The sequence below is a fragment of the Dankookia rubra genome (assembly GCF_004355005.1).
GTDB classification, from domain to species: domain Bacteria; phylum Pseudomonadota; class Alphaproteobacteria; order Acetobacterales; family Acetobacteraceae; genus Paracraurococcus; species Paracraurococcus ruber_A.
Window position 1 is genome coordinate 1 of the sequence record NZ_SMSJ01000046.1, and the last position, 43801, is coordinate 43801.

At 71.8% G+C, this 43801-nt stretch carries 46 protein-coding genes and 1 pseudogene; 30 read left to right on the forward strand and 17 right to left on the reverse strand.

The window, feature by feature from the left end; translation table 11 throughout:
• Positions 1-498: 498 nt before the first annotated feature.
• The 10 genes from E2C06_RS24040 (at position 499) to E2C06_RS24085 (ending at position 10766) form a co-directional block, all read left to right on the forward strand.
• Positions 499-1944: a lytic transglycosylase domain-containing protein gene (locus E2C06_RS24040; RefSeq protein WP_133291134.1), complete on the forward strand. Its 1446-nt coding sequence runs from the start codon at positions 499-501 to the stop codon at positions 1942-1944.
• A gap of 196 nt (positions 1945-2140) precedes the next feature.
• Positions 2141-2386, forward strand: coding sequence for a hypothetical protein (locus E2C06_RS38530; RefSeq protein ID WP_193560496.1), 246 nt, complete (start codon positions 2141-2143; stop codon positions 2384-2386).
• A 112-nt stretch (positions 2387-2498) separates the two neighbouring features.
• Positions 2499-4640 (forward strand): acetate--CoA ligase family protein, encoded by a 2142-nt coding sequence (locus E2C06_RS24050; protein WP_133291135.1) that lies wholly within the window; start codon positions 2499-2501, stop codon positions 4638-4640.
• Between the two features lie 63 nt (positions 4641-4703).
• On the forward strand, positions 4704-5561 hold the full coding sequence (locus E2C06_RS24055) for a MaoC family dehydratase (RefSeq protein ID WP_133291136.1): 858 nt from the start codon (positions 4704-4706) through the stop codon (positions 5559-5561).
• A gap of 4 nt (positions 5562-5565) precedes the next feature.
• The gene (locus E2C06_RS24060) at positions 5566-6138 is read left to right on the forward strand and encodes a 3'-5' exonuclease (RefSeq protein WP_133291137.1); all 573 of its coding nucleotides are present in this window, start codon (positions 5566-5568) and stop codon (positions 6136-6138) included.
• 67 nt (positions 6139-6205) lie between these two features.
• Positions 6206-6901: a 3-oxoacid CoA-transferase subunit A gene (locus tag E2C06_RS24065; RefSeq protein ID WP_133291138.1), complete on the forward strand. Its 696-nt coding sequence runs from the start codon at positions 6206-6208 to the stop codon at positions 6899-6901.
• 17 nt (positions 6902-6918) lie between these two features.
• Positions 6919-7557: a 3-oxoacid CoA-transferase subunit B gene (locus E2C06_RS24070; protein WP_133291139.1), complete on the forward strand. Its 639-nt coding sequence runs from the start codon at positions 6919-6921 to the stop codon at positions 7555-7557.
• Between the two features lie 74 nt (positions 7558-7631).
• Positions 7632-8705, forward strand: coding sequence for an acyl-CoA dehydrogenase family protein (locus E2C06_RS24075; RefSeq protein WP_133291140.1), 1074 nt, complete (start codon positions 7632-7634; stop codon positions 8703-8705).
• A complete protein-coding gene (locus E2C06_RS24080) occupies positions 8702-9595 on the forward strand; it encodes an enoyl-CoA hydratase/isomerase family protein (RefSeq protein ID WP_133291141.1) in 894 nt (297 codons plus the stop codon). Before E2C06_RS24075 ends, E2C06_RS24080 begins: the two co-directional genes overlap by 4 nt.
• 1 nt (position 9596) lies before the next feature.
• The gene (locus E2C06_RS24085; protein ID WP_133291142.1) at positions 9597-10766 is read left to right on the forward strand and encodes an acyl-CoA dehydrogenase family protein; all 1170 of its coding nucleotides are present in this window, start codon (positions 9597-9599) and stop codon (positions 10764-10766) included.
• Positions 10767-10782: 16 nt separating this feature from the next.
• On the opposite strand, the gene E2C06_RS24090 is transcribed toward E2C06_RS24085, so the two are convergent.
• From E2C06_RS24090 to modB, 3 genes are read right to left on the reverse strand one after another with little or no spacing between them, the layout of a single operon-like run.
• On the reverse strand, positions 10783-11124 hold the full coding sequence (locus tag E2C06_RS24090; protein WP_133291143.1) for a winged helix-turn-helix domain-containing protein: 342 nt from the start codon (positions 11122-11124) through the stop codon (positions 10783-10785).
• Positions 11121-12218, reverse strand: a complete 1098-nt coding sequence (gene modC, locus E2C06_RS24095; RefSeq protein ID WP_133291144.1) for a molybdenum ABC transporter ATP-binding protein — start codon at positions 12216-12218, stop codon at positions 11121-11123. Before modC ends, E2C06_RS24090 begins: the two co-directional genes overlap by 4 nt.
• Positions 12218-12916, reverse strand: coding sequence for a molybdate ABC transporter permease subunit (modB, locus tag E2C06_RS24100; protein WP_193560497.1), 699 nt, complete (start codon positions 12914-12916; stop codon positions 12218-12220). Before modB ends, modC begins: the two co-directional genes overlap by 1 nt.
• Before the next feature lie 138 nt (positions 12917-13054).
• Here modB and E2C06_RS24105 point away from each other — a divergent pair, with 138 nt between their 5' ends.
• From E2C06_RS24105 to E2C06_RS24130, 6 genes are all read left to right on the forward strand, one after another.
• Positions 13055-14017, forward strand: coding sequence for a Bug family tripartite tricarboxylate transporter substrate binding protein (locus E2C06_RS24105; RefSeq protein ID WP_133291145.1), 963 nt, complete (start codon positions 13055-13057; stop codon positions 14015-14017).
• Positions 14018-14126: 109 nt separating this feature from the next.
• Positions 14127-15158 (forward strand): phosphotransferase family protein, encoded by a 1032-nt coding sequence (locus tag E2C06_RS24110; protein ID WP_206664673.1) that lies wholly within the window; start codon positions 14127-14129, stop codon positions 15156-15158.
• Between the two features lie 13 nt (positions 15159-15171).
• Positions 15172-15978: an SDR family NAD(P)-dependent oxidoreductase gene (locus tag E2C06_RS24115; RefSeq protein ID WP_193560498.1), complete on the forward strand. Its 807-nt coding sequence runs from the start codon at positions 15172-15174 to the stop codon at positions 15976-15978.
• 58 nt (positions 15979-16036) lie between these two features.
• Complete coding sequence (locus tag E2C06_RS24120) at positions 16037-16318, forward strand: hypothetical protein (RefSeq protein WP_133291147.1); 282 nt, start codon at positions 16037-16039, stop codon at positions 16316-16318.
• A 285-nt stretch (positions 16319-16603) separates the two neighbouring features.
• Positions 16604-18001, forward strand: a complete 1398-nt coding sequence (locus E2C06_RS24125) for an amidase family protein (RefSeq protein ID WP_133291148.1) — start codon at positions 16604-16606, stop codon at positions 17999-18001.
• Positions 18002-18015: 14 nt separating this feature from the next.
• Positions 18016-18327 (forward strand): hypothetical protein, encoded by a 312-nt coding sequence (locus tag E2C06_RS24130; RefSeq protein ID WP_133291149.1) that lies wholly within the window; start codon positions 18016-18018, stop codon positions 18325-18327.
• Between the two features lie 290 nt (positions 18328-18617).
• Here the strand turns inward: E2C06_RS24130 and hemA are convergent, their stop codons facing one another.
• Positions 18618-19847 carry a 5-aminolevulinate synthase gene (gene hemA, locus E2C06_RS24135; RefSeq protein ID WP_133291150.1) on the reverse strand — a complete coding sequence of 410 codons (1230 nt, stop codon included), beginning with the start codon at positions 19845-19847 and terminating at the stop codon, positions 18618-18620.
• A gap of 218 nt (positions 19848-20065) precedes the next feature.
• Here hemA and E2C06_RS24140 point away from each other — a divergent pair, with 218 nt between their 5' ends.
• From E2C06_RS24140 to E2C06_RS37855, 6 genes are all read left to right on the forward strand, one after another.
• Positions 20066-20539, forward strand: a complete 474-nt coding sequence (locus E2C06_RS24140) for an L-2-amino-thiazoline-4-carboxylic acid hydrolase (protein ID WP_133291151.1) — start codon at positions 20066-20068, stop codon at positions 20537-20539.
• The gene (locus E2C06_RS39700; protein ID WP_133291152.1) at positions 20532-21599 is read left to right on the forward strand and encodes a DUF6817 domain-containing protein; all 1068 of its coding nucleotides are present in this window, start codon (positions 20532-20534) and stop codon (positions 21597-21599) included. Before E2C06_RS24140 ends, E2C06_RS39700 begins: the two co-directional genes overlap by 8 nt.
• Positions 21600-21662: 63 nt before the next feature.
• Complete coding sequence (locus tag E2C06_RS24150; RefSeq protein ID WP_133291153.1) at positions 21663-22643, forward strand: Bug family tripartite tricarboxylate transporter substrate binding protein; 981 nt, start codon at positions 21663-21665, stop codon at positions 22641-22643.
• Positions 22643-23626, forward strand: a complete 984-nt coding sequence (locus E2C06_RS24155; RefSeq protein WP_133291154.1) for a Bug family tripartite tricarboxylate transporter substrate binding protein — start codon at positions 22643-22645, stop codon at positions 23624-23626. Before E2C06_RS24150 ends, E2C06_RS24155 begins: the two co-directional genes overlap by 1 nt.
• 52 nt (positions 23627-23678) lie before the next feature.
• The gene (locus tag E2C06_RS24160) at positions 23679-24593 is read left to right on the forward strand and encodes a DMT family transporter (protein WP_133291155.1); all 915 of its coding nucleotides are present in this window, start codon (positions 23679-23681) and stop codon (positions 24591-24593) included.
• 165 nt (positions 24594-24758) lie between these two features.
• Entirely contained in the window at positions 24759-25247 is a 489-nt protein-coding gene (locus tag E2C06_RS37855) for a hypothetical protein (protein WP_165982624.1), read from the forward strand.
• Between the two features lie 4 nt (positions 25248-25251).
• On the opposite strand, the gene E2C06_RS24175 is transcribed toward E2C06_RS37855, so the two are convergent.
• The 5 genes from E2C06_RS24175 to E2C06_RS24195 form a co-directional block, all read right to left on the reverse strand.
• Entirely contained in the window at positions 25252-25647 is a 396-nt protein-coding gene (locus E2C06_RS24175) for an acyl-CoA thioesterase (protein ID WP_133291158.1), read from the reverse strand.
• Positions 25644-26663, reverse strand: coding sequence for an enoyl-CoA hydratase/isomerase family protein (locus tag E2C06_RS24180; RefSeq protein WP_133291159.1), 1020 nt, complete (start codon positions 26661-26663; stop codon positions 25644-25646). Before E2C06_RS24180 ends, E2C06_RS24175 begins: the two co-directional genes overlap by 4 nt.
• A gap of 100 nt (positions 26664-26763) precedes the next feature.
• Entirely contained in the window at positions 26764-28560 is a 1797-nt protein-coding gene (locus tag E2C06_RS24185; RefSeq protein ID WP_133291160.1) for a histidine kinase famiy protein, read from the reverse strand.
• 409 nt (positions 28561-28969) lie between these two features.
• Positions 28970-29404, reverse strand: coding sequence for a phage holin family protein (locus E2C06_RS24190; protein WP_133291161.1), 435 nt, complete (start codon positions 29402-29404; stop codon positions 28970-28972).
• A 17-nt stretch (positions 29405-29421) separates the two neighbouring features.
• On the reverse strand, positions 29422-29769 hold the full coding sequence (locus E2C06_RS24195; RefSeq protein WP_133291162.1) for a DUF883 family protein: 348 nt from the start codon (positions 29767-29769) through the stop codon (positions 29422-29424).
• A gap of 147 nt (positions 29770-29916) precedes the next feature.
• On the opposite strand from E2C06_RS24195, the gene E2C06_RS24200 reads away from it, so the two are divergent.
• From E2C06_RS24200 to E2C06_RS24210, 3 genes are all read left to right on the forward strand, one after another.
• Complete coding sequence (locus E2C06_RS24200; RefSeq protein ID WP_165982625.1) at positions 29917-30987, forward strand: ABC transporter ATP-binding protein; 1071 nt, start codon at positions 29917-29919, stop codon at positions 30985-30987.
• 64 nt (positions 30988-31051) lie between these two features.
• Entirely contained in the window at positions 31052-31786 is a 735-nt protein-coding gene (locus E2C06_RS24205) for a superoxide dismutase (protein ID WP_369126543.1), read from the forward strand.
• A gap of 102 nt (positions 31787-31888) precedes the next feature.
• The gene (locus tag E2C06_RS24210) at positions 31889-32959 is read left to right on the forward strand and encodes an SDR family oxidoreductase (protein WP_133291165.1); all 1071 of its coding nucleotides are present in this window, start codon (positions 31889-31891) and stop codon (positions 32957-32959) included.
• Positions 32960-33045: 86 nt separating this feature from the next.
• Here E2C06_RS24210 and E2C06_RS24215 read toward each other — a convergent pair whose 3' ends face one another.
• Positions 33046-34011: an acetamidase/formamidase family protein gene (locus E2C06_RS24215; protein ID WP_133291166.1), complete on the reverse strand. Its 966-nt coding sequence runs from the start codon at positions 34009-34011 to the stop codon at positions 33046-33048.
• Between the two features lie 195 nt (positions 34012-34206).
• A complete protein-coding gene (gene corA, locus E2C06_RS24220; RefSeq protein ID WP_133291167.1) occupies positions 34207-35193 on the reverse strand; it encodes a magnesium/cobalt transporter CorA in 987 nt (328 codons plus the stop codon).
• 133 nt (positions 35194-35326) lie between these two features.
• Between corA and E2C06_RS24225 the strand changes: the two genes are divergently transcribed.
• Complete coding sequence (locus tag E2C06_RS24225; protein WP_133291168.1) at positions 35327-36304, forward strand: Bug family tripartite tricarboxylate transporter substrate binding protein; 978 nt, start codon at positions 35327-35329, stop codon at positions 36302-36304.
• A gap of 187 nt (positions 36305-36491) precedes the next feature.
• Positions 36492-36980 carry a deaminase gene (locus E2C06_RS24230; protein WP_133291169.1) on the forward strand — a complete coding sequence of 163 codons (489 nt, stop codon included), beginning with the start codon at positions 36492-36494 and terminating at the stop codon, positions 36978-36980.
• A 1-nt stretch (position 36981) separates the two neighbouring features.
• Here the strand turns inward: E2C06_RS24230 and E2C06_RS38855 are convergent, their stop codons facing one another.
• Positions 36982-37509, reverse strand: coding sequence for an alpha/beta hydrolase family protein (locus E2C06_RS38855; RefSeq protein ID WP_206664674.1), 528 nt, complete (start codon positions 37507-37509; stop codon positions 36982-36984).
• A 577-nt stretch (positions 37510-38086) separates the two neighbouring features.
• Here E2C06_RS38855 and E2C06_RS24240 point away from each other — a divergent pair.
• Complete coding sequence (locus tag E2C06_RS24240; RefSeq protein ID WP_165982626.1) at positions 38087-38941, forward strand: alpha/beta fold hydrolase; 855 nt, start codon at positions 38087-38089, stop codon at positions 38939-38941.
• A gap of 147 nt (positions 38942-39088) precedes the next feature.
• Here E2C06_RS24240 and uraD read toward each other — a convergent pair whose 3' ends face one another.
• From uraD to E2C06_RS24250, 3 genes are all read right to left on the reverse strand, one after another.
• Positions 39089-39574, reverse strand: coding sequence for a 2-oxo-4-hydroxy-4-carboxy-5-ureidoimidazoline decarboxylase (uraD, locus tag E2C06_RS24245; protein WP_133291171.1), 486 nt, complete (start codon positions 39572-39574; stop codon positions 39089-39091).
• Positions 39571-39735: a hypothetical protein gene (locus E2C06_RS37860; protein WP_165982627.1), complete on the reverse strand. Its 165-nt coding sequence runs from the start codon at positions 39733-39735 to the stop codon at positions 39571-39573. The genes uraD and E2C06_RS37860 overlap by 4 nt, the downstream gene beginning before the upstream one ends.
• 102 nt (positions 39736-39837) lie before the next feature.
• Entirely contained in the window at positions 39838-40101 is a 264-nt protein-coding gene (locus E2C06_RS24250) for a twin-arginine translocase TatA/TatE family subunit (protein ID WP_133291172.1), read from the reverse strand.
• A gap of 364 nt (positions 40102-40465) precedes the next feature.
• On the opposite strand from E2C06_RS24250, the gene E2C06_RS24255 reads away from it, so the two are divergent.
• On the forward strand, positions 40466-41461 hold the full coding sequence (locus tag E2C06_RS24255) for a TerC family protein (RefSeq protein ID WP_133291173.1): 996 nt from the start codon (positions 40466-40468) through the stop codon (positions 41459-41461).
• Here the strand turns inward: E2C06_RS24255 and E2C06_RS24260 are convergent.
• Both E2C06_RS24260 and E2C06_RS24265 read right to left on the reverse strand, forming a co-directional pair.
• Positions 41418-42308, reverse strand: coding sequence for a dienelactone hydrolase family protein (locus tag E2C06_RS24260; RefSeq protein ID WP_133291174.1), 891 nt, complete (start codon positions 42306-42308; stop codon positions 41418-41420). The two genes, E2C06_RS24255 and E2C06_RS24260, sit on opposite strands and share 44 nt — an antisense overlap.
• A 111-nt stretch (positions 42309-42419) precedes the next feature.
• On the reverse strand, positions 42420-43391 hold the full coding sequence (locus E2C06_RS24265) for a Bug family tripartite tricarboxylate transporter substrate binding protein (protein ID WP_133291175.1): 972 nt from the start codon (positions 43389-43391) through the stop codon (positions 42420-42422).
• A gap of 33 nt (positions 43392-43424) precedes the next feature.
• Between E2C06_RS24265 and E2C06_RS24270 the strand changes: the two are divergent.
• Positions 43425-43801: pseudogene (locus E2C06_RS24270) on the forward strand (hypothetical protein); the annotation flags it as partial.

Consider the following 43801-nt stretch of genomic DNA (forward strand, 5'->3'; position numbering starts at 1 on the left):
CGGCGGGCAGCCGCCAGCGCCTGAGCCCGGTCGCCAGGTCCTCCAGCGCCGCGGCGCGGCGGCGCGGCTGCGCCGCATCGCTGACGTAAAGCGGCGTCGCGCCGGGGCGGGTCCGGGGACCAGCCGCTGCGGGGCGGGCCGCGTCGGGGCGGGGCAGGGTCGCATCCAGCATGGCCGGGGCTATAGAGGCCGGCGCCGGACTGCCGAAAACAAATAGTGGACAGCGGGCCGTTAGTTACCAATTGGTTGCAAGGCCGTGAGGGGTACAGCACCCGCCAGGACTTTCGGACACAGGCAAGAGTTTGCTGCCGCAAAGTATTGCGATGAAGACTCGGACTTGCCGAGCCTGCCCGGAAGCGTGTAGGGCTTGAGCTTCACGGACGCAGTACGTCCGCCTGGTCTTCGGGGCAGCCTGGAGGCACGCATCGTGGGGACGATGCGGGTCTCGGGGGGGCAGGCTTCGGAACCGGTGTTCCTAGACCCGACGGAGCCAAGGGGATGTCCCAGGGGATTCGGACCATCAGCGAGACCGGCTGGACCGCGCGGGGCCTCGTTGCTCGCCTCGGTCGACCGGCCGTCGCCTTATCGGTCCTTGCTTTGCTGGCTGCCTGCGGGCAGTCGAGCCAAGCGCCGGCCACCAAGCATGTGGCGGCGGTGCATGGCAGCTACAACCGGCCGAGCAGCTATGACCCGCCGGGTCCGGCCCGGGATCCATGGGGTCCCTATATCCGCGACGCCTCCCGCCGCTTCGACGTGCCCGAGCGCTGGATCCGCGAGGTCATGCGCCAGGAATCCGGCGGCCGAATCGGCGCCACCAGTCCGGTCGGCGCCATGGGCCTGATGCAGGTCATGCCCGGAACCTACCGCGAGCTGCGCGGCCGCTACGGCTTTGGCGACGACCCCTACCACCCCTATGACAGCATCATGGCGGGTGCGGCGTACATCCGGGAGATGTACGACCTCTACGGCTCGCCCGCCTTCCTGGCGGCCTACAATGCCGGGCCGCGGCGGCTGGAGGACTATCTCTGGAACAGCCGGGGCCTGCCGAACGAAACGCGCAACTACGTCGCCCGCATCGGCCCCAACATCATCGCCCACCACCCGACGAAGCGAGTGGCGCCGGAGATCTATGCCGCCGCCGAGATCCCGCTGAACATCCCGGCCGGCCCGCGCCGGATGGACAGTGCCACCATGCTGGCGCTGCGCGAGCAGCGTGACGCACAGCAGCCGGGCATCACGCCGACGGTGCTGGCCGGCACGGTGGTGCGGATGGACCCGATTCCGGACGGCAGCACGTCGGATCCGCCGGTTCAGGTCGCCTCCCTGAGCCCGATGGTCAGCCCGGTGGTGCGGATGGATCCGATCCCGGATGGCAGCACCTCGGCCCCGTCGATGCCGCGGGGTGAGGTAGTCCGGATGGAGCCGATCCCCAACCCGCCGATCGCCGAACCGGTGGTGAGCCCGCGCGCGCCCGAGCCGATGGCGCCGTCGCGCGCGCCGGCGCGGACCGCCGCGACGCCACCTGCCAGGACCCAGGTTGCCGCCCTGGCCCTGCCGCCCGTGGCGCCGTCGCGGCCGGGCCCGGCGATGCAGTCCGGCCCGGCACGAGGCTTTGCCCTGCTCGGCACCGCCCAGGCCTCGACCCTGCCGACTTCGGCGATCCGCCCGGCCGTCGCCCGGGGTCCGGCGCCTGCCGCCACCCCCGCCGGTGGCTGGGCGGTGCAGGTCGGCGCCTTCGCCAACCAGGCCCAGGCGCGCGGCGCGGCGGAGGCGGCGCAGGATACCGCCGGTGGCCGCACCGCGGTGCAGCCGGTGGCCGCCGGCCGGGCTACCCTGTACCGCGCCCGGGTCACCGGGCTGTCCCAGCCGGCTGCCCAGGCCGCCTGCGACCGGCTGAAGCGCAAGGGTGCCTGCATCGTCCTTTCGCCCGACGCGCAGGGCTAAGCCCAGGCCTCAAACCGCGGGGCCAGGTCGAGAACCGGAAGCGAGCGCCAGGCGGGATCCTGGCGTCGCCTCCTCCCCTCCGGGCAACCCGGACCCCAGGTCACGCGATTCTGCTGCCGGCCTTGGCCGGCGGGGCTGGACCGCGCGCCTCCCCGATGGAATCAGCCAAGGCCCTGGCTGGATCGGAGGAGCATGCATGTCTGACGCCGCCCTGAAGTCCGGCCTCGCCGGTCCCGCTCCCTGGCTCCCATGCGCCTGGTCCGCCGCCCCTGGTCTCATCCTGGGGGGCGAGGGCGAAGATGACGAAGACGCGCTCGACGAGGAAGACGAGTTCGAGGACGAGGACGACCTTGAGGAGGACGAGGAATTCGAGGAGGACGAGGACGACCTCGACGACGAGGAGGATCTCGACGACCTCGACGAGGAGGAGGCCGAGGACTGAGGCGCCCGCCGCGCCGCCGCCCCCGGCGGCCTGAAGGCGCCGGCCCCCCTTGCTGTCATCCCCGCGCTCCCTCAGGCTGCGGCGGGAAAGACCAAGCCTCGGGGAGAAGTCCATGACTGCCGATGCCGCGCCGGCGAATGCCGGATTCGCGTCCTTGGATGCGCTGGTGCGGCCACGCTCCGTGGCCGTCATCGGCGCCTCGGACGAGCCGGCCCGGATCGGCGGCCGGCCGATCGCCTACATGAAGGAACGCGGCTTCCACGGCGAGATTTGGCCGGTCAACCCGAAACGAGCGACGGTGCAGGGCCTGACGGCCTTTCCCTCGGTCGAGGCGCTGCCGGCCGCACCTGACGTCGCCATCATCGCCGTCCCCGCCGAGCATGCCATCCCGACGCTCGATTCGTTGGGAAAGAAGGGCTGCCGCGCCGTCATCGTCTTCTCCGCCGGCTTCGCCGAGATGGACGCCGCCGGCGCCGAGGCGCAGGACCGGCTGACCGCGGTGGCGAAGCGCCACGGCATCCGGCTGCTGGGGCCGAACTGCCTCGGCGTCTTCAACGACAGCATCCGCTTCTACGGCACCTTCACCGCGAGCTTCGAGAAGGGCTGGCCGGTCCCCGGGCGGATCGGCGTGGCGTCGCAGTCCGGCGCCTACGGCACGCATGTCTTCGCCGCGGCGCTCGACCGGGGCCTCGGCATGCAGGTCTGCATCACCACGGGCAACGAGGCGGAGGTCGCGCTCGGTGACGTGCTGGGCTGGATGGCGCAGGCGCCCGAGGTCGACGTGATCTGCGCCTATGCCGAGGGCATCCGGGAAAGCGCGCAGTTCATCGCGGCGCTCGAGCTCGCGCGGCGCAACCGCAAGCCGATCGTCATGATGAAGGTCGGCCGCAGCCAGCTTGGCGGCGCCGCGGCGCAGTCGCACACGGCCTCCATCGCCGGCGACGACGCGGTGACCCAGGCGGTGCTGGACGAGTTCGGCGTGGTGCGGGCGCGGACGACGGAGGAGATGCTCGACATCGCCTATGCTGCGTCCCGCCGCATCTACCCCGCGCGCAATACGCTCGGCGTGCTGACCGTCTCGGGCGGCGCCGGCGTGCTGATCTCGGACGCTGCCGAGGCCGCCGGGATCGCCATGCCACCGATGCCGGAGGCGGCGCAGGAGAAGCTGCGTGGATTGGTGCCTTTCTGTGCCCCGCGCAACCCCGTGGACTGCACCGCGCAGGTCACAAACAACCTGCCGCTGATCACCGAATTCGCCGAGAGCGTGGCGACCGATGGCGGCTATACCTCGATCCTGTCCTTCTGGTCGCAGACCGCGGCGGGGCGCAGCGTCGGGCCCGCGCTGCACCAGCAGATGCGGGCGATCCGCGCCGCGCATCCGGACCGGCTCTGGGTCATGTCCATGCTGGCGCCGAACAAGACCGCGGATTACGAGGCCGATGGCTGGGTCTGCTTCGAGGACCCGTCCCGCGCGGTCACCGCGATCGCCGCCATGGGGCAATACGGTGCGTCCTTCGCCAAGGCCGAGCAGCCGCGCGCGGCGGTGCCGTTGCCGAAGGTGGTGCTGCCGGAGACGACACCGTCCGAGGCGGTGGCCAAGGCATTGTTGGCCGAGGCCGGCGTGCCGGCGGTGCCCGAGCATGCCTGCAGCGACAGCGAGGCGGCGGTCGCCGCGGCGGCGCAGATCGGCTACCCCGTGGTGCTGAAGATCCTGTCGCCCGACATCCTGCACAAGAGCGAGATCGGCGGCGTGCTGCTGGACGTGGCGAATGCCGAGCAGGTGAAGCAGGGCTTCGCCACGCTCCTCGACCGCGCCCGGCACCATGCGCCGGCAGCGCGGATCGAGGGCGTTCTGGTCGCCAAGCAGATCCCGACGAAGGGAGAGGGGGCTGCGGTCGAGATGGCGCTCGGCGTCTTCCGCGACCCGGTCTTCGGGCCGGTGGCGATGGTCGGGTTGGGCGGCATCTTCATCGAGGTGCTGAAGGATGTCGCCTTTCGCCGCTGCCCCTTCGACACCATGGAGGCCGAGCGGATGGTCCGCAGCCTGCGCGGCTTCCCCTTGCTGGATGGCGCGCGCGGCCGGCCGAAGGCCGACGTGGCGGCGCTGGCGAAGGCGCTCTCGGCGCTCTCGGCCTTCGCCGCCGCGGCCGGGCCGCGGCTGGCCGGCGTCGACGTCAACCCGCTGCTGGTGCTGCCGGATGGGCAGGGCTGCTTTGCCGCCGATGCCGTGATCGAACTCCAGGCGGCCCGGTGAACGAAGGCGCACAGGCGCCGCAGGTCTGAATCGGTCCGCTGAACATAGGGGGGAGCCACTGAGATGGCGCTGAACTACGACCACCTGATGAACTACCCCATCCCCGAAGTGCGGCAGACGCTGCGCTGGCAGGATGTGGCGCTGTACAATTTTTCCGTCGGCCTTGGTCAGGACCCGATGGACGAGCAGCAGCTCGACTTCCTTTATGAGCCGCGGCTGAAAGTGATGCCGTCGATGCCGGTGGTGCTGGCCTCGCCCGGCTTCTGGTCGCGCAACGCCGATACCGGGATCGTCTGGCAGCAGATCCTGCACGGCGAGCAGGGGCTGGTGCTGCACGCGCCGCTGCCGACGGAGGGCGAGGTGGTCGGCCGGTCCCGCATCACCGGCATCGTCGATCGCGGCGAGGGCAAGGGTGCCTTGATGTACTCGGAGCGCGAGATCCGCGACGCCAGGACCGGCGCGCTGCTGGCCACCGCGACCTCGACCAGCTTCCTCCGCGGCAATGGCGGCTTCGGCGGCCCGAGCGGCCCGGTGAAGCAGCCGCACCCGGAGCCAGACCGCACCCCGGACGTCACGCTGGACCTGGCGACGCGGCCGGAGCAGGCGCTGGTCTATCGGCTCAACAGCGATCTCAACCCTCTGCACATCGACCCTGCAGTGGCGAAGCAGGCCGGCTTCCCGCGCCCGATCCTGCACGGGCTCTGTACCTTCGGCACCGTCTGCCACGCCCTGCTGCGGGAGATGTGCGGCTACGACACCGCGCGCTTCGGACGGATGGACCTGCGCTTCTCCTCCCCCGTCTTCCCGGGCGAGACGATCCGCACCGAGATCTGGAAGGAAGCCGACGGTGCCGCCTTCCGCGCCCGTGTGGTCGAGCGCGACAAGGTGGTGGTGAGCAACGGGCTGTTCCGCTACGCCTGAGCCCATGCTGCTGGCCGGCCCGATCATCGTCTTCGATACCGAGACCACCGGCGCGGCGACCGGCGACCGCGTGGTCTCACTCGGCGCCGTGCGGCTGGACGCGGCGCTGGAGCCGGAGGCGACGCTGCACCTGGCCTTCGCCCCCGGCATTCCCTGCCACTGGGGCGCCACGAGGGTGCATGGCATGAGCGACGCCTTCCTCGCCCTGCACCCACCCTTCGCCGAGCACGTCGCGGACGTCGCCGATTTCTTCGGCGGCCATGCTGCGGCGGCGCACAACATGCCTTTCGACCGCCGCATGCTGGGCGGGGAGTTCGAGCGGCTCGGCCTGCCCGCCCCCTGGGGCGCGGCGCATTGCACGCTGCAGCTCTGGCGCCGGGCGCATCCCGGGCAGCGCGCCGGCCTGGCGCACGCCGCCGCCGCTTGCGGCCTGGCACGGGAGACGGCACTGCACGGCGCGCTCGAGGATGCCTGGCTGGCGGCCAACCTGTTGCGGGTGCTGCACGACCTGCCGCCGGCGCCGATGCGGCTGCACGGGATCACCAACAGCCCGATCGGGGCGGAGGTCTTCGCCTGACCCGCCGGCGGGGCTGGACCGGCGGCGGCCCGCGGTTTACCTGAAAGGCCGGTCCGGGAGGGTATGGATGATCAACAAGATCGTGCAGTCGGTCGCGGATGCGCTGGCTGGGGTGAAGGACGGCTCCACCGTGCTGATCGGCGGCTTCGGCTCGGTCGGCCAGCCCGACGTTCTGATCGAGGGGCTGATCGAGCAGGGCGCCAGCAACCTCACCGCCGTGCTGAACAATGCCGGGGTCGGCCGCATCGGCGTGGCGCGGCTGATGGAGCTCGGCCGGGTCCGCAAGATCGTCTGCTCCTTCCCCCGCAGCAGCGACCCGGTGGTCTTCGAGACGCTGTACCGCGAGGGCCGGATCGAGCTGGAGATCGTGCCGCAGGGGACCTTGGCGGAACGCATCCGCGCCGCCGGTGCCGGCATCCCCGCCTTCTACACCGCGACCGCCGCCGGCACGAAGCTGGAGCAGGGCAAGGAAGCCCGGGAGTTCGAGGGCAAGCGCTACGTCATGGAACGCGCGCTGCCCGGCGACGTGGCGCTGATCGAGGCCTGGGAGGCGGATCGCTGGGGCAACCTCGTCTACCGGGGCTCCGGCGCCAACTTCAACCCGGTGATGGCGATGGCGGCCGAGCTGACCATCGCCCAGGTGCAGCACATCCGCGAGCTTGGCGAGCTGCACCCGCACATGATCATGACCCCCGGCGTCTACGTGAACCGCGTGGTCCAGGTGGATCGAGGCGGCGACTGGCTGACCCCGGAAGCCGGTTGAGCAGAGGAGGACGGAACATGCCCTTCACCCGCGACCAGATGGCCGCCCGCCTCGCCGACGACGTGCCGGAGGGATGGTGCGTCAACCTCGGCATCGGCATCCCCACCATGGTGGCGAACCATGTGCCGCCGACGCGGGAGGTGATCTTCCAGTCGGAAAACGGCGTCATCGGCATGGGCCCGGCCCCGGCCAAGGGGCATGAGGACCCTTGGCTGATCAACGCCGGCAAGCAGCTGATCACCCTGGCGAAAGGGGCTTCCTTCGTCGGCCATGCCGACAGCTTCGCAATGATTCGCGGCGGCCATATCGACCTTTGCGTGCTTGGCGCCTTCGAGGTCGCGGAGAATGGCGACCTGGCGAACTGGGCGACCTCGGAGAACGACACCGCCCCCGCGGTCGGCGGCGCCATGGACCTGGCAGCCGGGGCCAAGCGGCTCTGGGTGATCATGGAGCACACGACCAAGGACGGAAGGTCGAAGCTGGTGGAGCGCTGCGGCTATCCGCTGACCGGCCTCGCCTGCGTGCGCCGGGTCTATACCAACCTGGCGGTGCTGGACGTGGTGCCGGAGAAGGGCTTCGTCGTGGTGGACCTGGCACCGGGCGTGACGCTCGACGAGTTGCGCGCGAAGACCGCCGCCCCTCTCCACACCAATTGAAACCCGGGGTCGCCAGGACCCTTGGAGCGTCCGGGGAGGGCGGCGTCTTCCCTGGGTATTGGGAGTAGTGTCGCATGAGCGCCGCCGAACAGGACGACCGCGCGGAATCCATCCGCATGATCCGCGACAGCGCCGCCGCCTTGGCGCCGCCCGGCGGCGACCTGAAGCGCATCCGCGACCTGCGTTTCCAGGATCCCGGCTTCGATGCCGGGCTGTTCCGCCAGATGGGCGAGATGGGCTGGATCGGGTTGCGGGTGCCGGAGGCGCTGGGCGGCGCCGGGCTTGGCCTCGGCGAAATGTGCGCCCTGGCCGAGGAGCTGGGCGGCGCCCTGGTGCCGGAGCCGCTGATCGCCGCGTCCCTTTCCGCGCAGCTGCTGGCGGCGGCCGGGCGCCACGGTGCGCTGCCGGTGCTGCTGGCCGGCGAGGTGCTGGTGCTGACGGCGTGGCAGGAGCGGCCCGATACGCTTGAGGCGCCCGGCACGCCCGACGCGCCGCGGCGTTTCCTGCCCATGGCCTCGGGGGCCGATTTCTTCCTCGTCCCGGTGCGGGAAGGCGATCGGCTCGCGCTGTACGAGCTGCCGGCGGCGCGCTGCGTGCCAAAGGTCGAGCGCACTCAGGACGGCGGCAATCTCGGCAGCATCGTGCCGAACCTGGTGGAAGGCACGAAGCTCTCCGACGATATCGGCCCGATGCTGGCCGATGGCCTGGACGAGGCGGCGCTGGTAACGGCGGCCTACCTGCTCGGCGGGATGGAGCGCGCCTTCGGCATGACGCTCGACTACCTTCGCACGCGGCAGCAGTTCGGCAGGATCATCGGTACCTTCCAGGCGCTGCAGCACCGTGCGGCAAACCTGAATATGCAGCTCGCGCTGACCCGCGCCAGCATCGAGGCCGCGGCGGCGACGCTCGATGCCGGCGCCATTGGCGATGCGCGCCGCGCCGCCGTGTCCCGCGCCAAGGCGCGCGCGGCGGAGGCCAGCCTGCTGGTGCAGCGCGAATGCATCCAGCTGCATGGCGGCATCGGCTATACCGACGACTACGACGTGGGCCTGTACCTGCGGAAAGCCATGGTAATGGCCAACCAGTATGGCAGCGCCACGCTGCACCGCCGCCGCTTCATGGCCACCAGCCCGGAGGTCGAGGAATGACTGCGCCCGATGGTCGGAGCGCCGAAGGGCGCGGAGAGCTGAATCGGCCGCAGGACCATGCGCCCGATGGTCGGAGTGCCGAAGGGCGCGGAGAGCTGAATCGGCCGCAAGGCGGCAGCGAGGTTTCCGCCACGCGGCTGATCGAGGAGCGCGACGGCGCGGTCCTCATCCTCACCATCGACCAGCCGGCGCGGCGCAACGCGCTGGCCATGCCGATCCGCTCCGCGATGATCGCGGCGCTGGAGCAGGCGCAGGCGAACCGCGATGTCCGCGCGGTGGTCATCACCGGCTCGGGCGGCCATTTCTGCTCGGGCGGCGACATCTCCGGCATGGACGTGGACAGCGCGCTGGCGGGGCGGGAGCGCATGCGGCTGTCGCACCAGCTGATCCGCCTGATGGTGATGGGCAGCCTGCCGGTGGTCGCGGCGGTCGAGGGCTTCTGCGTCGGCGCCGGCCTATCGCTCGCCTGCGCCTCGGACACGGTGGTGGCATCGGAGGAAGCGCGCTTCGCCGCGGGCTTCGGCAAGATCGGGCTGATGGCCGATCTCGGCCTGCCGCATACCCTGCCGATGCGCGTCGGCCAGGGCCGGGCGCGGCAGATCCTCTTCTACCACGGGCAGATGAGCGCGCCGGAGGCCGAACGCATCGGCATCGTCGACCATGTCGTACCGAAGGGCCATGCGCTGCGGACCGCGCTGGAGAAGGCGAAGTTCCTTGCGGACCAGGCGCCGGCGCCGATGGCACTGACCAAGCAGATGCTGGGCGAGGGCCTCGACCGCGCCCTGGAGCAGGAACGCCATTTCCAGTCCACGCTGTTCCTGACCGAGGATTTCAAGGAAGGCCGCGCTGCCTTCCTCGGCAAGCGCACGCCGCAATTCAAGGGGACCTGAGATGGACGCCATCCGCATTCCGCCGCCGGCCGAGCTCGACGGCCTCGACGACGAGCAGTTCCGCCACGTGGTCCGCGCCTTCCTGCACGCAAACTACCCGCAGGAACTGCGCAACCCGCCGAAGCGCCTGCACTGGAGCGAGAACAAGCCCTGGTACATGACGCTGGCCGAGCGCGGCTGGCTCTGCCCGGGCTGGCCGAAGGAACATGGCGGGCTCGGCCTCTCGCCGGGCAAGCAGATCATCCTGACCGAGGAATACGAGCGCTACGGCGTCGCCCGCACCAACGACCACGGCATCGTCATGCTGGGCCCGCTGGTGATCAAGTACGGCACGGAGGAGCAGAAGCGGCGCTTCCTGCCAAAGATCCTGACCGGCGAGCACATCTGGTGCCAGGGCTATTCCGAGCCCAATGCCGGCTCCGACCTCGCCGCGCTGCGGACGGAAGCCGTGCTCGACGGCGACCACTATGTCGTCAACGGCCAGAAGATCTGGACCACGCTGGCGATGGACGCCAACTGGATTTTCCTGCTGGTCCGCACCGACAAGAATGCGAAGAAGCAGGAGGGGATCTCCTTCCTGCTGGTGGACATGAAGACGCCCGGCATCACCGTGCGTCCCATCATCAACCTCGAGATGCATGACGAGTTCTGCGAGACCTTCTTCGACAATGTCCGGGTGCCGAAGGAGAACCTGGTCGGCCAGCTCAACAAGGGCTGGGACATGGCCAAGGCGCTGCTCGGCTTCGAGCGCATCTTCCTCGGCTCGCCGCGGCAATCGGGCTACGCGCTGTCGCGGCTGAAGATCCTGGCCGAGCGGATGGGGTGCTGGGAGGACGCGCAGTTCCAGGACAGCTACGCCCGGCTGCGGCTGGAGTTCGAGGACCTGAAGGCGCTGTATGGCACCTTCGTCGAGCGGCTGAAGCGCGGCCAGTCGCTCGGCCCCGACGTCTCCATGCTGAAGATCCTGCAGACCGAGCTGTTCCAGAAGATCACCGACTGCATGCTGGAGATCGCCGGCGAGAATGCCGGGCTGCTGGAGCCGATGGAGGGCAACCGCGATCTCAACATCGGCGGCCTCTACATCCAGGCCCGGCCGGCGACGATCTATGGCGGCAGCAACGAGATCCAGCGGAACATCCTGAGCAAGAACGTGCTCGAGCTTCCCGGCTGATCCTGGGCGGGCCGCGTCAGCCCTTCGCCCGCTGCGCCAGCGCGGCCAGCCGCGGCTCGGCGGCACGCTGCGCGGCGCGCTCGATCGCCCGGTAGTCGGCCACCAGCCCGCGCCCCGCCTCGGTCAGCACCGCGCCGCCGCCGCGATGGCCGCCGGGGCTGGCCTGCACCGCGGGGGTGCCGAGCAGCCGGTTCAGCGCATCCACCAGGTCCCAGGCGCGCTTGTAGCTCATCCCCAGCGCCCGCCCGGCCGCCGAGATCGAGCCCTCCCGGTCGATCGCCTCCAGCAGCCGGACCTTGCCCGGGCCGATCCGCCCCTGCGGCAGGTCGATCCGCAGGCTGAGCGCCGCCTCCTTCATCCCGTCGCTCCCGTGCTGCGATCGAAGGTCACCGCCTTCACCACCGCCCAGACCGCCTGGCCCGGCGCGAGCCCCAGCCGCGCGACGCTGTCGCGCGTGACGCGCGACAGCAGCTCGCTCCCGCCCAGGCGCAGCCGCAGGAAGACCTCGTGCGGGGAGGGCGCCTCGCCGATCGCGGCGAGGGTCGCCGGCAGCACGTTCTGGGTGGAGAGGCCGCGCGGCGGCTCGGTCGCCACCGCCACGTCGCGGGCGCGCAGCCGGACGCGGGCCCGGGTGCCCGGTGCTTCCTCCCGCATCGGCACCGTCAGCTCGCCGCCGGCGAAGCCGAGGCGCGTCAGCCCGCGCGCGGCATCGTGCCCCAGCACCGTGCAGGGCAGCAGCGCGCCGGCATCGCGCCGCCCGGCCAGCGGCAGGTCGGTGCGCAGCGACAGCGCCTCCACGCTGCCCTCCGCCACGACGCGCCCGGCCTGCAGCAGCACCAGCCGGTCGGCCAGCGCGTCCACCTCGTCCAGCGCATGGGTGACGTAGAGGATCGGCAGGTTCGCGGCGCTGCGCAGCCGGGCCAGGAAGGGCAGCACCTCGGCCCGCCGCTCGGCATCGAGCGCCGCCAGCGGCTCGTCCATCAGCAGCAGCCGCGGCCGCGCCAGCAGCGCGCGTCCCAGCGCCACGCGCTGCCGCTCGCCGCCCGAAAGCCGCCCCGGCCGCCGCCCGAGCAGATGGCCGATGCCGAGCAGCGCCACCACCTCCTCGAGCCCCGGGCCGGTGGCGTCCGGCGGCGCGCGGCGCAGCCCGTAGCGCAGGTTGGTGGCGACGCTGAGATGCGGGAACAGCCGCGCATCCTGGAAGACCATGGCGCAGCGCCGACGCTCCGGCGGGACGCAGAGTCCGCGCGCGGTGTCGAGCAGCGCCGTGCCGTGCAGCGCGACGTGCCCGGCCTGCGGCCGCAGCAGCCCGGCGACGGCGGCCAGCACCGTGGTCTTGCCGCAGCCGGAGGTCCCGAACAACGCGGTCACGCCCGCCTCCGCCGTGGCGAAGGCGACGTCCAGCGCGAAGCCCCCGGGCCCGAAGCGGTGGCGCAGCGCGACGTCCAGCATCAGCCGCGCCCCAGCAGCAGCGCCATGCGCCGCGCCAGGAACTCCGCCGCCAGCAGGCCGAGCACGGCCAGCGCGAAGGAGATGCCGGCGAGCCGCGCCGCCGTCGCCTCCCCGCCCGGCATCTGCGTCGCGCTGTAGATCGCCAGGGGCAGCGTCTGCGTCTCGCCCGGGATGTTGGAGGCGAAGGTGATCACCGCGCCGAACTCGCCGAGCCCCGCGGCGAAGGCAGTGACCGCGCCGGCCAGGATGCCGGGCGACATCAGCGGCAGGGTGACGGTGACGAAGCGGTCGAGCCGCCCGGCGCCGAGCGTCCGCGCCGCGGCCTCCAGCCCGGGGTCGACGCCTTCCAGACCGAGCCGCACCGCGCGGACGATCAGCGGGAAGGACATCACCGCGGTCGCCAGCGCCGCGCCATCCGTGGTGAAGACCAGGCGGATGCCGAACCACGCGTGCAGCGGCTCGCCGATCGGCCCGCGCAGGCCGAACAGCATCAGCAGGCCCCAGCCGACGACGACGGGAGGCACCACCAGCGGCAGGTGCACCAGCGCGTCCAGCAGCGCCCGGCCGGGGAAGCGGCCGCGCGCCAGCAGCATCGCCACGCCGATCGCCGGCAGCAGCGAGACCAGGACCGAGCGGCAGGCGACGTCGAGGCTGAGCCGCACGGCCTGCCATTCCTCGGCGCTCAGCCCGAAATCCATGCGGTGTCCTTGGCCAGCGTCGTGTCCCATCGGACATAACGCCGGCCCGTCCCCAGGTCCATCGGATGGACGCGCCCGCGCGCTGGCCATAGCCTTCGCCGCAGCGGCCCGGCGAGAGGCCGCGCGGAGGAACCCTGCATGATCCGCATCGGCCGCCGCGTCGCGCTCGGCGCCGCATTCCTGGCACCCGCGGCCCGCGCCCAGGCTTGGCCGCTGCGCCCGGTGCGCCTCGTCGTGCCCTTCCCGCCCGGCGGGCCGGCCGACGCGCTGGCACGGCTGCTGGCGGAGCGGCTGGCGGAGGGCTGGGGCCAGCCGGTCGTCGTCGAGAACCGCGGCGGCGCCGGCGGCAATATCGGCGCCGAGGCGGTGGCGCGCGCGGCGCCGGACGGCCACACGCTGCTGGTCTGCGCCTCCTCCCACGTGCAGGGCGCCGCGCTCTATACCAGGCTGGCCTTCGACCCGGTCCGCGACTTCACCCCGGTTGCGCAACTCGCCTACTACAGCCTGGTGCTGGTGCTGCACCCGTCGGTGCCGGCCGCGGACCTGGCGGGCTTCGAGGCGCTGCTGCGCGCCCATCCCGGCCAGGTCACCGTCGCCTCGGCCGGCATCGGCACGCCGACCCACCTGACCGCGGAGCTGTTCCGCAGCCGCGCCGGGGTGGAGTTCACCCATGTGCCCTTCGGCGGCGCCGCGCCGGCGCATGCGGCGCTGCTCGGCGGCCAGGTGCAGGCGATGTTCCACAACCCGGTCATGGCGGTCCCGGCGGTGCAGGCCGGGCGGTTGCATGCGCTGGCCACGACGGGGGCGGCGCGCGCCCTGGCGCTGCCGGATGTGCCGACCCTGGCGGAGTCCGGCTATCCCGGCTTCGATTCCGGTACCTGGTATGCGGTGCTCGGCCCGGCCGGGCTGCCGGCGCCGGTGGTGGCGCGGATCGAGGCCGATCTCCGCCGCATCGTCGCGCTGCCCGCGGTGCGCGAGCGGCTCGCGGCGCAGTCGATGGAGCCGCGCGATCTCGGGCCGGACCGGCTGGCCGCGGTGATGCGGGACGAGCTGGCGCGCTGGACCGAGGTGATCCAGCGGCTTGGCATCCGCCAGGATTGAGGCTTTGACGGCAGGCGCGCCGGGCGCAGGCTGGGGCGAACGGGAAGGAAGGCAGCCGGCATGGCCCCGGGTTTCGATGTCTCCGGTTTCGGGCCGGCGCCCTGACGCGATGGACCGCGACGCGCTGGCCCGCTGGATGGACGGCCTGGGGCTGGAAGGCGGCCCTGTCGAGGCGCCGCGCCAGCTCGAGGGCGGGACGCAGAACGTCATGCTGCGCTTCCGCCGCGGCGCGCGGGAATTCGTGCTGCGCCGCGCCCCGCCGAGCCCGGTGATGGACGGCAACCGGACCATGCGGCGGGAGGCGCGGCTGCTGGCGGCGCTGGCCGGCACCGAGGTGCCGCATCCGCGGCTGGTCGCGCTCTGCGACGATCCCGGCCTGCTCGGCGGCGTGTTCTACCTGATGGAGGTGGTGGAGGGCTTCAACGCCATCACGGTGATGCCGCCGCTGCATGCCGGCGACCCGGCGATCCGCCACGGCATGGGGCTGGCGCTGGTGGACGGCATCGCCCGGCTGGCGCAGGTGGACCATGTCGCGGTGGGGCTGGAGGATTTCGGCCGAACGGAGGGTTTTCTCGACCGCCAGGCCGGGCGCTGGCGCGCGCAGCTCGAAGGCTATGGGCAATACGCGGGCTGGCCGGGGCCGCAGGTGCTGCCGGGCGTCGAGGCCGTCGCCGGCTGGCTGGATGCGACCCTGCCGCGCGACTTCACGCCTGGGCTGATGCATGGCGACTATCACATCGGCAACGTGATGTTCGCCCCGGACGGCCCGGCGCTGGCGGCGATCGTCGACTGGGAGCTGGCGACACTCGGCGACCCGCTGCTCGATCTCGGCCGGCTGCTGGCGCAGTGGCCGGAGGGCGGTGCGCCGCCGCCCGGCGGCTTCCGCACCACGCCGCATGACGGCTTCCCCGACATGCCGGAGATCATCGCGCATTACGCCGCGCGGACCGGGCGCGACATGGGCTCGCTGCGCTGGCATGCGGTGCTGGCCAGCTACAAGCTCGGCATCCTGCTCGAGGGCAGCAATGCCCGCGCCTGCGCCGGCCGCGCCCCGCGCGACATCGGCGACACGCTGCACCGGACGGCGGTCGAATGCCTGGAACGGGCACTGGCCTGGATCGAGGGCGGGCCTTTCGCATGAGGGGAGGGAGGCGATGAGCACGAGCATGGGACGCTTCGCCGGCAAGGTGGCGGTGGTGGCGGGCGGCGCCTCCGGCATCGGCCTTGCCATCCTGCGCGGCCTGCGCCGCAAGGGCGCGCGGGTGGTCTGCGGCGATGTCAGCGAGGAGCGGCTGGCGACAGTCGCCGCCGAGTTCGGCGCGGGCGTTGCCACCACGCGCTGCGACGTGACCAGGGAGGCCGAGGTCGAGGCGATGATGGCGCTGGCCGCATCGCGGTTCGGCGCGCTCGACTGCGCCTTCAACGTCGCCGGCGCCTCCCGCCCCGGCTACATCGTGGATCTTGCCGAGGGCGATTGGGACTTCACCGTCGATCTCTGCCTGAAGGGCGTCTTCCTCGGGATGAAGCATGCGGCGCGGCACATGCTGGGACGCGGCGGGTGCATTGTGAACATCGCCTCGCTTAACGCCCATGTGCCGATGCATGGCGGCGCCGCCTATGCCTCGGCCAAGGCGGGGGTCGAGATGCTGACGCGGAATGGCGCGCTGGAGATGACGCCGGACGGCGTCCGGGTGAACGCCATCCTGCCCGGCCTGGTCGAGACGCCGCTGACCAAGCGCCACTTCGACAACCCCGCCGCGCATGCCGCCTTCCTCCAGCGCATCCCGCTCGGCCGCGCGGCGCAGCCGGAGGACATCGCCGGCCCCGCCCTGTTCCTGGCCAGCGAGGAGGCGCGCTACGTCTCCGGCGCCAGCCTGCTGGTGGATGGCGCCTGGGCAGTCACCGGCTACCCCGACATGCGTCCTTTCCGCGGCAGGCCGGGCTGGCCCCGGCAGGGCTGAGGGAACGCAGTGGGGTCTGGCCGCGTCTAGTCTCCCTGTGCCAAGGGAGACAGGCGCCATGCCGAAACAGATCAGCGGCGAGTTCGACGTGCGGCGCGAGGCCGAGCTGGCGGTTGAGCGGCTCGTGCAGGAATACAAGATCGACCGCTCCGACATCCAGGTGGCGGCCGCGGGCGACGACAACACGACGGGCACCGTTGCTTCCGGCGCCGACCGCGACCGGGAGACGGGGGAACCCGGGGAGAGCCCGACGCATGGCCGGATCCGCGTCTCGGTGACCGTGGACGATGCGATGGCCGATAAGGCGCAGGAGGCTCTGCGCCAGGCGCACGGGGTCTAGACCGGATCGCGGCAGGCCATGAATGCCCGGCCGCGTGACGCTGCGCCAACGTCGACGGGCTGAGCGGGGCGGCGTTCACCTTTGAAGGCCGCCATTGCAGGTAGCGGGGGGCAGGGGCAGCGTTCCCTGCCGGTTTCCTCGTTGTTGCGAGCACCGGCGGTTTGCCCGCCGGCTGCGGGCCGTGCCCGGGAGGGGGATAGTGTGACGCCGCGACCGCTGGCCTCGGCAGTTGCATTGGCGTCCGTCGCGCCCGACCATGCCGGCCAAGCACTCAGGACACCCCTCATGACCGATCTCTGGCGCCTTCCGGCCACGGATCTCGCAGCCCTGGTCCGCGACCGGCAGGTCTCCGCCACCGAAGCGACCAGATCCGCGCTCGCCCGGCTCGATGCGGTGAACCCCAGGATCAACGCCGTCATCCAGCACGACCCGGCCCAGCCGCTGGCCGTTGCCGCTGCGGTGGATGCGGCGATCGCCCGCGGGGAGGACCCCGGGCCGTTGGCCGGCGTGCCGATCACGGTGAAGGTCAATGTCGACCAGCAGGGCTGGGCCACCACCAATGGCCTGGCCCTGCAGAAGGACCTGGTGGCGCAGCAGGACAGCCCGGTGGTGGCCAACCTGAGGAAGGCGGGGGCCATCATCCTCGGCCGGACCAATACCCCGGCCTTCTCGCTGCGCTGGTTCACCCGCAACCTGCTGCATGGCGCAACGACCAATCCGCGCGACCCGTCGATCACCCCGGGCGGCTCCTCGGGCGGGGCGGCGGCCTGCGTCGCCGCCGGCATCGGCGCCCTCGCGCACGGCACGGATATCGGCGGGTCGGTGCGCTACCCTGCCTATGCCTGCGGCATCCATGGCATCCGCCCGACCCTCGGGCGCATCCCCGCCTGGAACGCCACCGGCCCGGACCGCGGGATCGGCGCGCAACTCATGGCCGTGTCCGGCCCGCTGGCGCGGACCATCGGCGACCTGCGCCTGGCGCTCGGCGCGATGAGCCAGCCGGATGCGCGCGACCCCTGGTGGGTGCCGGCGCCGCTGGATGGCCCGCCAGTGCCGCAACGTGCCGCGCTCTGCATCGCACCCGACGGCATGCCGGTGCAGCCGGAAGTCGCCGCCGCGCTGCGGGATGCGGGCAAGCGCCTGCAGGCCGCCGGCTGGGAGGTGGAGGAAGTGCCCGACCTGCCGCCATTGCAGGAAAGCGCCGACATCCAGCTGCTCCTCTGGCTGGCGGAGAGCCGACGCGCCGGCACCGGCGTGTACGAGCGCGAGGGCGACCCGGATGCGCTGGCGATCTTCGGCTACATGGAACGGCTCTGCGCCGAGCCTTCGCTCTTCGACTTCCAGGATGCGCTGCAGAAGCGGGTCGGCCTGCTGCGGCAATGGCTGCTGTTCCTCGAGCGCTACCCGGTCGTGATCATGCCGGTTTCCGGCGCGCTGCCCTATCCCAACCACCCGGATGTCGAGAGCTTCGAGGGCTTCCGGCGGATGATGGCAGAGCAGCTGCCGCAGCTCGGCCTGCCGGTGCTGGGCCTGCCCGGAATGACGGTCAGCACCGGCCTGGTCGGCCGCGTGCCGGTCGGGGTGCAACTGGTCGGCGGCCGCTACCGGGAGGACGTGCTGCTGGCCGCCGGCGCGGCGATCGAGGCGCGCGGCGTGCCCGCGGCGCCGATCGACCCGGCATGAGGATACGGCTTGCCTTGGGTATGCTGGCGCTGCTCGGCGCCTGTGGTGGCAGCGACCGCGGTTGCCCAGGGGTTCTGGCCAATGCCTCCGGCCAGCCGCTCGAGCAGTTCTACCTGGCGCACGAGGGCGCTGGAGGCTGGGGCGAGGACCTGCTGCCGGACCGCGACCTGCCGCCCGGCGCCAGCCTGCCCTTCCGCTTCCCGGCGGAGGGGCACTACGGTCTGCGCGCGGTCTGGACCAATGGCCGGGCGGCGGAGATGCAGGGCGTCGAGGCGTGCCGCACGACACGCGTCACCCTGCGGGACGGCAGCATGCAGGCGGAGTAGGGAAGGCCGGGAAGAAAGTATCCTCCCTCGCCCCGCCCTGTTGTTCTGATATCAAACGCACGAAGTTCCGACCTGCGGCCCGCAGGGTCGAGGCGCCGAACGGCGCCCGCCGCTGGTGCGGCGAAGCCGAGCCGTGCGAAGGCACGGCGCCCGGCGTCTGAGGGGCACGAAGGTATGACCTTCGTACGCTCGGTACGAACAGGCACTCGCCGCGCGGCGGCTGCGAAACTCACCAAGGATAACGGACCGGTCTGGGGAGGAAATGCGTCTTCCCGCCCGGTTTTGCCTGCCTACTCCGCCGCCTGTTGCATCGCCCCCCGTGGCAGCACCGCCCGCAGCGCCCCGATCAGCTCGGCGATCATCGCATCGGTGTGGAAAGGCGTGGCACACAGCCGCAGCCGCTCCGTGCCGCGCGGCACGGTCGGGTAGTTGATCGGCGTGGCATAGAGGCCGTGCTCCTCCAGCAGCCGCCGAGCCACCTGGCGGCACAACTCGGCCTCGCCGACGAAAACCGGGACGATGTGGCTGGGACCGGCGATGCGCGGCAGGCCGGCGGCATCCAGCGCCGATTTCAGCGCCGCGGCGCGCTCGGCCAGCTTCTCGCGCCGCGCCGGGTCCTGCTTCAGGGTGCGGACGCTGGCCAGCGCCGCGCCGGCCACCGCAGGGGGCAGGGCGGTGGTGAAGATCAGCCCGCCGGCGACGCTGCGGATGAAGTCGACCAGTTCGCCATCGCCGGCGACATAGCCGCCCAGCACGCCGAAGCCCTTGGCGAGGGTCCCCTCGATCAGGTCGACCCGCTCGGCGACGCCGTCGCGTTCCGAGATCCCGCCGCCGGTGGCGCCGTAGAGGCCGACCGCATGGACCTCGTCCAGGTAGGTCATGGCGCCGTATCTGTCCGCCAGGTCGCAGATCGCGCCGATCGGGGCGATGTCGCCATCCATCGAATAGACGCTCTCGAAGGCGATCAGCTTCGGCGCCCCGGCCGGGGCGGCGGCCAGCTTGGCTTCCAGGTCGCCCAGGTCGTTGTGCGCCCAGATGACCCGCTTTGCGTCTTTCGCCCCGCGCATGCCGGCGATCATCGAGGCGTGGTTCTTGGCGTCGGAGAAGACGATGAAGCCGGGCAGGGCTTCCAGCACCGCCGAGATTGCCGCCTGGTTGGCGATGTAGCCGGACCCGAAGAGCAGCGCGCCCGACTTGCCGTGCAGCGCGGCCAGCTCGGCTTCAAGCGCCGCATGCAGCGGCGAGGTGCCGGAGATGTTGCGGGTGCCGCCGGCGCCGGCGCCATGCGTCCCGATCGCCGCGGTCGCCGCCTCCAGCACGGCGGGGTGGTTGCCCATGCCGAGGTAGTCGTTGGAGGACCAGACCGTGACCTCCCGCACCCCCTGCGGCGCGTGCCAGCGATAGGTGGGGAAGCGGCCCGCGAGTTTCTCCAGATGGGCGAATTCGCGGTAGCGGCCCTCCCGGCGCATGGCGCCGAGCGTGTCGCGGCAATGGGCTAGCAGGGTCGCACGGGTTTGCATGGCGGGGCCGTTTAGCACCGTCCGGGCGGCATGTGTCGGCATGTTCCGCAAAAACCCAATGAACCAGCCGCAACCCAGTGCCGCGGCGATGGATGTCGTCAGCCTAGCGAAAGGCCAGGGGCGGGCTGTGCGCCATGATTCAGGTCAAACCGGCCGGCCCGCGTTCCCCCGCGGCCGCGCCGGGGATAGCCTGCGACCGACGGGGCAAGGGGGCTTCCATGGATATCGGCATCCTGCAGCAGCGGCGGATCGAGGCGGCCTTCGCCAAGGGCGTCTTCGAGGAGATGGCCGCCGAACTGGGCGAGGACCGGGCCCGGGCGATCCTGGCCCGCGCCGTGGTCAAGCTGGCGAAGCAGGCGGCCGGGGCCATGGCGGCCGAGGCGCCGGATGGCCCGGGGCTCGACCATTTCGCCGCCATCCAGGAGCGCTGGACCCGCGGCGATGCCCTGGCGATCCAGCCGGTGGCGCGCGACGCGACCCGCTTCGAGTTCAACGTCACCCGCTGCCGCTATGCCGAGATGTACCGGGAGATGGGACTCGCCGAACTCGGCGCCGTGCTCTCCTGCAGCCGCGACGGCGCCTTCTGCGAGGGCTACGACCCGCGCCTCAAGCTCACCCGGACCCAGACCCTGATGGGCGGCGCCACCCATTGCGACTTCCGCTACCGGATGGAGGAGGCCCCCGATGCCTGAGCGCCTGCACCCGAAGCTGCGCCCGCTGCTGGCCGACGACTGGGCCCGGGTGGACCCCGAGCTCCCCGCCCTGCTGGAGATGCTCTTCGCCCGCAGCGCCGGGGAGGACTGGCACAAGGCCGGCACCTTCAAGGACCACCTGCTCGGCGTCTGCCGCACCCTCACCCTCTGGGACCAGCCGCGCGAGGTGCGGCTGCTCGGCCTGTTCCACAGCGTCTATTCCAACGAATACGTCGACCTGAAGCTGTTCGACGGCGGCGGCAACCGGGCGGAGCTGACCGCGGCGCTGGGCGCGGAGGCCGAGCGTCTGATCCACACCTTCTGCGTCATGCCCCGCACCCTGTTCACCCAGCGCCTGCTGGCCGAGGACGACCTGCCGGAGGAGGGCATGGTGCTGGAGCGCCCGGGCGCGCCCGACGTCATCCTGTCCTCCCGCGACGTCGCGGTCTTCGCCATCGCCACCATCGCCGACATCGCGGAGCAATGGCATTCCTGGCAGGACGAGGTCTTCTCCGGCTTTCCCTTCCAGAAGCAGCGGCCACTGCGGGAGAACTGGGCCGCCTCCCTCTGGCCCGGCCCGCTGAAGCCGACCACCTCGGCGCTGTCGATGCTGTCCCGCCTCGGCCGCGTGCTCTCCGACCTGCCGGAGGAATGGGGCCTGCCGACGCCCCCGGTCTTCACCCGCTGCACCGCTGTGCTGGAGCCCGAGGACGAGATGGCCGCCGCCACGCTGTACTGGCAGGCGGTGACGCGCGGCCTGCCGATGGCCGGCCTCGGCGCGACCCACCGGGCGCTCTCCGCCTGCATCCGCCACAACCCCTATGTCGCCGAGCCGCGGCTCATGCTGGCGCAGCTTGCGCTGACCGCCGGTGACTGGGCGATGGCCGAGGACCACGCCCGGGCGGGGCTCGATCTGCTGCAGGACTGGGGCATCGCCTGGGACAAGCGGATCGCCTGGTCGGGCTGGGTCGCCTGGGCGCGGATCCTGCTGCAATCGGCCGAGGCGAGGCGCTGGCCGGAGAGCCTCGCCGGGCTGAACGGGCTCGGCTTGGTGGAATGACCTTTTCCCGGGCGGCCTGCGGCGCCATCTTGTGCGGAACGACCTGACTTCGGGGAAATGCCAATGAACCGCCTGACGCGCCGTGCCGCGCTCGCCCTGCCGCTTGCCCTGCCTGCCGTGGCACGGGCGCAGGACTGGAAGCCCGGCCAGCCCATCCGCATCGTCGTCCCGGCCGCGCCGGGCGGCACCGCCGATGCCAGCGCCCGCCTGCTCGCCCCTTTCCTGCAGCAGCACTACGGCCAGAACTGCGTGGTGGAGAACCGCTCCGGGGCCGGTGGCGTGATCGGCACGACCGAGGTGGTGCGGGCCGCCCCGGATGGGCTGACCCTGCTGCTCGGCAATATCGGGCCGCAGGCGATCGGCCTTTCGCTCTACCGCAGCCTGCCTTATGGCCGGGACAGCCTGGTGCCGGTCTGCGGCACTGTGCGGGGGCCGAACGTGCTGGTGGTGCACCCCTCCGTCCCGGCGAATACCCTGCCGGAACTGGTCGCCCACCTGAAGAAGAACCCGGGCAAGCTGAGCTTCGGCTCCCCCGGCGTCGGCCAGAGCCCGCATCTCACCGGCGTCTGGTTCAACCAGGCCACGGGGACCGAGGCGATCCACGTGCCCTTCCGCGGCGCCGGCCCGGCGGCGATGGAACTCGTCGCCGGCAATATCCAGTACATGTGGGACAACCTGACCAGCGGCATCAGCCAGATCCAGGGCGGCCGGGTGCGGGCGCTGGCGGTCAGCAGCGCCGACCGCAACCCGCAGCTGCCCGACGTGCCCGCGGCGCGGGAGACGATGCCGGAACTGGCGAAATTCGACGTCAATACCTGGTTCGGCATCTTCGCCCCGGCCGGGACGCCGCGCCCGGTCGTCGACAGCATCAACGCCGCCATGAAGGCCTGGCACGGCACCGAGGCGGTGCAGGCGCGCTGGCGCGAGATGGGCGGCGTCTCGCTCTACGGCACGCCGGAGCAATACGCCGCCTTCGTCGCCAACGAGGTGGAGAAGTGGGGCGAGGTGATCCGCAAGGAAGGCCTGCAGATGGACCTCGGCTGATGGTCGGGTTGCCGCGCCGTGCCGCCCTCGCCGCGCCCGCCTTGCTGCTGGCTGGCACGGCCCGCGCGCAGTCCTGGCGGCCCGGCCAGCAGGTCCGCATCATCGTGCCCGCCGCAGCCGGCGGCACGACGGACATCATGGGCCGGATCTGCGCCCAGTACCTGCAAGCGCGCTGGGGCACGCCGGTGGTGGCGGACAACCGCACCGGCGCCGGCGGCACCATCGGCACGCTGGAAGCGGTCCGGGCGAAGGCGGACGGGCTGACGCTGCTCTCCGGCAATATCGGGCCGCAGGCCATCGCCTATTCGCTGTTCCGCAACCTGCCCTACCATGCCGGGCAGCTCACCCCGATCGCCGGGCAGATCCGCGGCCCCAACGTGCTGGTGGTGAACACCAATACGCCGGTCCGCACGATGGCGGAATTCGCCGCCTGGCTGCGCGGCAGCCCGGGGCGGATCAGCTACGCCTCCACCGGCGTCGGGCAGTCGACGCACCTGACGCCGGTCTGGCTGCTGCAGCTGCTGCAGGTGGAGGCGATCCACGTGCCCTTCCGCGGCTCCGCCCCGGCGCAGGTCGAGCTGCTGGCCGGCAATGTCGGCTTCATGATCGACAACCTGACCGGGGTCATCGAGCATATCCGCAGCGGCAAGCTGCGCGCCCTGGCGGTCACCGGCGACGAGCGCAACGCCGAACTGCCGGACGTGCCGGCGGCGCGCGAGACGCTGCCCGAGCTGGCGCGGTTCGAGGTGAACACCTGGTTCGGCCTGTTCGGCCCGGCCGGCCTGCCGCCGGAAATCACCCGCTCGATCAATGCCGAGATCAACGCGCTGCTCGACCTGCCGGAGACCAAGCAGCGCTTCGCCCAGCTCGGCGGCGTGCCGCTGCGCCTCAGCCCGGAGGAATTCGCCGCCTGGGTCCGGGCGGAGACGCAGAAATGGGGCGTGGTGATCAGGAAGGAGGGATTGCAGCTCGACGCCAGCTGAGAGCCGCGGGCGCGGTTGACGCGGTGCCGGGCGGGACGCAGCCTGGGTAGGAATGATCCTCTCGCCCCTCTGGCTGCCGGTGACCCTGGCTGCCGCGCTCTTCCAGACCTGGCGTACCGCCATGCAGCAGAAGCTGCGCGGCCAGCTATCGGTCAATGCCGCGGCGGTGGTGCGCTACCTCTATGGCGTGCCGGTCGGCGCGCTGATCCTGGCGCTCTACCTGCTGCTCTTCGGCGGCGCGCTGCCGCCGCTGAACCTCGCATTCCTCGTGCTCGCCGCGGCCGGCGGGCTGGGACAGATCCTCGGCACCAACCTGCTGATCATGGCCTTCGGCTATCGCGGCTTCGCGGTCGGCACGGCCTATGCGAAGACCGAGGCGGTGCAGGGCGCCATCCTCGCGCTCATCGTGCTGGGAGAGCGCATCTCGGCGCTGGCCTGGTTCGGCATCGCGGTCGGCGTCGGCGGCGTGCTCTGGCTTTCGCTGGCCGGCAAGGCGCGCAGCCTGGGGGAGGTGCTGCGCGCGACGGTGCAGCCGGCAGCGCTCTGCGGCCTCTCGGCCGGGTTCTTCTTCGCCCTCACCAGCGTGCTGGTGAAGGCGGCCAATCAGGCCCTGCCCGGCGAGGACCCGATCCTGCGGGCGCTGGTGACGCTGGTGGCGGCCAATGTGCTGCAGACCTGCATGCAGGGCGGCTGGCTGCTGGCGCGGGAGCCGGACCAGGCCCGCGCCGTCCTCACCACCTGGCGGACCAGCGCCCAGGTCGGGGCACTCTCGGCCTGCGGCTCAGCCTGCTGGTTCACCGCCTTCGCGCTCGCCCCCGTCGCGCTGGTGCGGGCGGTGGGGCAGGTGGAGATCATCTTCACCCTTCTGTTCAGCCGCTTCTACCTGCAGGAGAAACCCTCCGCCGCCGAGGTGATCGGCGTCTGCGTCGTGGTGGCGGGGGTGGTGCTGGTGCTGGTCGGGCGCTGACCCCGCGCCGGCGGGCCGCCGTGGGCGCCGGCTTCGTGACGCAGGCCTCATGACGCATGCTTCACCGCCCTGTTGGAACCGGCTCATGTCGATCGGCCGCCTGCGTCGTTAGGCCCTTGGCCGCCGCACGATGCGGCGCGCCTTGCCGAAGAGGAGGACGGATCGATGCGGCTTGCACGCCTGACCACCGCCTTGGCCTTGACCCTGACCGCCGGCCCGGTCCTGGCCGAGGATGGCGCCACCATTCCTGGCGGATCGCGCACCACCCCCGGGCTGGAACGGCCGGGACACGAGAATCCCGAGATGAAGGCCTATGGGCTGGCCGCGCCGCGCGCGGCCCAAGCCCCGGCCGCGGCGGTGGCCGCAGCGCCGCCGCCCGCCGCCGCGCCGGTGCGGAAGGCTAGGCTCGACGACGTCGATGCGCTGCTGCGCCAGGCCGAATCCGACATGGCGGCGCGGCGGACGAAGCAGGCCGATGCGGATCTCGCCCGGGCGCAAACCGCCCTGCTGAACGCCAAGGCAGCCGGCGATCCGGTTCCCCAGCAGGCCATGGCGCCGCTGGCCGAGGCGCGCGCCGCGCTGCAGCACGGCCGCGCGACGGAGGCGGAGCGCGCCACCCGGACCGCCCAGCAGGTGATCGCCTCGGCCGAGTAGCCGGTCAGGGGGCGGCGCGCACCGGTCGCGGCCTGCCGTCCCCGTCCAGCGCGACATAGGTGAAGTCGGCCGAGGTCACCCTGATCCGCTCGCCCTGGCCCTGGCGCAGCGCCCAGGCCTCGACATGCAGGGTGAGCGAGGTGCGGCCGATGCGCGCCAGGTCGCAATAGACGCAGACGACGTCGCCGACCTTCACCGGCTTGAGAAAGGCCATGTCGGTGCAGGAAACGGTGACCACGCGGCCATTGGCGTGGGCGACGGCGCTGATGCCGCCGGCCACGTCCATCTGCGACATGATCCAGCCGCCGAAGATGTCGCCGGCCGGGTTGGTGTCGGCCGGCATGGCCAGCGTCCGGATGGCGAGGTCGCCGCGCGGCCCGGCGGCCGGCGCCGCGCTCATCCCCTGAAGAGCGCGGCGATCGCCGCCGGGTCCACCGCCTCGATGCTCGACGGCGTCCAGCGCGGCGCGCCGTCCTTGTCCACCAGCACGCTGCGCACGCCCTCGCGGAAGTCGGGATGGCCGTTGACCACGCTGCGGCCGAGCGCCAGTTCCATCTCGAGGCATTCGTCGAGCGTCGCGCCGGCGCCGCGGCGGATCAACTCGAGCGAGACGCAGAGCGAGGTCGGCGACATCCGCCGCAGGATCGCCGTCTGCTCGCGCGCCCAGTCGGTGCCCTCGGCATCGAGCGCCGCCAGGATCGCCGGCATGGTGTCGCGGCCGAAGCAGCGGTCGATGGCGGTGCGGTGCGGCGCGAAGGCGGGGGGCGACGCGGCTTCGGCGAAGCGGTCCAGCACCGCGACATCGCCGGCCAGCAAGGCCTCCCGCAAAGCCGGCAGCTTCGCCTTCGGGACGTAGTGGGTGGCGAGGCCGGCATGCACGGAATCGCCGCCGCGCAGCCGCGTGCCGGTGAGCGCCAGCCAGGTGCCGATCGCACCGGGCAGCCGTGGCAGGACATAGGAGGTGCCGACATCGGGAAACAGCGCGATCGCCGTCTCCGGCATCGCCAGCATCGCGGATTCGCTGACGACGATGGGCGCGCCATGCACCGAAAGCCCGATGCCGCCGCCCATGCAGAACCCGTCGATGAGCGAGACCCAGGGCTTGCCAAAGGTGGCGATGCCGCGGTTGACGGCATATTCCTCGGCGAAGAAGGCCTCGATCGCCGCGGCCTCGCCGGCGATCGCCAACTCGCGGATCCGGCGGACGTCGCCGCCGGCGCAGAAGGCCTTGCCGCCGGCGCCCTCGAGGATGACCAGCCTCACCGAGGCATCGTCCTTCCAGGCATCGATCGCCGCCTGGAAGTCGCGGATCATGGCGAGGTCGAGGGCGTTCAGCGTCTTCGGCCGGTTCATCAGCAGCGTGCCGGCGGCGCCCTCGCGGCGGGTCAGCACGGTCGGTTCTGTCGTCTCGCTCACGCAGCGCTCCCTGGCTCTCGTCCCGGGAGCATCGGGTAGCCCCTGGGCTCCCGGACAGCAACCCGCCCGCTGGACGGCCGGTCATGCCGCGCCGCCGCGATCAGCCTTCGTGCGAGCTTCCAGGCGGCGGCTGCCCGTTCGGCTGGTTCAGCACGAGCCTGACCCGGGCGGCCAGTTCGGTCTCGCGGTAGGGCTTGCCCAGCACCGGTTCCTGGCCCGGGGCCCGAGCCCGCACCAGATCTTCATTGTACCCCGTCGTCAGCAGGACCCGCAGGCCGGGGACCATGGCGCGGGCCTGCTCCGCCAGAACCAGGCCGTTGATCCCGCCTGGCATGACGATGTCGCTGAACAGCAGGTCGACGCGTCCTCCGGACTCGCCCAGGACATGCAGCGCCTCCTCGCCGCTGCGTGCGGAGAGCACGCGGTAGCCGCGTCCCAGGAGGTGGTGGACCGCGAGGTCGAGAACATCGTCATTGTCCTCGACGACAAGAATCGTCTCGGCGCCGCCACGAGGGTCCAGCACGGGTTCGGACCAAGCCGGCTGCGGCGGCGCGTTCCCGTCCGTGGCGACGGGGAACAGCATGGAAACGGTGGTGCCGGCGCCGAGCTCGCTGCTGATCTCGAGCCGCCCGCCGGACTGCCGGGCGAAGCCGTGCGCCATGGCGAGGCCGAGCCCGGTTCCCTGGCCCTTGCGCGTGGTGAAGAAGGGCTCGGCTGCGCGGCTCAGCACCTCGGGGGACATGCCCGGGCCGTTGTCCTCGACCGAGAGCACGATGTATCGGCCCGGCTTTAGCCCATCCCCGCCGGCATGGATCGCCGCTTCGTCGAGTTCGACCGTCGCGGTCCGGACGACAGCACGACCGCCGCCGGGCATCGCGTCTCGCGCATTCGCCAGGATGTTCATCAGCGCCATCTCCGCATGCACCGGATCGAGGACGCAGGGTGGCAGGTCGGGTGCGGCCTCAAGGGCAATGCTGATCTCGCCACCGAGCGTGCGTGTCAGCATCTCGGCGAATTCCGCGACCACCTCGTCGAGCTGCACGGCCCGCGGCTCGAGCCGCGTCTTGCGGGCGAAGGTGACGAGCTGCTTGGTCAGCTTCGCGGCCTGCTCGCCGGCGCGGGTGGCGCGGTCCGCCGCGCGAGCGACCTGCGCCTGGTCCCCGGCATGGGCTTGCAGCCGCTTCAGGTTGCCAAGGATGACCTGCAGCGCATTGTTGAAGTCATGCGCGAGGCCGGCGGTGAGCTGGCCGATTGCCTCCATCTTCTGCGACTGGCGGAAGGCGTCCTCGGAGTTTCGCCGACGCGTGACGTCGAGCTGGGAGGCGAAGAAATAGAGCAGCTTGCCGCCGGCGTCGAAGATCGGTCCGATGAACAGGGCGTTCCAGAAGGCAGTGCCGTCCTTGCGGTAGTTCAGGATTTCCGTCGCGAAGGGCCGGTGCTCCCGGACGGCCTCGCGCACCTGCCGGACGGTGTCCTGGCTGGTCAGCACGCCCTGAAGGAAGCGGCAGTTCAGGCCGTAGATATCTTCTCGGCCGAAGCCAGTGAGATCGAGAAACGCGCCATTGGCGAAGACAACGGGATTGTCGTGCTGGTTGGGGTCGGTGACGATCATCGGCATGCGCGTCATCTCGACTGCGGCGAAGAAGACATTGCCGCGGTCGTTGAGGCCGGAACGCGAGATCCGGGCTTCCTGCCAATGATTGACGCCAGGTCCGCCCGTCGGGCTGGCGCTGCCGTCCTCGTGGCGCGCCGCAGCGGGAACACCATGGCTCTGTCCGTTGCCGATCGTCTCGGCCGCATCCTCCGCGTCGCGCAGGAGGTCCGCGCTGTCTCGTCCCGACCGATCCGCCAAACGTCGAATTGCGGCATCACGCGCCGGGTCTCGATCCTCGCGCATTCCACCTTCTCCCCCTGCCCCAGCCAAGGGCCGAGGTTGTACCGTGGGCGAGAAACACAACCAGCAGAGGTAGAAAAAGTTTCTCTGGAATGTTTATTGACGGAATGACCGCCCAGGTTCGGCGTCCTCGCCGAGCAAACCAGGACCATGGCAGGCAGTGATGCTCCCGGTTCCGGGAAGAAAGTACGGCAGCGCTTGCACCACGGAATGGCAGCCGGATGGCGTCACACGACGGCGGGGATTGGCTATCTGGGCGGCAGCGCGGCCTTTGCGCCGCACGGCGGCGAGGCCAAAGGTATGCGGCCCTGGGGGCTGGTGCTGGGCGAGCGCCAACGCGGCGCCGGACGGGACGCGGATCCTCGAGGCGCCGGATGGGCGGGGTTGCCCGGCCCATCCGGCAAGACAGAGGCTAGCGGCGGGCGACTAGCCCGATCACGGCAGCGGTCAGCGCCGCGCCGATCATCCCCTTCTTGGCCGATTGGCTGCGCAGCAGGGGCAGCACCATGGCCGCCCGCGCCGTCGTATCGCCCACCTGGCGCAGCGCGTCGTCGCGCACGCGCGTCGCCTCGACCGCCACCGGGTCCTCGGCATGCCGGGCCGCCAGCCAGCCGAGCAGGGCGACCAGCACCAGGTCGACGCCGGCGACGATCAGCGCGGCGACCGCCGGGTCGCGCCCGCGCGCCAGCCAGATCAGCGCCGCGACATGCAGCATGACCATCAGCAGCAGGAAGAAGATGGCCGCGGCCGCGCCGAGGCCTGCCTGAATGGCGTAGCCGCGGCCGGTCCGCTTCCAGCGCAGCGCCTCCGCCTGGGCGGCCAGGCGGAGCAGTTGAAACATGCGCATGCGCTAGCCCTCCGCGCTCAGTGGCGGTCGCGCGGATAGACGTAGGTGTTGCCGCCCATCAACCTGCCGATCAGGTAGCCGGCCGCGGCGGCGATGGCGACCGCGGTCAGCGGGCGCTCCCGCACCGTGTCGGAGATCGCGTCGGCCTGATCCTCGATGGTCTCGCGGGCGCGGTTCGCATAGTCCGAGACCTGGTCGGCGGCACCGGCCAACGCCGGGGTCACGCGTTCCTCCATCAGCCGCTCGACCTGCGCGCGCAGCTTGGCGAGTTCTTCCTTCGCATCGTCGCCGACGCGGGTCGCCGAGGCCTCGGCCTGGTTCTTCAGGTTGCGGGCGTCATTCGAGAAATCATTGGCGGCGCTCATGGCGTGCTCCTTCCGCTGGGGTAACTTGACCTGGGAACGCCAGCACGGCGCCGGAGGTTCCACAATCGGTTCCGGCGGGCGATGACCCTTGCGTTGACATGCGGCGGCTGGCTGCCAAGCCTGCCCTGCCACATCCGGGAGAGTCGCATGGACGCGCCGCTGCTGCGCTTCGAGGCCGTGCGCAAGCCCGCACTCGGCCTGCTGGACATCCACCTGGTGGTGCCGCGCGGCGGCTGCACGGTGCTGCTCGGCCCGCCCGGCGCCGGTCAGGAGGGGGTGCTGCGGCTGCTGGCCGGTCTGGCCTCGCCCGACCAGGGCCGCGTGCTGCTGGACGGCGCGGACCTCGACCGTCAACCGCCGGGCTGGCGCGGCTTCGGCATCTTCCAGCCAATCGATGGCATGCCCGCCGGCCGCACCGCCGAGCGCCTGGTGACGGAGCCCGTGCTGGGCCTGCCGGGGGAGCAGCGCGCCGCGCATGTCGCCCGCGCACTGACCCAGCTCGGGCTGGACGGGCAGGAGGCGACGCGGCTCGGCGATCTGGGGCCGGTGCCGCGGCGCCGGCTGGCGCTGGCGCGCGCGCTGGCGCCACAGCCCGCGGTGCTGCTGCTGGAGGAGCCGCTGGCGGGCCTCGACCACGCGACGCGGCAACGCCTGGCGCTGGAATGGCGCGCGCTGTTCCGCCGCATCGGCCTGACCACCGTGCTGGCGACGCACGAGCCGGCCGAGGCGATGCTGCTGGCCGACCACCTCGTGGTGCTCGAGGCCGGCGAGGTGGTGCAGCAGGGCACGCCGCAGCAGGTCTACGACGATCCGGCCACCGGCTTCGTCGCCGGGTTGCTGGGGGAGAACAACCGGTTGCCCGGCACGGTCCTGGCGCTGGATGGCGACGAATGCCAGGTCCGCCTCGATTGCGGGCCGGAGCTCTGGGCGCGGCGCGGCGACGCTGCCGGCCCGGGCAGCCGTTGCATCGTCGCGATCCGGCCGGAACGCGTGGCGGTCGCGGCGATGACCGCCGAGGAGATGGGGGAAGGCGCGCTGGAGGCGGCGCTGCGCGACGCGATCTTCCTCGGCGACCACGTGCGGCTGCTGATCGAGCTCGGCCGCGGCGGGACGCTGGTAGCGAGGCGCCCGGCCGGCAGCCGGGTGCCGCGGGTAGGCGGCCCGGCCTCGGTGGCCTGGGACCCCTATGCCGCCTTCGCCTTCCGCGCCTTGCGATAGTGCCTGGCCCTTGGTGCGGCGATTGCCGTTACCATGTCCGGCCGAACAACCCGGGAGACCGCCAGTGACCCTTTCCGCCAGCCGCCGTGGCCTGCTGCTCGGCGGCGCCGCGCTGCTTGCCGCAGCGCCGCGTCGCGTCTTCGCCCAGGCGGCCGCGCCCGCCGCGCCGACCGGGCCCTTCACCCTGCCGCCGCTGCCCTATGCGATGGAAGCGAACGAGGCGGCGATCGATGCCCGCACCATGCAGATCCACCACGACCTGCACCACGCGGCCTACGTGACCAACCTGAACGCCGCGGTGAAGGACCACTCCGCGCTGCACACGATGCCGATCGAGGAGATGCTGGCGAAGCTGCCCGAACTGCCCGAAGGCATCCGCACTGCGGTCCGCAACAATGGCGGCGGCCATGCCAACCATACCATGTTCTGGGGCGTGATGGGCGGCAAGGGCGGCCAGCCCTCCGGTCCGCTGCTGGCGGCGATCGAGCGCGACCTCGGCGGCTGGGACGCCTGCCGCGCCGCGGTCGAGCGCGCCGGGAATACCCAATTCGGCTCCGGCTGGGCCTTCGTGACCGTGACGCGGGAGGGCAAGCTGGCGGTGGTGCAGAAGCCAAACCAGGACACCCCGCTGATGGAGGGCGGCCGGGTGCTGCTCGGCAACGATGTCTGGGAGCATGCCTACTACCTGCGCTACCAGAACCGCCGCCCCGAATACACCAAGGCCTGGTGGAACGTGGTGAACTGGGACGCGGTGGCGCAGCGCTACGCGGCGGCGCAGGCGGGAGCGCTGAAGGTCTGACGCGAAGCGGCGCAGGGCGCGGGCCTCGATCGCCCGCCGGGACCGGGAACCGGGGCGCGGGGTGCGGGTTCTCCCCCCACCCCCCAAAGTCCGAGGATCCCCATGCCGCAAATCCGGCTGAAGCCGCTGTCGCAGCAGACCATCGTCATTACCGGCGCGAGTTCCGGGATTGGCCTTGCCACCGCAAGGCGTGCCGTTCGTGCCGGCGCCCGCGTCTTCCTCATCTCCCGCAACGAGGCCGCGCTGCGGACCATCGTCGAGGAGTTGCGGTCCCGCGGCGGCCGGGCCGACTTCGCGGTCGCCGACGTCGGCGACAAGGCGGCACTGGAGGCCGCGGCGGAAAAGGCGCAACAGGCCTTCGGCGGCTTCGACTCCTGGGTCAACGACGCCGGCACCAGCGTCTACGGTACGCTCGAGCAGACGCCGATCGAGGACCAGAAGCGGCTGTTCGACACCAACTACTGGGGCGTGGTGCATGGCTCGCTGATCGCGGCCAAGGCGCTGCGCGGCCGCGGCGGCGCCATCGTCAATGTCGGCAGCGTGCTGTCCGACCGCGCGATGATCCTGCAGGGCACCTATTCGGCAAGCAAGCACGCGGTGCGCGGCTTCACCGACGCGCTGCGGATGGAGCTGGAACGCGACGGACGGCCGATCAGCGTCACGCTGATCAAGCCCTCCGGCATCGAGACCGGCTTCCAGGACCATGCGCGCAACCTGCTGGACAGCCCCGGCGTGCGGGTGCCGCCGCCGGCCTACGAGCCCGACCTCGTCGCCCGCGCCATCCTGCATGCCTGCGAGCACCGCAAGCGGGAGATCGTGGTCGGCTTCGGTGGCCATGCCATCTCGCTGATGGGCGCGCTCTTCCCGCGCGCGACCGACCTGGCGCTGGAGATGGTCGGCTACCCCGTGCAGGTTTCCGACAAGCGGCCGAAGCCCGAGCGCTACGACAACCTGTACCAGCCGCGCGAGGACGGGACGGAGAAGAGCCTGACACGGCCAGTGGCGCCGGTGCGGAAGACCAGCCTCTTCCTCGAAGCGCAGCTGCATCCGGCGCTGACGGCGACGGTGCTGGCGGGCCTCGGCGCGCTGGTGCTGGGCGCGGGCGCGGCGCAGCGGATGGGGTCCGGTCACCTGATGCGCGACGCGCGGCGGCAGGTCCGGCGTTTCGTGTAGCGCAGTGCCGGGGAGGCGGTATTCTCCCCGGGCACCTCATGCACGTCTCCTGGTCCGGCACTCGCCGCGCGGCAAGTGCCGGGTTCTCAGAACAGCAGTCCCTTGCGCAGCATGCCGTGCACGCCCTTCTCGCCGTTCACCGTCTGCGTCACGTGGAAGTCCACCGCCAGGCTGCAGATCTGGTAGGCGTCGGCCGCCGAGAGGTTGGAGCGCGAGACGATGAAGGCGATCATCTCCCGCAGCGCGGTCTTCATGGCGACGTCGAGATCCTCGTGCATGCCCATGCTGATGTAGTGGGTCTTCGTCTCCGCGCGCGGGTATTTCAGGATCGGGTCGCGCGCACCGCCGCCCTTCTCGAGCGACAGGCGGAAGTGCCCGGTCAGGCACATCTCCAGCGCGTTGATGCAGACCTCGCCGTCGCCCTGCACGCCGTGGCCGTCGCCGGCGGAGAAATTGGCGCCGGGGACGAAGACCGGCAGGAACAGCGTCGCGCCCTCGCCGCATTCCTTGTTGTCGAGGTTGCCGCCATGCGCGCGCGGCTCCTTCGTGCTGATCGTGCCCCATTCCCGCGGCGGCGCCACGCCCATGACGCCGAAGAAGGGCGCCATCGGGATGGTGACGCCCGGCCCGACCGGCACCTTGCAGGTCATCGCCTCCCGGTCCACCGGGATGTGCAGCACGCGGGCATAGGGGAAATCCTCCGGCAGGGTGCCGACCAGAGGGCGGAAGGCGCAGAAACCCCAGTCGGCGCCGAGTTCGATCCGCTCGATGTCGACGCGCAGCACGTCGCCCGGCTCGGCGCCCTTCACCGCGACGGGCCCGGTCAGGATGTGCGGCCCGAGCCGCGGCACGCCGCCGGCCTGGATGGCGGCCAGCTTTTCCGGGATCGCCAGGCCGCTGCCGGCGGGAGGCATGACCTCCTTCGCGCCGGAGACGCATTCGAGGATCACGAGGTCGCCGGGGTCCACTTCCTTGACCGGCGCGAAGGCGGCATCGAAGGCGCCCCAGCGCACATTGGCGATGGTCGGCTCGATACGGTGGGTGGCTGGCATGCTGGTCCCCCGGGGGTCGATAGCAAGGATCGGATTGCTCCGCATGGATGCAAGCTGGAAGCCAGGCTGGCAAGTCGCGCGGCCGCCGGTCCAGCCCCGGGGACACAGGCGCGGCATGCCGGGCCGCCGCTCCGGCCTGCCCGGCCCGGAGCGGGGTTCACCTCCCCGGGCGGTTCCGCCCCTCGGCGGCCTGCGTCACAGCCAGCCCTTGCGGCGGAAATAAACGATGGGCAGCACGGCGGAGATGACCATGAGCCCGAGGGCCATCGGATAGCCGAGGTCCCATTGCAGCTCCGGCATCCGCGCGAAGTTCATGCCATAGATGCTGGCGATCAGGGTCGGCGGCATCAGGGCGACGCTGGCGACGGTGAAGGTCTTGATGATGGCGTTCTGCTCGACATTGATGATGCCGAGCACCGCGTCGAGCAGGAAATTCGCCTTGCCGTTCAGGAAATTCGCGTGCTCGACCAGTGACCGCACGTCGCGCACCAGCGACTTGATCAATGCCTGGTTCTCCCGCCGCACCGCCACCGCCTTTTCCGCGGTGAGGAAGGTGAGGATGCGCGACAGGCCGAGCAGCGTCTCGGTGGCGCGGGTCGTCACCTCCCCGACCTGGCCAAGCGTGATCAGCGCGTCCTTCAGGTCGGCATCCTTGCGGGTGGCCTTGACCTTGGCCTTGGCGGTGCGGAAGGCGGCCTGGCTGGCGCGGTCCATGTCAGCGGCTATGCGCTCGAGGATATCGGCGAGGCGGTCGACGATCTGCTCGAACAGATGCAGCATCACCCCGTCCGGCGTCCCCAGCATGATCGCCGGCGCCCGCTGGCAGCGGGCGCTGAAGACCGCGAAGGCCTTGGGCGTCGCGTAGCGGACGGTGACCAGCGCGGTATTGCCGAGCACGAAGGTGATGGCGGTCGAGCCCAACTCGCCGCCCTCGACCCCATAGAGAAAGGGGGCGGTCAGGAAGAGCACGTCGCCTTCCTTGTAGAGGCGGGAGGAGCTCTCGATCTCCTGCATCTCCTCGCGGGTCGGGATTTCCAGCCGCAGGGCGTCCTGCACCTGGGCCTCCTCCGCCTGGGTCGGGGTCAGCAGGTCGATCCAGACCGCGCGCTGCAACGAGGCCGCGTCCTGCGGACCTTCGCGCACCAGCAGATGGCCGTTCTCGACGGTGTAGGTGGTCAGCATCTGGGTGCTCCCGGCCGCTCGGGTCCGGCGTGTCTAGCCGCAGCAGGGAGGCAAGTCACCCCTGGCCCTTCGCTTGGCCCGGCGCTTGCTGCTTCCCTGCCGAAGCCGGTGAACCCTGCGAGAGGCACTCGTCATGCGTCGTCTGCTGCAGCTTTTCGGGGCAGTCCTCTGCCTCGCCACCGGGCAGGCCGGCCTGGCCGCCGCCGCCGATCCCTGGCCAGCCAAGCCCATCCGCATCGTCGTGGTCTTCCCGCCCGGCGGGTCGTCCGACATCGTCGCCCGGGTCCTGGCCGAGGCGCTCGGGCCGCGGCTTGGCCAGCGGGTGGTGGTGGACAACAAGCCGGGCGCCGGCGGCACGCTGGCGGCGCTGCACGTCGCGCAGCAGCCGGCTGATGGCTATACCCTGATGCTGAGCAACACGGCGCCGATCGTCACCTCGCCGCCGCTCTATTCCAAGGCGGGCTACGACCCGCAGGCCTCCTTCACCCATGTGTCCTATCTCGGCGCCACCTCGATGGTGGTGGTGACCAACCTTTCCGTCCCGGCGACCGACCTCAAGGGGCTGATGGCCTGGATGCGGTCACAGCCGCAGCCGGTGACCTTCGGCACCTCGGGCGCCGGTTCGGTCGGGCATGTGGTCGGCACCATGTTCACGCAGCAGACCGGCATCCCGCTGAACCACGCGCCCTATCGCGGCAGCCAACCGATGCAGGCGGACCTGCTTGGCGGGTCGATCCTGCTGTCCTTTGACACGCTCCCGGAGAATGTGGAGAACATCAGGGCCGGGCGGCTGCGCGCCTATGCGGTGACCGCGACGGCACGGGCGGCCAGCGTGCCGGACGTGCCGACGGTGGCCGAGGCCGGGCTGCCCGGGCTGCTGGCGCAGAACTGGCTCGGCCTCTCCGCCCCCGCCGGCCTGCCGGCGCCGATCGCCGAGCGGCTGCATGCCGAGGTTGCCGCGGCGATGCGGACCCAGGCCATGCAGGACCGGATGGCCGCCGTCGGCATAGTTCCCGGCAGCATGACCCAACCGGAATTCACCCGCTTCGTCGGCGAGCAGATCGACACGGTGGGCGGTACGGTGAAGGCCATGGGTATCAGGAACGATTGAGGCGAAGGGAAGAAGCGAGGCGGGAAGGCAGGGCTTCGCGTTCTGGATGCTTCGGGCCTTCGGCCCCATTTGTTTTTCCGGGCCCGGCACCCTCCGCTTCGCGAGCGCCACGCCCATAAACAAAAAGGAAGGCTGAGGCTTGGCGAGAGAATGCCTTTCCCTTCCTTGGATGAGACGCGGGTCTGCCATGGATGACGACAGCTTCCTCCGCCGCGCGATCGCGCTTTCGGCCCAGGCCGCCGCGACGCCGGGCAGCGAGCCCTTCGGCGCGGTCGTCGTGAAGGGTGGCCGGGTGGTGGGGGAGGGGTTCAACCGCTCCCGCGCCCGGCTCGACCCCACCTCGCACGGCGAGACGGAAGCGATCCGCGACGCCTGCGCCAACCTTGCCACCCTCGACCTGGACGGCTGCGACCTCTACTCCTCCTGCGAACCCTGTGCGCTGTGCGTCGCGGCGATGCAGATCGTCGGCATCGGCCGCGTGGTCTATGCGGCGTCGCTGGCCGACAGTGCCGCGGCCCTGGCCGGCGTGCCGCGGGAAAAGCGCCGCGGCGGCGACGTGGCGGCGCTGCGGCGGGAGGCCGGTGCGCCGATCGGCAAGGGCCGCATCCCCGCCCGCCAGGCGCTGGTGGCGGAGGCTGTCGCGGTGCTGGAGGCCTGGGCCAGGGCGTCCGGTTAGATCAGCCCTGCAGGTGCGTGCGGAACCATTCGGTCGCGGGCCCGGAGGACTGGGCGAACTCCGCGGCATAGGCATCAAAATGCCCGCCCGGCAGCAGCACCAGCCGCTTCGGCTCAAAGGCGGCGATGGCGAGGTCGGACACCGCCAACTGATCCTTCATCGCGACGGTCAGCAGCAGCGGCGTCGGCGAGATCAGCCCGACATAGCTGCCCGGCTCATAGCCCAGCCCGTATTCCAGGGTCCGCAGCGTCACCTCGTTGCGCCAGGACGGGGCGCGGCTGGCGGCGGTCTCGGTGAACCAGGCGTAGGCATCGGCCCTCGGCAGGGCCGAGGGCGCCACCGAGGCGGCATCCACCACGGCCAGCATCGCCGGCGCCTCCCCCGCCGCCCCGGCGAGGCGATCGGCATGGGAGTGCGCCTCGAGCCCGCCCATGAAATCCGGTCGGACGAAGCGGCGGAAGCCCTGCGACCCGCTGATCGCCGGCACCTGGGAGACCACGCACTTCACCCGCCGGTCGATGGCGGACACGACCAGCACATGGGCGCCGCTGTAGCGCGAACCCCCAGACCTCGATGCGGGCCGCGTCGGTCTGTGGCAGGCCGGCGGCGAAGGTGATGGCATCCGAATAGTCGCGGACCTGCTGCCAGGGGTCGATCTCCTGTCGCGGCGCGCCGTTGCTCGCGCCGAGATTGCGGTTGTCGTAGACGAGGCAGGCGAAACCCGCCTTGGCGAAGGCCTCGGCATGGCGGTCGAGATGCATCTCCTTCACCGCTGAGAAGCCTGCGCCATGACGATGGTGAGGAAGCGTCCGGTGCCTTGCGGCAGGTAGTGCCAGCCGCGCAGCGTGGTGCCGTCGGTCGTCCTGAAGGCGACGTCCTGGCGCATCGTGTTGTCCTCTCGATCGGGGCTCGCCCAATCAGTGGTCTGACGGGCCGCCCCGGTCGAGGCATTGGTATTGCAACCTTTCCAGCTTCAACGAACCATTCTGGAGGGATACCGGGCTGCGTTCGGTGAGAGCATGGCGTGGGGTGCGACCGGCGATGCCCTTCCGCGATCGCGCCGCCTATGCTCCGCCGGCGGCGCAGCGCCGGGGGAGGGAAGCAGCATGGACACGCGCAATGTGCAGACGGGCCCCGGCCTCGTCTTCGACGTCTCGGTGGCCGGCGAACCGGGGGCACCGCTGGTGCTGCTGCTGCACGGCTTTGCCGTCTCCCGCCACCTGTACGACGCGCAGGTCCCGGCCCTGGCCGCGGCCGGCTATTTCGCCGCGGCGCCGAACCAGCGGGGCTATTCGCCCGGCGCGCGGCCCGACCCGCAGGACCGGGCGCAATACGACATCGGGTTGCTGATCCGGGACGCCCTCGACCTCGCCGAGGCGATGGGCGGGGCAGGATGCCGCTTCCACCTGGTCGGGCATGACTGGGGCGGCAGCCTTTCCTGGGAGATCGCCGCGCATTGGCCGCACCGCGTGGCCTCGCTGACCATGCTGTCCCGCCCGCATCCCGGCGCCTTCGCCCGCGCCCTCGCCGACGATCCGGAGCAGCCCACGCGGTCGCGCCACCACAAGGCCTTCCTCGAGCCCGACGCGGTGCCGAAGCTGCTGGCCGAGGATGCCGCCTGGCTGCGGGTGCGGCACAAGGCGCAGGGCATCCCGCCGGCGCAGACCGAGAAGCACCTGGCCGTCCTCGGCAACGCCCCGGCACTGGAGGCGGCGCTGGCCTGGTACCGCGCCCGCGGCACGGTGCACCGGCCGATCCCGAAGATCGAGGTGCCGACGCTGTTCATCTGGGGCGATGCCGACGACACGGTGGGGCGGATGGCGGCCGAAGGGACGGTGGATTTTATCGAGGCGCCCTACCGCTTCGTCGAGTTGCCGGGCGTCGGCCATTATGCCGCGGACCAGGTGCCGGAGCGGGTGAATGGGCTGCTGCTGGAGCACCTGGCGGCACATCCGGTGTGAAAGATCGGGGGAGAAGGTATTCTCCCCCGAGCCCCCGCATCTGTTTTGGGGAGTTTGGCACCCTCCGCGCAGCGAGTGCCGACACCCAAAAAGGAAGGGCGGGGTTTGGGGATGGGAATACTTTTCCCTCCCCAACTTTGCTTCCTTTCAGGCCGCGAAGCGGTCCTGCAGCCGCAGCAGCAGGATGCGCCCGATCTGCCGCACCGCCTCCGCCCGCTCCTGCCCCGGCGTGTTGCCCAGCCGCGCCTCGAATCCGGCCAGGATCTCGGCGGCGCCGCGGTCGCGCACTGCCATGATGAAGGGGATGCCGAACCGCGCGCGATAGGCCTCGTTCAGCGCGAGGAAGCGCGCCCGCGCCGCGGCATCGAGCGAATCCAGCCCGGCCGAGCCCTGCTCCTTCGCGCTGTCCTCGGTGACCGCGCCCTGCTCCAGCAGCCGCCCCGCCAGGTCGGGATGGCCGTTGAGGAAATCCGTCAGCGCCGCGCCTCGCAGCCCGTGCAGCACCGCGACGAAGGAGGCATGCAGGGCGGTGGCGGAGCCGCAATCGGGGCCGAGCGCCCAGACCGCCTCTGCGAGGTCGGGCCGGTTCTCGAAGACGCTGCCGAAGCGGGCGAGGAAATCCTCCCGCGTCATGCCGCAGGCAGCCCGGAGGCACGGGCGACGGCGGGGACATCGGTGGCCTCGGCGTGGCGGCCGGTTGCCGCCGTGCCATCCGCTGCGCGGACCAGCCGGCAGGCCAGCATCCCGGCGGCGATGATCGCCGCGGTCGTGGTGGCGAAGACCTGGTCTGACATCCTGCCATCCGGAACGCGGGCAGGACGCCCCCTCGCGGGAAGCGCCCTGGCAACTCGGTGGGGTGGGTGGGGAACCGGGCCGGAGCGCCGCGGCGCCCGGCGTCAGGCGGCCGGGCGGCTCGTCGTCGTCGTCGTGGCGGGCTCGGCCGGCGCCGCGGGGCCGCCGATGCTGCCGGTCGGCTTGGTCGCAGCTGGCGGCGCGCTCTCGGCCAGCGAGGCGTCGGGCTCGTCCTCCTTCATGTTCTTCTTGAAGGATTTGATGCCGGTGGCGAGGTCACCCATGAGGTTGCTGATCTTGCCGCTGCCGAAGAGCAGCAGCACGACCAGCAGCACGATGAGCCAGTGCCAGATGCTGAAGGAACCCATGTGACGCCCCGATAACCCTGTCTGTTGTCGCGCCCCGTGCCGCCCGGTCCGGCGGCAAGGAGCAGCCACGCCCTGCCTTGGTCAGCGGTCGCGGCCATCCCGCACCCTGCCCCGGCTTCCGCGCGGACACTAGTGCGCCACCCCGGGCGGCGCAAACCGTCAGATGGGCCGGCGGGCGCGCCGGGACAACGGGGTTGATACCGCTTTCCGGATCTCCATCTCGTCGGCCGTCCGGGCCCCTCTGGCGGCGCCGCGGCCCCCTCCGGGCCGCCTGCCGCGATGTCGGATGCGCGCAACGCCGCGCGTCCGGGTCCGTGGCTGCCTTCCGCATGCTGCCTCCCGCCGCGCCAGGGAGGACCATGCGATGGAACCCGGCCTGTGGTTCTGGATCACCTTCAACGCCGCCGTGCTCGGGCTCCTGCTGCTCGACCTCGGCCTGTTCGGCCGCCGGGATGCCAACGGCGACCCGGCCCCGGTGCCGGTGCGCACGGCCCTGCTGAAGTCCGCCGGCTACGCGCTGCTCGCGCTCGGCTTCTTCGGCTTCCTCTGGACCTCCTACGGACCGGAAGCGGGGCGGCAGGCGCGGGCGCTGGAGTTCCTCACGGGCTACGTGATCGAGTGGTCGCTCTCGGTCGACAACATCTTCGTCTTCGTCCTGATCTTCGCCCGCTTCGGCGTGCCGCCGGCTTACCAGCACCGGGTGCTGCTCTGGGGCATCCTCGGCGCGCTGGCGATGCGGGCGGCGATGATCCTGCTCGGCACCTCGCTGATGCGGGAATTCGACTGGATCATGGTGGTCTTCGGCCTTTTCCTGGTCTGGAGCGGCTGGAAGATGCTGCGTTCGGTCGGCGCGCCCGCCGGCGACCCGCGCGACAGCGCCGTGCTGCGCTGGCTGGAACGCTGGCTGCCGGTGACGGAGGGCTACCGCGGCCGCGCCTTCGTCGTGCGGGAAGCGCGCGGGCAGGATTCGAGGAAGGCCGGCCGCTGGATGCTGACGCCGCTGGCCCTGGTGCTGATCATGGTCGAGCTGACCGACCTGGTCTTCGCGCTGGACAGCATCCCGGCGATCTTCGCGGTCACCGACGACCCCCTCATCGTCTATACCGCGAACGTCTTCGCCATCCTCGGCCTGCGGGCGATGTACTTCGCCCTCTCCGGCGTCATCCACCGCTTCCGCTACCTGAAGCACGGGCTGTCGATCGTGCTGATGATCGTCGGCGCCAAGATGCTGGCCAACTACCTGGCGGGCGGCAAGGCGGTGCCGGTGGAATATGCCCTGACCCTGACCGGCGCGGTGATCGGCGGCTCGATCGCGCTCAGCCTTTGGAAGACCCGGGGCGAGGCAAAGCCGGCGGGCTGACCGGCATGCCTCGGCGCGGGGCGGCAAGGGCTGCGGCGAAGAAGGCCGCCAGCTCGTCCCGCGCCAGGCGTGCCCGCAGCGCGTCGAAGCGCAGCGGGTCGAAGCCGGCATCGCCCGCCTGCCAGGCGACCGCCGGCCAGAAGTCGAATCCGTAGCCGAGCGAATCATAGCCGCGCAGCGTCACCGGGTCCTCCCCCGGCGGGCCGGAGGCGGGATAAAGCCGGGCGCAGCCGCCGGGCATCTCGCCCGCCGTGCCGTCATGCGGGATGATCAGCAGCAGCGGCGCCCCGGTGGTCGCGGCGCCAGCCAGGCGCTCCCGCCGCAGCGCCTGGCTGGCGCAGGTCGGGTAGAGCGCGGCATGCGCGCCGAAGCGCGGCCCGCCCAGGCCCGTTGCGGCCGCCTGCGCGGCCAGCAGCGCCGCCTCCCCGCCCGTCCCGAAGCCGAGCACCCCGACCGGCCGGCGCGGCCCGGCCGCGGCCGAGAGCCGCCGCAGCAGCGCGAAGAGCCCGGGCAGGAGCTGCGGCGCCGCCTCGGCCGATCCAGGGGCGTGCGGCCGCAGCCGGTCGCCGAGATCCGTGCCCCCGTCCGCGGGCAGCGCCACCGGCAGGACCGCCAGGCCGCGCGCCAGCAGCGCCTCGGCATGGAAGGCAGCCCTGGCATCGAGCCCGAGATGGTCCGGCAGGACCACCACCACAGGCCGCCCGACGGCCTCCCAGTCCGGCCGCAGCGGGGCCGGCGGCGGCGCCTCGGCCGCGAGGGGCAGGTCCGCGGCGCAGCCCGCCGCGCGCGGCAGGCCCGGCGCCAGGGCCAGCAGCAGGACCAGGCCGCGCCGTCGCGCCAGGGGCATGCGGGACCGCCTCCACCAAGGGGATGCGGCGGCAGCATGGACCCGCGGGGCGGGAAGGGCGGTGACGAGCCGGCGAGGCGGCCGTGGCTCAGTCCGACGTGACCGCGGGAGTTATGCCTCCGCTCTGATCCCAAGGCGGGCGATCAGTCCGCTCCAGCGCGCGGTCTCGGCTGCGACGAAGCGGGTCGCCTCGGCCGGGCCGCTCGCCACCACCTCGAAGCCGCCGGCCTCGAGCGCGGCGCGGGTCGGCGGTTCGGCCAACGCCTTCGCGGCCTCCTCCGCCAGCCGGGCGACGCGGTCGGCCGGCATGGAAGCGGGCGCGATCAGCGCGTTCCAGGCATAGCTCTCGGCGCCGGGGAAGCCGGATTCGGCCAGGGTCGGGATATCGGGCGCCTGCGGGATGCGCCGCTCGGCGGTGACCGCCAGCGCCCGCGCCCGGCCTTCCCGCAGCTGCGGCAGGATGGCGGCGGAGGCGAGGATCATCGTCTCGATCCGCCCGGCCACCAGGTCCAGCACCGCCTGCGGGAAACCGCGATAGGGGACATGCACCATCTCGAGCCCGGCCCGCGCCATCAGGTCGGCCATCGCCAGGTGCCCGCCCGAGCCCGAGCCGACCGAGCCGAAGGAGAGCTTCCCGGCGTTCGCCCGGACATGCGCGACGAAGCCGGCCAGGTCGCGCGCCGGAACATCCGGGTGCACCACCAGCACCTGCGCCCCCCGCACCAGCAGGGAGGCGACCGCAAGGTCCCTCGCCGGGTCGTAGGACAGGTCGGGGTAGAGCGCCTTCGCCGTGCTGAGCGGACCGTTGATGGTCAGCCCGACCACGTGCCCGTCCGTTGCCGCGGCCACCAGGCCGGTGCCGATATTGCCGCCGGCGCCGGCCCGGTTCTCCACCACGCAGGGCTGGCCGAGCGCGCGGGTGAAATGCGCCGCGATGGCGCGGCCGGTGGTGTCGGGGGTGGAGCCGGGCGGGAAGGGGACGATGAAGCGCAGCGGCCGGTCCGGCCAGGCCGGCTGGGCCGCGACCGGCCCGGCCAGCAGCAGGGCAGGGGCGGCGAGGAGGCTGCGGCGGGTGATGCTCATGACGGGCGATTCCTGGGCGGGCGCCGGAATGTCATGGCCGGCCGCCGCGCCGGCGGCAAGCAGCGGCGTCAGGGCTTGGCCGGCTCGGCCGAGGAGGGCCTGGCCGGCTCGGCCGGCGCGTCCTTGGCCGGCTCCGCTGACGGGGCCTTGCGCGGCTCCGCCGTGGGGGATCTCGCCGGCTCCGCCGTTGGCGTCTTGCCCGACTGTGCCGAAGGGACCTTGGCCGGCTCCGCGGCAGGGGCCTTGCGCGGCTCCGCCGTCGGGGCCTTGCGCGGCTCCGCCGTTGGGGCCGTGGCCGGTGTCCCCGAGGGGGGGCCGGCCGGCTTCTCCGGCGCGCGGGCCGGCGGCTCGGCGGCCGGCTCCGCCCCCGGCGCGCCGCCCGCCCCGGCCGGCAGCAGCACCACCGTCAC

Excerpts from the sequence above, each read along its gene's own strand:
- E2C06_RS24040 (WP_133291134.1), top strand. The coding sequence starts at position 499 with ATGTCCCAGGGGATTCGGACCATCAGCGAGACCGGCTGGACCGCGCGG.
- E2C06_RS38530 (WP_193560496.1), top strand. The coding sequence starts at position 2,141 with ATGTCTGACGCCGCCCTGAAGTCCGGCCTCGCCGGTCCCGCTCCCTGG.
- E2C06_RS24050 (WP_133291135.1), top strand. The coding sequence starts at position 2,499 with ATGACTGCCGATGCCGCGCCGGCGAATGCCGGATTCGCGTCCTTGGAT.
- E2C06_RS24055 (WP_133291136.1), top strand. The coding sequence starts at position 4,704 with ATGGCGCTGAACTACGACCACCTGATGAACTACCCCATCCCCGAAGTG.
- E2C06_RS24060 (WP_133291137.1), top strand. The coding sequence starts at position 5,566 with ATGCTGCTGGCCGGCCCGATCATCGTCTTCGATACCGAGACCACCGGC.
- E2C06_RS24065 (WP_133291138.1), top strand. The coding sequence starts at position 6,206 with ATGATCAACAAGATCGTGCAGTCGGTCGCGGATGCGCTGGCTGGGGTG.
- E2C06_RS24070 (WP_133291139.1), top strand. The coding sequence starts at position 6,919 with ATGCCCTTCACCCGCGACCAGATGGCCGCCCGCCTCGCCGACGACGTG.
- E2C06_RS24075 (WP_133291140.1), top strand. The coding sequence starts at position 7,632 with ATGAGCGCCGCCGAACAGGACGACCGCGCGGAATCCATCCGCATGATC.
- E2C06_RS24080 (WP_133291141.1), top strand. The coding sequence starts at position 8,702 with ATGACTGCGCCCGATGGTCGGAGCGCCGAAGGGCGCGGAGAGCTGAAT.
- E2C06_RS24085 (WP_133291142.1), top strand. The coding sequence starts at position 9,597 with ATGGACGCCATCCGCATTCCGCCGCCGGCCGAGCTCGACGGCCTCGAC.
- E2C06_RS24090 (WP_133291143.1), bottom strand. The coding sequence starts at position 11,124 with ATGAAGGAGGCGGCGCTCAGCCTGCGGATCGACCTGCCGCAGGGGCGG.
- modC (WP_133291144.1), bottom strand. The coding sequence starts at position 12,218 with ATGCTGGACGTCGCGCTGCGCCACCGCTTCGGGCCCGGGGGCTTCGCG.
- modB (WP_193560497.1), bottom strand. The coding sequence starts at position 12,916 with ATGGATTTCGGGCTGAGCGCCGAGGAATGGCAGGCCGTGCGGCTCAGC.
- E2C06_RS24105 (WP_133291145.1), top strand. The coding sequence starts at position 13,055 with ATGATCCGCATCGGCCGCCGCGTCGCGCTCGGCGCCGCATTCCTGGCA.
- E2C06_RS24110 (WP_206664673.1), top strand. The coding sequence starts at position 14,127 with ATGGACCGCGACGCGCTGGCCCGCTGGATGGACGGCCTGGGGCTGGAA.
- E2C06_RS24115 (WP_193560498.1), top strand. The coding sequence starts at position 15,172 with ATGAGCACGAGCATGGGACGCTTCGCCGGCAAGGTGGCGGTGGTGGCG.
- E2C06_RS24120 (WP_133291147.1), top strand. The coding sequence starts at position 16,037 with ATGCCGAAACAGATCAGCGGCGAGTTCGACGTGCGGCGCGAGGCCGAG.
- E2C06_RS24125 (WP_133291148.1), top strand. The coding sequence starts at position 16,604 with ATGACCGATCTCTGGCGCCTTCCGGCCACGGATCTCGCAGCCCTGGTC.
- hemA (WP_133291150.1), bottom strand. The coding sequence starts at position 19,847 with ATGCAAACCCGTGCGACCCTGCTAGCCCATTGCCGCGACACGCTCGGC.
- E2C06_RS24140 (WP_133291151.1), top strand. The coding sequence starts at position 20,066 with ATGGATATCGGCATCCTGCAGCAGCGGCGGATCGAGGCGGCCTTCGCC.
- E2C06_RS39700 (WP_133291152.1), top strand. The coding sequence starts at position 20,532 with ATGCCTGAGCGCCTGCACCCGAAGCTGCGCCCGCTGCTGGCCGACGAC.
- E2C06_RS24150 (WP_133291153.1), top strand. The coding sequence starts at position 21,663 with ATGAACCGCCTGACGCGCCGTGCCGCGCTCGCCCTGCCGCTTGCCCTG.
- E2C06_RS24155 (WP_133291154.1), top strand. The coding sequence starts at position 22,643 with ATGGTCGGGTTGCCGCGCCGTGCCGCCCTCGCCGCGCCCGCCTTGCTG.
- E2C06_RS24160 (WP_133291155.1), top strand. The coding sequence starts at position 23,679 with ATGATCCTCTCGCCCCTCTGGCTGCCGGTGACCCTGGCTGCCGCGCTC.
- E2C06_RS37855 (WP_165982624.1), top strand. The coding sequence starts at position 24,759 with ATGCGGCTTGCACGCCTGACCACCGCCTTGGCCTTGACCCTGACCGCC.
- E2C06_RS24175 (WP_133291158.1), bottom strand. The coding sequence starts at position 25,647 with ATGAGCGCGGCGCCGGCCGCCGGGCCGCGCGGCGACCTCGCCATCCGG.
- E2C06_RS24185 (WP_133291160.1), bottom strand. The coding sequence starts at position 28,560 with ATGCGCGAGGATCGAGACCCGGCGCGTGATGCCGCAATTCGACGTTTG.
- E2C06_RS24190 (WP_133291161.1), bottom strand. The coding sequence starts at position 29,404 with ATGCGCATGTTTCAACTGCTCCGCCTGGCCGCCCAGGCGGAGGCGCTG.
- E2C06_RS24195 (WP_133291162.1), bottom strand. The coding sequence starts at position 29,769 with ATGAGCGCCGCCAATGATTTCTCGAATGACGCCCGCAACCTGAAGAAC.
- E2C06_RS24200 (WP_165982625.1), top strand. The coding sequence starts at position 29,917 with ATGGACGCGCCGCTGCTGCGCTTCGAGGCCGTGCGCAAGCCCGCACTC.
- E2C06_RS24210 (WP_133291165.1), top strand. The coding sequence starts at position 31,889 with ATGCCGCAAATCCGGCTGAAGCCGCTGTCGCAGCAGACCATCGTCATT.
- E2C06_RS24215 (WP_133291166.1), bottom strand. The coding sequence starts at position 34,011 with ATGCCAGCCACCCACCGTATCGAGCCGACCATCGCCAATGTGCGCTGG.
- corA (WP_133291167.1), bottom strand. The coding sequence starts at position 35,193 with ATGCTGACCACCTACACCGTCGAGAACGGCCATCTGCTGGTGCGCGAA.
- E2C06_RS24225 (WP_133291168.1), top strand. The coding sequence starts at position 35,327 with ATGCGTCGTCTGCTGCAGCTTTTCGGGGCAGTCCTCTGCCTCGCCACC.
- E2C06_RS24230 (WP_133291169.1), top strand. The coding sequence starts at position 36,492 with ATGGATGACGACAGCTTCCTCCGCCGCGCGATCGCGCTTTCGGCCCAG.
- E2C06_RS24240 (WP_165982626.1), top strand. The coding sequence starts at position 38,087 with ATGGACACGCGCAATGTGCAGACGGGCCCCGGCCTCGTCTTCGACGTC.
- uraD (WP_133291171.1), bottom strand. The coding sequence starts at position 39,574 with ATGACGCGGGAGGATTTCCTCGCCCGCTTCGGCAGCGTCTTCGAGAAC.
- E2C06_RS37860 (WP_165982627.1), bottom strand. The coding sequence starts at position 39,735 with ATGTCAGACCAGGTCTTCGCCACCACGACCGCGGCGATCATCGCCGCC.
- E2C06_RS24250 (WP_133291172.1), bottom strand. The coding sequence starts at position 40,101 with ATGGGTTCCTTCAGCATCTGGCACTGGCTCATCGTGCTGCTGGTCGTG.
- E2C06_RS24255 (WP_133291173.1), top strand. The coding sequence starts at position 40,466 with ATGGAACCCGGCCTGTGGTTCTGGATCACCTTCAACGCCGCCGTGCTC.
- E2C06_RS24260 (WP_133291174.1), bottom strand. The coding sequence starts at position 42,308 with ATGCCCCTGGCGCGACGGCGCGGCCTGGTCCTGCTGCTGGCCCTGGCG.
- E2C06_RS24265 (WP_133291175.1), bottom strand. The coding sequence starts at position 43,391 with ATGAGCATCACCCGCCGCAGCCTCCTCGCCGCCCCTGCCCTGCTGCTG.